Origin of the sequence: Bacteroides sp. B1-V-101, from assembly GCF_023656585.1 — a bacterium.
Lineage (GTDB): Bacteria > Bacteroidota > Bacteroidia > Bacteroidales > Bacteroidaceae > Bacteroides > Bacteroides thetaiotaomicron.
In genome coordinates this window covers 1-42956 of record NZ_JAMOKH010000049.1, presented here as the reverse complement: position 1 = coordinate 42956, position 42956 = coordinate 1, and the positions used below count along the sequence as shown (strand labels likewise).

34 protein-coding genes and 2 tRNA genes are annotated in these 42956 nt (G+C 41.9%); 16 read left to right on the top strand and 20 right to left on the bottom strand.

What is annotated here, in order from left to right; translation table 11 throughout:
- The first annotated feature begins 806 nt into the window (after nt 1-806).
- Together NBH01_RS23485 and NBH01_RS23480 are read left to right on the top strand one after the other, a co-directional pair.
- Nucleotides 807-1931, top strand: a complete 1125-nt coding sequence (locus tag NBH01_RS23485) for a PCMD domain-containing protein (protein ID WP_250700334.1) — start codon at nt 807-809, stop codon at nt 1929-1931.
- Between the two features lie 12 nt (nt 1932-1943).
- A complete protein-coding gene (locus NBH01_RS23480) occupies nt 1944-2729 on the top strand; it encodes a porin family protein (RefSeq protein WP_008766969.1) in 786 nt (261 codons plus the stop codon).
- An 88-nt stretch (nt 2730-2817) separates the two neighbouring features.
- Here NBH01_RS23480 and NBH01_RS23475 read toward each other — a convergent pair whose 3' ends face one another.
- The 4 genes from NBH01_RS23475 to NBH01_RS23460 form a co-directional block, all read right to left on the bottom strand.
- Nucleotides 2818-4317 (bottom strand): PCMD domain-containing protein, encoded by a 1500-nt coding sequence (locus NBH01_RS23475; RefSeq protein WP_250700333.1) that lies wholly within the window; start codon nt 4315-4317, stop codon nt 2818-2820.
- 286 nt (nt 4318-4603) lie between these two features.
- Nucleotides 4604-6118 carry a PCMD domain-containing protein gene (locus NBH01_RS23470; protein WP_081029961.1) on the bottom strand — a complete coding sequence of 505 codons (1515 nt, stop codon included), beginning with the start codon at nt 6116-6118 and terminating at the stop codon, nt 4604-4606.
- Between the two features lie 760 nt (nt 6119-6878).
- Nucleotides 6879-8687 carry a hypothetical protein gene (locus NBH01_RS23465; protein ID WP_062695783.1) on the bottom strand — a complete coding sequence of 603 codons (1809 nt, stop codon included), beginning with the start codon at nt 8685-8687 and terminating at the stop codon, nt 6879-6881.
- 12 nt (nt 8688-8699) lie between these two features.
- On the bottom strand, nt 8700-10589 hold the full coding sequence (locus NBH01_RS23460) for a fibrobacter succinogenes major paralogous domain-containing protein (RefSeq protein ID WP_234147553.1): 1890 nt from the start codon (nt 10587-10589) through the stop codon (nt 8700-8702).
- 217 nt (nt 10590-10806) lie between these two features.
- Here NBH01_RS23460 and NBH01_RS23455 point away from each other — a divergent pair, with 217 nt between their 5' ends.
- Nucleotides 10807-12321, top strand: a complete 1515-nt coding sequence (locus tag NBH01_RS23455; RefSeq protein WP_008762675.1) for an SLC13 family permease — start codon at nt 10807-10809, stop codon at nt 12319-12321.
- A gap of 149 nt (nt 12322-12470) precedes the next feature.
- On the opposite strand, the gene NBH01_RS23450 is transcribed toward NBH01_RS23455, so the two are convergent.
- The 8 genes from NBH01_RS23450 to prmC form a co-directional block, all read right to left on the bottom strand.
- Nucleotides 12471-16463 (bottom strand): hybrid sensor histidine kinase/response regulator transcription factor, encoded by a 3993-nt coding sequence (locus NBH01_RS23450; RefSeq protein WP_250700332.1) that lies wholly within the window; start codon nt 16461-16463, stop codon nt 12471-12473.
- A 331-nt stretch (nt 16464-16794) separates the two neighbouring features.
- A tRNA-Leu gene (locus NBH01_RS23445) sits at nt 16795-16878 on the bottom strand.
- Between the two features lie 14 nt (nt 16879-16892).
- Nucleotides 16893-16965 (bottom strand) — tRNA-Gly (locus NBH01_RS23440).
- An 80-nt stretch (nt 16966-17045) separates the two neighbouring features.
- Nucleotides 17046-18386 (bottom strand): argininosuccinate lyase, encoded by a 1341-nt coding sequence (argH, locus tag NBH01_RS23435; protein ID WP_055230217.1) that lies wholly within the window; start codon nt 18384-18386, stop codon nt 17046-17048.
- A 92-nt stretch (nt 18387-18478) separates the two neighbouring features.
- Nucleotides 18479-18889 (bottom strand): polyketide cyclase, encoded by a 411-nt coding sequence (locus tag NBH01_RS23430; RefSeq protein ID WP_055220422.1) that lies wholly within the window; start codon nt 18887-18889, stop codon nt 18479-18481.
- A 97-nt stretch (nt 18890-18986) separates the two neighbouring features.
- Nucleotides 18987-19625, bottom strand: a complete 639-nt coding sequence (pyrE, locus tag NBH01_RS23425; RefSeq protein WP_008762667.1) for an orotate phosphoribosyltransferase — start codon at nt 19623-19625, stop codon at nt 18987-18989.
- A gap of 77 nt (nt 19626-19702) precedes the next feature.
- Nucleotides 19703-20185: a regulatory protein RecX gene (locus tag NBH01_RS23420; protein WP_055230214.1), complete on the bottom strand. Its 483-nt coding sequence runs from the start codon at nt 20183-20185 to the stop codon at nt 19703-19705.
- On the bottom strand, nt 20182-21018 hold the full coding sequence (prmC, locus tag NBH01_RS23415) for a peptide chain release factor N(5)-glutamine methyltransferase (protein WP_055230212.1): 837 nt from the start codon (nt 21016-21018) through the stop codon (nt 20182-20184). The genes NBH01_RS23420 and prmC overlap by 4 nt, the downstream gene beginning before the upstream one ends.
- Before the next feature lie 53 nt (nt 21019-21071).
- Here prmC and ribD point away from each other — a divergent pair, with 53 nt between their 5' ends.
- From ribD to NBH01_RS23375, 8 genes are all read left to right on the top strand, one after another.
- Complete coding sequence (ribD, locus tag NBH01_RS23410) at nt 21072-22109, top strand: bifunctional diaminohydroxyphosphoribosylaminopyrimidine deaminase/5-amino-6-(5-phosphoribosylamino)uracil reductase RibD (protein WP_008766987.1); 1038 nt, start codon at nt 21072-21074, stop codon at nt 22107-22109.
- 142 nt (nt 22110-22251) lie between these two features.
- Nucleotides 22252-23733 (top strand): BamI family beta-barrel-assembly machinery protein, encoded by a 1482-nt coding sequence (gene bamI / locus NBH01_RS23405; protein WP_011108950.1) that lies wholly within the window; start codon nt 22252-22254, stop codon nt 23731-23733.
- 36 nt (nt 23734-23769) lie between these two features.
- On the top strand, nt 23770-24504 hold the full coding sequence (locus tag NBH01_RS23400) for an isoprenyl transferase (RefSeq protein ID WP_008766989.1): 735 nt from the start codon (nt 23770-23772) through the stop codon (nt 24502-24504).
- Between the two features lie 30 nt (nt 24505-24534).
- A complete protein-coding gene (locus NBH01_RS23395) occupies nt 24535-27192 on the top strand; it encodes a BamA/OMP85 family outer membrane protein (RefSeq protein ID WP_225693981.1) in 2658 nt (885 codons plus the stop codon).
- Nucleotides 27193-27215: 23 nt separating this feature from the next.
- Nucleotides 27216-27731, top strand: coding sequence for an OmpH/Skp family outer membrane protein (locus NBH01_RS23390; protein ID WP_008766991.1), 516 nt, complete (start codon nt 27216-27218; stop codon nt 27729-27731).
- Between the two features lie 55 nt (nt 27732-27786).
- Nucleotides 27787-28302, top strand: a complete 516-nt coding sequence (locus tag NBH01_RS23385) for an OmpH/Skp family outer membrane protein (protein WP_008762659.1) — start codon at nt 27787-27789, stop codon at nt 28300-28302.
- A 106-nt stretch (nt 28303-28408) separates the two neighbouring features.
- Nucleotides 28409-29251 carry a glutamate racemase gene (gene murI / locus NBH01_RS23380; protein ID WP_008766992.1) on the top strand — a complete coding sequence of 281 codons (843 nt, stop codon included), beginning with the start codon at nt 28409-28411 and terminating at the stop codon, nt 29249-29251.
- 73 nt (nt 29252-29324) lie between these two features.
- The gene (locus NBH01_RS23375; protein WP_008766993.1) at nt 29325-29558 is read left to right on the top strand and encodes a DUF2007-related protein; all 234 of its coding nucleotides are present in this window, start codon (nt 29325-29327) and stop codon (nt 29556-29558) included.
- Here NBH01_RS23375 and NBH01_RS23370 read toward each other — a convergent pair.
- Nucleotides 29527-30678: a pyridoxal phosphate-dependent aminotransferase gene (locus NBH01_RS23370; RefSeq protein WP_008762656.1), complete on the bottom strand. Its 1152-nt coding sequence runs from the start codon at nt 30676-30678 to the stop codon at nt 29527-29529. The two genes, NBH01_RS23375 and NBH01_RS23370, sit on opposite strands and share 32 nt — an antisense overlap.
- A 105-nt stretch (nt 30679-30783) precedes the next feature.
- Between NBH01_RS23370 and proB the strand changes: the two genes are divergently transcribed.
- The 3 genes from proB to NBH01_RS23355 are packed head-to-tail and all read left to right on the top strand — an operon-like array spanning nt 30784 to nt 34156.
- The gene (gene proB / locus NBH01_RS23365; protein ID WP_008766994.1) at nt 30784-31866 is read left to right on the top strand and encodes a glutamate 5-kinase; all 1083 of its coding nucleotides are present in this window, start codon (nt 30784-30786) and stop codon (nt 31864-31866) included.
- 26 nt (nt 31867-31892) lie between these two features.
- Nucleotides 31893-33146: a glutamate-5-semialdehyde dehydrogenase gene (locus tag NBH01_RS23360; protein ID WP_008766995.1), complete on the top strand. Its 1254-nt coding sequence runs from the start codon at nt 31893-31895 to the stop codon at nt 33144-33146.
- A gap of 53 nt (nt 33147-33199) precedes the next feature.
- Entirely contained in the window at nt 33200-34156 is a 957-nt protein-coding gene (locus NBH01_RS23355; RefSeq protein WP_008762653.1) for a Rossmann-fold NAD(P)-binding domain-containing protein, read from the top strand.
- A 456-nt stretch (nt 34157-34612) separates the two neighbouring features.
- Here the strand turns inward: NBH01_RS23355 and NBH01_RS23350 are convergent, their stop codons facing one another.
- The 7 genes from NBH01_RS23350 to rpmH all read right to left on the bottom strand — a co-directional run bounded on the left by NBH01_RS23350 (nt 34613) and on the right by rpmH (nt 40271).
- The gene (locus NBH01_RS23350; RefSeq protein WP_151209707.1) at nt 34613-35005 is read right to left on the bottom strand and encodes a rhodanese-like domain-containing protein; all 393 of its coding nucleotides are present in this window, start codon (nt 35003-35005) and stop codon (nt 34613-34615) included.
- A 14-nt stretch (nt 35006-35019) separates the two neighbouring features.
- Nucleotides 35020-35730 carry a NigD1/NigD2 family lipoprotein gene (locus NBH01_RS23345; protein WP_008766996.1) on the bottom strand — a complete coding sequence of 237 codons (711 nt, stop codon included), beginning with the start codon at nt 35728-35730 and terminating at the stop codon, nt 35020-35022.
- Nucleotides 35727-36875, bottom strand: coding sequence for a hypothetical protein (locus tag NBH01_RS23340; RefSeq protein ID WP_008762650.1), 1149 nt, complete (start codon nt 36873-36875; stop codon nt 35727-35729). Before NBH01_RS23340 ends, NBH01_RS23345 begins: the two co-directional genes overlap by 4 nt.
- Nucleotides 36876-36976: 101 nt before the next feature.
- The gene (locus tag NBH01_RS23335) at nt 36977-37951 is read right to left on the bottom strand and encodes a D-alanine--D-alanine ligase (RefSeq protein WP_008762649.1); all 975 of its coding nucleotides are present in this window, start codon (nt 37949-37951) and stop codon (nt 36977-36979) included.
- On the bottom strand, nt 37948-39021 hold the full coding sequence (locus NBH01_RS23330) for an RluA family pseudouridine synthase (RefSeq protein ID WP_080974011.1): 1074 nt from the start codon (nt 39019-39021) through the stop codon (nt 37948-37950). The genes NBH01_RS23335 and NBH01_RS23330 overlap by 4 nt, the downstream gene beginning before the upstream one ends.
- A gap of 25 nt (nt 39022-39046) precedes the next feature.
- A complete protein-coding gene (locus NBH01_RS23325; RefSeq protein WP_008766997.1) occupies nt 39047-39697 on the bottom strand; it encodes a PASTA domain-containing protein in 651 nt (216 codons plus the stop codon).
- A 412-nt stretch (nt 39698-40109) separates the two neighbouring features.
- Nucleotides 40110-40271 carry a 50S ribosomal protein L34 gene (rpmH, locus tag NBH01_RS23320; RefSeq protein WP_005678985.1) on the bottom strand — a complete coding sequence of 54 codons (162 nt, stop codon included), beginning with the start codon at nt 40269-40271 and terminating at the stop codon, nt 40110-40112.
- Nucleotides 40272-40463: 192 nt separating this feature from the next.
- Here rpmH and efp point away from each other — a divergent pair, with 192 nt between their 5' ends.
- Nucleotides 40464-41030: an elongation factor P gene (gene efp / locus NBH01_RS23315; protein ID WP_151209712.1), complete on the top strand. Its 567-nt coding sequence runs from the start codon at nt 40464-40466 to the stop codon at nt 41028-41030.
- A 103-nt stretch (nt 41031-41133) separates the two neighbouring features.
- A complete protein-coding gene (locus tag NBH01_RS23310) occupies nt 41134-42537 on the top strand; it encodes an alkaline phosphatase (RefSeq protein WP_234140629.1) in 1404 nt (467 codons plus the stop codon).
- Nucleotides 42538-42956 lie beyond the last annotated feature (419 nt).

Here is a 42956-nt window from a genome sequence, read left to right as displayed (position 1 = left end):
GTAAACCGGAGGCAGGAATAATAAATAATAAAGTAAACAGCTGCCAGGGTTAGTAATATTTCTAGTCAACACATAGCAGCTATTAGAGATAAACAAGTCAACCATTATTAGGGAAGTACAGTTTCAGAAAGTTTCAAACGCTTGAAACTAATAGTTTCATGCCTTGGAACAAAAGGTTTCATGCCTTGAAACTAATAGTTTCAAAGGTTGAAACACTTTGTTCCAACGGTTGAAACTGACATTGGAATTACAGGAATAAAACGAAGATACTACAAAGGTTAGAGATTGGATTTGGAAAAGTGAGAGCAAGCATTTGCTCTCATACCTGCTACCACAGTTGCTACCACACCGAAAACCACGATGAATAAAGGGATACAGACAGTTTGTTAGAGCATGAGAGCAAAAGTGATGCTAAATTACTATTGAGCAATCCTTGATAATTCTCTGCACAACAAAAGTGCAGAAATATGCATAATACTGCACTTTTGTTGTGCAATTATCGCATCATTGCAGATAAATGCACTTCAGCTATGAATTGCTTATACGAAAACTTCAACAAGTTATTTAAAGAGTACGAGCACGAATATAGCACCCATTCGATCTATCCCATTTTGGTATTTTGGAATGAATTATTAGTAAACTAAGCAAAAGCCTTTTTCATCTTTTAGTCCACACTATTTTTATAAAAGGCACTAATTTTATTGAATTACCTCACTAACAGAGCGCTAGATTTCAAAAAGAAACTTAACTTTGCACCCGAGTTTTATATAAAGAGACTGAATTAGTAACTAAAAAGATTAAACCGCATGAAAATTAAGACTTTAATAGCCTGTTTCATACTAGCTTGTGCTGCAACTTCCTGCATACAGGATGAAGCACTGAACTCAGAAGCAGCCATTGATGCTTGTACAGGTGATGATGTACAATTAGCAAACATCAATGCTGATTCAAAGCTGATCAATGTATATGTAAACAAGGGAGCTGACTTGTCCAAACAAAAGTTAGAATTTGTAATTCCGGAAGGAGCCACTATAAAAATAAATGATCAAGTTGCTGGAGATACAGAAGCCACATATGACTTTAGTGAAGAGCTACATTCCCGGAAATTCACTGTCACATCAGAAGACGGTCAATGGAAACCTGTTTATACCGTCAAGGTTGTTTTAGCAGAATTACCTACTTCTTTCAACTTTGAAGAGTTATTACCTTCCAATGACTACGATATCTTTTATGAATTCCAGCCGGGCACTTCACAAGGAATATCTAAAGTATTACAATGGTCAAGTGGTAATCCGGGTTTTAAATTGACAGGTATGGCAAACTCCAAAACAGATTACCCAACTGTACAGGTAGCCAATGGTTTCAGAGGTAAAGGAGTTAAATTGGAAACTCGTGATACCGGTAGTTTTGGAGCAATGGTAAAGATGTATATTGCTGCCGGTAACTTATTTATCGGAACATTTGAGGTAGGAAATGCATTAACAGATCCTAGAAAAGCCACTAATTTCGGTTTCCAGTTCTATAAACGCCCTAAAACGCTCAAAGGACATTATAAATTTAAAGCAGGAGATGTATATTCCGTAGAAGGAAAACCACAAGAGGGTGTAAGAGACAAATGTGATATTTATGCTGTTATGTATGAAGCTGAGAACAATTCTGTCATGCTTAATGGTGATGATGTATTTACTTCAGATAAGTTAGTATCATTAGCGCGAATTAAACCGGAAGATGTTGTTGAATCAGATCAATGGACTGATTTTGAAATTCCTTTCGAACCGGTAAAAGGACGAGTAATTGATGATACCAAATTAAAGAATGGAAAATACAAATTAGGTATAGTGCTTTCGTCCAGTGTAGACGGTGCTTATTTTAAGGGAGCAGTAGGCAGTACACTGTATGTCGATGAAGTAGAACTTATTTGCGAAGACTAAAAAAACAAGAAAATGAAAAGATATAAATTACTCAATATTATAGCTGTACTACTATTAGTAAGTACACTTTCAGCGCAGGCGCAAGAAGAAAGAAATCAAGGTATCATCTGGTCGTACTTACACGGATGGGAATATGGAATCAAGGCAGGTTTCAGTATTGGAGGAACTTCTCCATTGCCTCTACCTGAAGAAATTCGTAAAATAGATAGCTATGCCCCTGGTGGCCTCGCCATTTCAATTGAAGGAAACGCAACTAAATGGTTTGACACGAAATGGGGAATGACTGTAGGGGTACGACTTGAAAATAAGAATATGACCACAGAAGCTACAGTAAAGAACTATGGAATGAAGATTATCAACACCAACGGCGGAGAGTTACAAGGCTTATGGACCGGTGGCGTAAAGACTAAAGTCAAAAACTCTTATCTGACTATCCCAGTAGTTGCCAACTATAAAGTAAGCAAACGTTGGAAAGTCTCAGCAGGTCCGTATGTATCTTATCTTATTGAAAGAAATTTCTCCGGACATGTATATGAAGGTCACTTGCGTACTCCGGATCAGACAGGTTCGCGAGTAGATTTTACTGGTGAAAGCATTGCTACTTATGATTTCTCTGACAATCTGCGTAAATTCCAATGGGGATTGCAATTAGGCGGTGAGTGGAGAGCATTCAAACATTTAAATGTGTATGCTGATTTAACATGGGGATTGAACGATATCTTTAAGAAGGATTTTGATACGATTTCATTTGCTATGTATCCTATTTATTTAAATGTAGGATTCGGGTATGCATTCTAATAAAAAACAATCTTTACATTAATTTCATTATAGCTATTAAAAAAGGCGAGAAACTTTTAGTTTCTCGCCTTTTTTAATCATTGATAAATTATTCTCCCATAACTTCTAGTTCATCAAGAATTAAGGTACTTCCGCCAGCACCTTTAAACAAATCACCTTCTTTACTTGAAGAACAAACAATGGCCAATTTATATTTTGCTCCTTCTTCATAATCTTTCAAAAATTCAAAAGGTATTTCGAAGTAAGTATAATCTACTTTAGCAGTTTTATCAGATAAAGCAGCCACAGCGACACGTTTCTCTGAAGTGTTGATATCAAAACCAGTCAGAACTTCATCATCAGTATCAACTTTATATAATACAGCTTGAATAGCACACTCATCTATCCGATCCTTAACCTCTACAATATTATTAACATCTGTACCATCAATAAACTTCTCCCCAGGAGTATACTTATACCATCCCTTGAAAACGACTGGTTTTTTATCATATAAAACACCAAATCTTGTGCAATATAATTTCCCCTGTTCAAGAAAATCCATATCGAATTTACCAGTAAATACAGATCCTGAAGTAATCGCCGGAACTAAAGCATTAGCTTTAGCACTTGTATCCATAGTCACTAGCTTTATGGCATACTCACCTTCTTTCTTATCATCTGTCTTGTAAACAGGCATAGTTGTAACTCCCATAAGTTTCAGCATGGCAGCGCCCTCAGCACTAGTTGCAAGCACATCTGTAGGAAGAGGTTTATCATATTCATTAGCCAAAAGACTACCTGGAACATTTTCCCATTCTTCAAATGAAAACTTCAAAACACTTGTCTTAGCAGCGATAGAAACAGTATATTGATTAGTAGTTCCATCTTCAGCAACAACTGTATAAACAACATTTCCTGCAAAATTTTGAGCTACACCAGAGCCGGGAGTAACAGTTGCTTTATCAGAAACTGTAATAGTAGGAGCTAAAGTTTTCAGTTCTTCAGGAGTAGCATCCTCACTAACCTTAAATGTTATAGTTTTATTCTCCTCATCAATCACTGGTTGGCTTGTTACCAATTCACTATCAAAGGTAAAACTGGTTATTTTAGCTTCTACACTTTCATTACCAGATAATCTACTACCCCTATAATTAACTTTCACTTTCATTCCTCCGCCAGCTACATCAACATTAATAACCATATCAATGGTTCCATTACCGATCGTACCTGAAACAGAAGTATTACATGAACCAACAACCAATTCTAAAGTTTGACTTCCTGAAAACTGGAAAGCTTCACCATCCTGTTTTAAAGCGCAATTATCCACAGCAATATCACCGATAGTAATATCAGTACCTGCTACATTTATAACAAAATTCTTTAATTCCAACTTAATTGCAGTATCAGAAGCTTTTGATATATAAACTTTCTGAACCATATCAGAAGCAATAGGAGTACTTACACCTACATAATATACATCCATCTTTCCTTTATATGCACCAGCTAACTCACTATCAACAGGGTATTTAACATCATCGTCATCACCACAACTTGAAAACAAGCTGACTGAACAAACAAGCATAAACAAATACAACAAACTCTTTTTCATAATTCTCTTATTTAGTTAATAATCTATTTGATCGCAAAATCGGGTACAAAGTAACATATTTATATTAATTATCACAAGGTCCATTCTTTGTATTTTATGATCTATTTTTAAGATCATATTGCAAAAAAGCTGTTTTTATCTACTTTTTAAGGTTCATATTTACAGCATACTCAACAAATATATACCAAAAAAGGAGGGATTTCAAGTCCCCCCTTTTTCGATATTCAAAATATTATAGTTTTCAAATTTTCATATAACTAACCTATTATTCTAGCTATACATCTCATTACTCGCCAATAACCTCCAATTCATCAACGATCAGCGTACTGTTAGCTGCGCCTTTGAACTTATCACCTTCCTTACTGGAAGAACATATAATGGCTAACTTATACTCTTTAGTACTATCATAAGATTTCTCCGGCAAATACTCAAATGCAAGTTCAAATGTAGTCCATTCATCTTTATCCGTACCATCTTTCAAGCGAGCTTCTGCCACACGATATTCTGAAGTATTAATATCTACTCCTGTGAGTGTCACATCTTTGCCGGCTGCATCTTTTGCCTCGTACAATACCGCAGCAATAGAACATTCGTCGATAATGTTAAGCCCCTCCTGCGCTGGTTTGACAGAACCATCTATATAGTTCGTTCCTGCTTTATATTTATATACGCCTTTTAATAATTTAGGCTCCTTGTCATAAGCAATACCAAATTTGGTTGATTTCAAAGGAGCAAGCATATTAAGACTGAACGTACCCGTAAATAAAGAGCCGGAAGTGATAGGTGCCATACTGCCTAAAGCATGTGCTCTAGAATCCAATGTCACCAATTTGGCAGCCTTACCACTAAATCCTTCAGATTCTTCCATCACAGGATAGCCTACTTTTACTGCCGAAGATGATCCATTCAACATTTTGGCACCACCATTGGAAGTAGCCAGGAATCCTGCTGGCTCCGGAGTCCAATAATTTTCATAACTATTACCTGCATCAAATTCAGACCATTCATCCAAAGAATATTTCATGATATTCTGAACACCTTCAATAGAAGCTGTATACTTTCTTGATGTTCCATCTTCAGCAACTACAGTATAAACAACACTTTTTCCTCCGGAGAAGTCCTGAGCAACACCACTTGCCGGAGTTACGGTAGCCTTTTCTGAAATAGCAATGACTGGCACCAAGGCTTTCAAGTCTTCCTCAGTAGCCTCATCATTAACTTTAAACGTAATGGCACTCTTTGCATCATCAATAACCGGTGCTACTGTTATAACTTCGTCATCAATAGTAAAATCGGTTATTTTAGCCTCCGTGTTTTCACTTCCTGACAGTTTAGTACCTTTATAATTGACCTTAACTTTCATTCCGCCTTCTACATCTACATCAATAACCATATCTACAGCATTCTTACCAACTGTACCCGAAACGGATGTATTGCATGATCCCACAACAAGACTTAATGTCTGATTGCCGGAAAACTTATAAGCATCACCACTTTTTGTCAAAGCACAATTATCCACAGTAATGTCACCAATAAGAAGCTCAGCACCTGCTACGGTAATAGTAAAGTTTCTCAGTTCCAGTTTTACAGCAGTATCCGAAGCCTTTGAGATATAAACCTTCTGAACCATATCAGAAGCTATAGGAGTAGATACTCCCACATAATATACATCCATCGTTCCTTTATATGCACCTGCAAGTTCACTGTCAACCGGATATTTCACATCGTCATCGTCACTACAACTCATAAATAGACTCACCGAACTAATAAGCATAAACAAATACAACAATCTTTTCTTCATAATCTTCATAGTTAATTATAAATTCTTTTTTATCACATAAAATCACGCAAAGTAAAAGATTTAAAATAACTACCACAAGTGCCATTCTTGGCATTCTATGTTCTATTTTTAATATATCATTTATTCACACCCCAAAAATAAGAAAAATAAAAGTTCTAATATTAATATTCAAGTTATAAAAGGGAAGAGTAAGCAGATATATAGTTCTGCACCAAGGCAATCATCTTTTCACACAAATCCCTATCACAATCCATATACCTATAAATCATCACATCTATCAACGATAGAAACTTTTCCCGATTTTATATCCGCTCAACAGCCTCCCCCTTACGAATGACGGAAGTGAATTTACGACATTATAATTATTGCATATTTATTAAAAAAGCTGTATCTTTGCAGTCTTAGTCATAATTGAAAGTTTGTCAAAGTACAAAGTTAGACATGTTTAATATTGAATTTATTACAAATGTCGTTTCGTTGTGATGGCGGAACCATTTGAAATTACTACTGATTTAATATCATTTTACTCAGAATATTCAGTCGTGATGATGCGATATTCTTTCTTAATCTATAAATATATATATGCAAATGTTGACAGCCCATAATGGGCAGTTAGCGTCGTTTGTATGCGTGATGTCTTACGTGTTTAAATTTAGTATTGCTTATATACATGTTTATAATGATGAAAAAAAGCCCTGGACCGTGATGGTTCGGGGCTTTTCTTGTACTTGCAATAAGCAAGAAGGAAAAAGATTTCAGATTACATCGGTAACTGTGCTATTATCTCTTTCGAACATACCGGCAATTTGCCATTCTTTCCCATATCCACAAAAACCGTTGCACACAACACCGTCCATTGGTCACCATATGTCATCGTACTGCTATGGCTATACCCAAGGCAATGCCCGTATTCATGAAACATGGCCTGACGGGGATAATTATGCGGATGGGCATCCGGAGGAGTCGCATCAAAATAAACACCGGTATAACAATAATTAGCCAAGCCGTACGTATTGCCTCCACCTAATCCGCCGACACCGGCAACACACCCCAGCACAAGCCCGCCATGATTACGGATTCTTTGACGCAACGCATCCAGATTGATCGGATTTCCTCCATTGTCTTTCAACAAACCTTCGTATTTGTTCATTTCCATATTAAACTCTTCGGAAGAGAACATGAAAGCCATATTGACAGCCAACGCCACTCCGTGACGGCACAATAACGGATTCATATGACGCCAATACGCATGACCATTGTCAGCCGAATAAGAAGAAAAACGTATAAACCAGCGACTGTCTATCTGTTCTATTTTCTTCATAAACGGATCTTCTGTACGAATAACAAGCGTCACATCATCATTGGAAAGTCCGGGCTGTGCAGGCACCACTATCTTCCGTCCACTACTTGTAGTGAATGTCCGTTCCGAATCTACAACCGGCAAGGGGAATGACGCTTCCATAAACGGATAAATCTGTTCAAAATGTGCCAGTTCGAAGAACTCCATGCTAAATTTATTAAAACGGCACATAATCTTCACATCCTGAATACCTACAGGAGAAAAGAACTTGACAAGCAACTGATGTTCGTCTGAAATGGAAACCTGCAACGGAGCATTCGCATAAAAAGAACGACGGCGACTGTCATAAAAGACCTCACGTGGCTCACTGGCCAAAAACATCGTATCCGTGCGAAACCGAAAGAAGTCCTCCTTGCGAACATAAAGTGAACCATCCTGATTTTCCGGATGCAGATAATCAATACTAATATGAGATACACGGCCTGCCTCAATCTTACAATCCGTGAAACGGTATTTACGGACAAACTGAGTTCCATCACTGCGATCGGACTCAATCGTCACAAATCCGGATAATGCTTTTGTGCCGGGCAATGAGTAAAACGAGTATTTCCCGGTAATGTCATAAGATTCTATCTTTCTGGTTCCGGAATATTTCCCGTCTGCACCAAGAGTCGCATATATTCCTTCGGCATCGTCGAAAGTTATATCGATTTTACGAATGAATCTCCACATATAATCGGACGATACATTCAAATCGACATCCACTCGCCCTACAGAACGCTCCAAGACCACTGTATGCGACACCGAAGCCTGATCTCTGCCGATATGCAATTCTATTTTCTTATAAAAGTAAACCGCATCTAACGGCGCATTTTCCGCATGATTTATCAACCAGTCATCGGACAGTTTTTCGGGTTCTTTAACAGCCTCATCTTCTTCCTCGCTCGTAGTAGCCAGAAAAACGACTGTATAATCCCCCATACTCAATCCTTCGATAGTCAATTTTGAGAAGTTTTCTTCCAGCTTCTGATATAAGGGCTTAATAATCTCTCCACGTTCATTGGCAATAGCATACCACATACGAGTGATCTGCTCCGGTTTGCTTCCGCGTGTCTGCACCACGGACGCATCGTCTTGCTGCAACCCAAACAAAAACGACACTTGTCCGGAATGGGAAGGAACAATGCCGGTCTCCTGTTCAAAATCACCCGAACAGTTGGTAAGCAATAATGCGCCCAGTAATATCATTATGATTCTTAGCATCTTCATAAACAGCCTCCTCTATTTCTTTACACAACGTACGGATGCAAATGCTTCCATCTGTAACCGCTGTTTCTTAATAACGGCTGTCTCGGCTCCTTCGAACGGCAACCAGTAAGCCCATGCATAACCGCCCGGAAGACCGTTACGTTCGTTTGTCCACAACACAGCTCTTTTCCCGAAAGCCGGATTATTGGATGACGACTTATCTCCCTTCGAGCCAGCCAAAGGAATAATAAGGCTGCGACCGGTGTCTTCCGAAGTAAACTTCACATAATGCTGTGTTCCCGTCACACCACTGGACGGAGTTATCAGTGTTCCTTCTCCAATGTGAAGTGTAGCGGCAATTGTTTCTCCATTTCCTGCCTTATATCTACCCGGAATCTCTTGGTCTGCAGGAAGCAGAGACTGCCATTCGTTACCAGTCGGTATCCGGTATCCTTCAGGGCAAGGCATATGTGTATCATTCACCCAAGGTGCATCAGCTGTCTGGTTACCTAAATTGTTGGAAGGATTATACCCCTGCCAAGGCACGTACATATATAAACGTCCAAATTGGAACAGACCACCCACCGTGTTAATCCAACTTTTATGATACATATCTTCGACCGTAGCCCCGTCCAACGGATAAATCTGATCTTCCAGATCGTGGCTACGCGCATTAAATGCCATCCATACATTTCCTGCGATTTCCACAGTTTCAATCTGTTTGTCACTCGGAGCCACACGTATCTCCACGTAATCATATGTTCCACTCAACAAGGCATTTTTCAAATGCACCAAAACCGTATAGCCCAGGCGACCGCTGCCTTGCGCTGCAACCGATACATTAAATGACGACACGATACCTTCCGCCTCTTCCGACACGGACATATTGCCTACACTTGTTCCACTACCGGCACCTTCTGTAGAAGAAATATCGATACGAGTGTCTGTAACGAACGCCAGCGTCATGTCATCAGCACCTGTAGCAGGCACTTCCAGTATATTATTCTCATAGTCTACCTTCACCCCTTCCGGAATCCTGGATTTCGACGCATTAAGCAAAAGACGTTGGTTCGTATCAGGCTTTCCGACAATCGTTTCCCCTTCTTCCCACGGTTTGATCTCAAAAACGCCTGTCACTTCAGCTCCCACATTGAGCACTGCCAATTCATATACTTTATTGCGTTCGACAACTGGTAATTCGACTTTTAACCTGATAGGGACTTCACCATAGGTTCCACGCAAGATGATATTGACAGGACGTGTGCTCTCGAACAGACGGAATACCCCCTCTTGCTTGCCATCGAATGCAGAAGAGAACTCCTTCCGATAGCTCACCGTTTTATCCGACGCCCGGACATTTTCGAGGAATGGTAAAGTCTCGGCAGGAGCATTCTCTACGATGACTTCCTTTATCTGCGTTTTGCTGTCGGCTGTTGTGTTCAAATCAATGCGCGCCACACCGCGTTTCATAATTACATTGACCTCCGCATTGCTGCGTGTCACTACTCCGCTCTCCAATTCGACTACAGCCGCCATGAAATCCGGCGCAGAATTATCATGCAATCCTTCACCGATAATCGTATTACGAAATTCTTCTTCACTTTTAGCTTTCTCTCCGGCAGGAATCTCCAGTCCGGTCAGAAAATAAAGTCGAGATCCGCTGACCGCAGAAATCTCCGACTGTCCGCCTTGCCCGGGAGTCAGCTGTTCCTCTTTATATAAATTCCCGTCACTAAACTGGAAAACCGATACATCTTTGAGCTCTTCAGAAGATTCTTCTCCTGCTACCGTAATTCCTTTTAATACCACTGAATAAGTTTGTTGATGGCCTTTTCCCCCGGTTGGTTCATCGTTCGAGCAGGCGCCTGAAAGTAATGTTCCTATTATAATAGGAACGATGGTTTTTCTGCAAGAATAATTCATGTTTTTTTGATTAAAATAATACTGAATATTGGAAACTTTATAAATGCATTTTCCAAAAGCGGCGGCAAAAATACTACTTTTTTCAATACAGCAAGTCATCTGCATAAAATTTTAATAAATATGTTGAATAAAAGAAATCTTTAACGTCAGACTAACTAAATACAAAATAAAAAGTTATTTTTGCAAACGTTTTTTAATTTTATCTCATTCTAATATTATGTACAAGATTTTTCACGGCTTCCACCTAGTAGAAGCTTATCAGGACTTAAAGAAAGCTAAACGGTTAGCAAAGAATCAGACAGTGGCCCGATGTATAAAGTTAACCATAGCTATTACCCTCTCTCTTATTTTATGGTTCCTTCCCATTGATACTTTTGGAATAGAAGGGTTGACCGTTATAGAACAAAGACTTATTTCCATTTTCATTTTCGCCACACTCATGTGGGTGTTCGAAGCTGTCCCGGCATGGACCACTTCCGTTCTTATTGTTGTACTATTATTACTTACCGTTTCCGACAGTAGTTTATGGTTCTTAACCCAAAATACTCCTGCGGAGGAATTGGGACAGACAGTCAAATATAAGTCTATCCTGCATTGCTTTGCCGATCCTATCATCATGCTGTTTATAGGTGGATTTATTCTTGCCATCGCAGCAACCAAAAGTGGACTGGATGTATTGTTGGCACGAGTTATGCTGAGACCTTTCGGAACACAATCACGATATGTGCTATTGGGATTCATCCTCGTTACAGCTGTCTTTTCCATGTTTCTTAGTAATACGGCTACGGCGGCCATGATGCTTACCTTCCTTACTCCCGTATTAAAAGCACTCCCGGCAGATGGAAAAGGGAAAATCGGATTGGCTATGGCCATTCCCGTTGCTGCCAATGTAGGTGGTATGGGAACTCCTATCGGTACACCACCTAACGCCATTGCTTTAAAGTATTTGAATGATCCGGAAGGATTAAATCTGAATATCGGTTTTGGAGAATGGATGAGCTTTATGTTGCCTTACACTATTATTGTACTGTTTATAGCCTGGTTTATCCTCTTACGACTGTTTCCATTCAAACAAAAGAGCATCGAACTGCAAATTGAAGGTGAAGCAAAGAAAGACTGGCGCTCCATTGTGGTTTATATCACCTTTGCTATAACGGTTCTATTGTGGATGTTCGACAAATTTACAGGAGTAAACTCCAATGTAGTGGCAATGATTCCGGTAGCTGTTTTTTGTATAACAGGCGTTATTACCAAACGTGACCTGGAAGAGATCAGCTGGAGTGTACTCTGGATGGTAGCCGGCGGCTTCGCATTGGGCGTAGCCTTGCAAGAGACCGGACTGGCAAAGCATATGATCGAAGCCATCCCATTCAGCACATGGCCCCCTGTACTGATGATTGTCGGTTCCGGACTGATTTGCTATGCTATGGCCAACTTTATTTCACACACAGCCACCGCAGCATTACTCGTCCCTATTCTCGCCATTGCCGGAATCAGCATGCGTGAAAACCTGTCATCGTTGGGAGGTGTAGAGACTTTATTAATTGGAGTCGCCATCGGATCATCGCTGGCAATGATATTACCAATTAGTACACCACCTAATGCCCTGGCACATGCCACAGGAATGATTCAGCAAAAAGATATGGAAAAGGTAGGTATCATTATGGGAATTATAGGACTTATCTTGGGATATACAATGCTGATCATACTCGGCTCCAACAAGTTATTATAAATAATCTATTAAAAAAAGAAGATGTCAAAAGCAGGATGATACATTTATCTTGCTTTTGACATCTTCTTCTTTTTCGAATTTAGCGTCCTATAATCCTCTCCAAAAGTTTATAAGAAACAACAATGGTATAAAACGATATCTCGTCTACTCTATTCCTGATCCGAATTCACAAACTTACTTGGACTGACATTATAATACTTCTTAAATACCTCCCTGAAATACTTCGCATCCGAAAACCCGACAATTTCAGCAATCTCCGTTATTGTATATTCTTTCTGCTTTAATAATTGTGCTGCACGTTGCAAACGGATCATCCGGATGTAGTCAGCCGGAGCATAACCGGTCAGCGCTTTCAGTTTATTATAGAAACTTGTTCGACTCATATGATGCTGATTACTGAGTACATCTACCCCAAAGTCCAAATCTCCCATATTCTTCTCTATACATTCCTTGACTGAAGCTATGAATTTCCAGTCCAAAGTATTAGTACAATTGACAGGTAAATGCTTTTCTTTATTTTCGATACTATTATAGACCTGACGGAGCAATTCACGATTTGCCAATATGTTTTTAATAATAACCTTTAGTATACCCACACTGAATGGCTTGGTTATATAGGCATCTGCTCCGATTTCCAGTCCTCCGAGTATATTTTTCTCATCCCCTAACGCAGTCAGCAATATGACTGGAATGTGAGACATTTCCACACTCGTTTTGATAGCTGAGCACAGTTCGTCTCCACTCATCTCAGGCATCATTATATCGGATATAACAAGATCTGGATTAAACTCCTTTATAATGACAAGCGCATCTTTGCCATTGGAACAGGACTGGATATTATACCCTGCCATAAGCATATCCACAAGATAATTACGCAAATCATCATTATCTTCCACTACCAGAATACGCTGTAAAGAGGTTTTTATCTGAGGTGCCTCCAAGACCGGCAAGTCAGAAGTTCCCCCCAGTACAACAGCATCCATACGTTCATTCGGCGTTTTTGGAGAGATAAACTTTGCTTTATGCAAATGGGTATTTCCCTTCGGGAAAGTAATTTGCACGCATGTTCCCTGATGTTCAACACTTTGAATATGGATCTTTCCTTTATGCAACTTAACCAGTTTATATACCAGCATCAATCCAATCCCACTTCCGGTCACTTTCAAATTGACTACATTACTACCCCGGAAACAATTTCTGAATAATTTCTTCTGTTCAGATGAAGGAATACCAATTCCTGTATCCTTTACCTCAATACTCCAAGTATTCCCTTCCTCGCAAGCACAAATACACACGCTACCATTCTCTGGCGTGTACTTCAACGCATTTGACAAAATATTCTTCAAGATAGACCCCATTTTGTCACTATCAAACCACACATTCAAATAATCAAAATTACTCTCATAAACAAATCTGACACGCTTCATCTCAGCATATTTGCGGAAAGTAGCACAAACATCATTCATATAAGAATTCAATTCATACTCAGAAACATAAAGAGTAGACGAATATACGTCGATCCGTTCAAAGTTTATCAAGTTGGTTGTCAGCTGAAGCAATGTATTCACATTCTTTAGGGCCATATTCATATGGGGTAATGCCTTCTCTGCCACCATATGGTTTTCAACAACTTCTTCCAGCGGTGCTTTTATCAATGTCAGCGGCGTACGTATATCATGAGCAGTATTAATAAAAAAACGTGTCTTCTCATCAGAAATCTTCTTTTGTTTATGCAACATGATAACACGGAATATGATAATCATAATCAAGACCACCAGAATTGCATACCCCACCATTGCCCACATACTGGCCCACACCGGAGGGGTAATAATGATCTGAATACTCCTTGTTTCATAAGTTTTATACTTCTCCTCATTAGATACAGTACGAATTTGTAACGTATAACTGCCAGGAGGCAGATTTCTAACAACAATCCGATTATCTTGACTCGGACGGGTCCACTCTTTATGATAACCGTCGATTTTCCATGAATAAAGAATATTAGAAGGATAATCATAATTTATGGAAGCCACATCAAGCGAAAAAGTATTTTGACCGTAGGCCAATTCCAGACAATCAGTCTCGTTAATATCCTTCTTCAAGGGAGATCCGTCATCACCAGGATAGACAGGATGATAAGCTATCATAAAATCCCGTAATAACAAACGCGAATAATATGGCTCAGGTATTTCTATGTCTGTCGGAAACTTAACAGCACCATCATTGCCACCAAAGACAAGCGTACTGTTACTGTAAGTTGTGGCAGAACCGGCATTAAAATTTACGCTCATCAGTCCCTGCTCCCGTGTCCAGTTACGGAAAAAATGATCTTTAGGTGAATAAATCGTAATACCATTTTCCGTACCCATCAGGAGATTTTCATCCTGACGCGGAATAATCGTATAAATATTATCAGAAATCAGTGCACAATTATCAGTTCGGTACTGATGAATAAACTTCTTTTTATTGATATCATAAACAAGAAGACCTGCTCCACGAGTACCAATATACAGGATACCATCTTCTCTCTGGTATAATGCACATATATAAGGAGATTCAACAGGCAAGTCAATATACCGGTAAACACCGGATTGCTTGTCAAGCTGATAGAGTCCCATTCTTGTACCAATCCACATTTGACGGGCATTTTTCTCCAGAATGGTGGTGATGGAACTTACTCCCGGATACAAACGAACATTTTTAGTCTCAAGATTAATGCGTTTCAAATGATAATATCCACCGGACCATACATCACCGCCCGAATCCTTTTTAATGTCATAAATATATTGGTCAGGACGTATTCCTGCAATGGCCGCAGGCGAAAGATAGCTTATTTTAAACCCTTTCTTCTTTTCTATCTTATAAATTCCAGACGTAAAACCACCAGCCCATATCACACCAGGAGAGACTTCACACAACGCCAAGAAGATATGATTCTCATCATCCGGCACCGGATCAAAAGAACTAAAAAAAGAACGCCATTCTCTTGTATCGGTCTGATAAAAACTAATTCCATTACTAGTTGCAAACCAAAGGTCACCGTCACTATCTTCTATCACATCATGCACCTGATCATTCACTAACGACCGGTTATTGCCAAGAGAATGCTTTATCAAATCATATCTTCCATAACGATTGTTACGAATGGTAATACCTGTAGGATAATTGGCAAGCCAAATACGCTCTTCCTCATCCACATAGATATCATTGATATTGTTTCCGTTCATCCCATTATAACTGCTATAGTCAGCTGTTATATAAGGTTCACTCTTGCAAGAATTTACATCCAGCTTATATACTCCTTTTCCACCCGTAGCTATCAACAACTCATCAGCATTCAGAGCAACAATCTGATTAATTTCTACATTATTAGGTGAATAACAGGAAGTGATTTTTGAACTTTGACCTATATCATATATAAGTATTCCCTCTTTATAACTGCCCACAAACAGCTGTTTTGAAATAGCATGGTAATAAAGTTCATGCACAGGTGTAGTTATACTTTTCACCACTTCATCAGGAATAAGCTTCAGTTCCCCTTTTTCCACGCCAACACGAAACAGGCCGCTTCCCGTACCTATAAAAAAATGATTGCCATCCGTCTGCTCAATAGTAGCTATTTCACCGTCGACTGGTGTTGGCATATGCGATGTTGTGCCTGTACGAACATTATACCAAGTAATTGTATCCTTATAACACAGCCAAATATGATCATTCTTATCCAGATAACCATAATTAAGGAATGCTTGGGATTTATTTCTAATTAACTCCGGATGTACATAAGCCAATTCAAATTTATCATGTTGAGAATCATACCTGAAAATACGACCTTTCTGACCGATTACCCATAATACATCCCCTCTATCCATATAAAACCAGTTCAAAGCAATACGTGAGTCCAGTTTCATACTGTCATCTGAAAAGGTGTAATGTTTGATATGCTTCCCATCGTAACGATCAACCCCTTCCTGAGTCAAAAACCACATATACCCTCGTCGGTCTTTCTGAATATTGTATATTTTCTGGTTATTCAGACCGTCCTCCAGTCCTATATACTTATAAATTTGCCCCTTACCTAAAGTTCCGTAAACGAGAAGAACTAGAAGTAACAAAGGCTTTCTGAATTTCATAAATATTCTCATGATTGTCGTAAAATATTCCAAAAACACATTTGTAAAAATATGAAAATATTAATCAAATAACAACTGAATAAATTAATAATTATATGTTAATACAAATAATCATGTATCTTTCCAATTTCCGTTTTGGTATACATAAACAGCTTAATTCGCATAAACTCTTGGTTTAACTCTTGGTTTAACTCTCAGTTTAACTCTCAGTTTAACTCTCAGTTTAATTTAGTAGTATAAATCCAACTTTAATCAGCACTAGAGACAAGATAGCCCCATGACAGGTATATAAAAAAAGCTCCGCAAATCAATGATTTACAGAGCTTTTAATCAAGAATACTCGTACTCGAAGCGGGACTTGAACCCGCACAGCCGCAATGGCCAAAGGATTTTAAGTCCTTCGTGTCTACCATTCCACCATTCGAGCATCCTTTCAAAGAGAGCGGAAAACGAGACTCGAACTCGCGACCCTAACCTTGGCAAGGTTATGCTCTACCAACTGAGCTATTTCCGCATTTTTTCAACGGGTGCAAAGATAAGGAGTTTCCTTGTTTCTGCCAAACTTTCGATTAAAAAAGTTTGGCAGAAAATATTTTATCGCCCTAATAATGCTTTCTCGGCCTGCTCCATTCCACAGAAATTGAAGCCATCGACCACTTGTTGCATTAATGCGGAGATTTCATCATTACAAAGATTACCGATACTTCCTTCGTGTGTATGATGCACCTGTTTGTCATGAGTAAATTTTCCGGCTTCTATATCAAGACCTACTTTCTTATACGCATCACGGAAAGGCATGCCTTCACGAGCCAGCCTATTCACTTCCTCGACACTGAAAATAAACAGATATTTATCATCATCAAGGATATGTTCATTCACCTTAATCTCATTCATGATATAAGTCGTCATCTGCAAGCAGTCCTTTAGTTCCTGGAAAGCGGGAAGGAAAACCTCTTTTATAATCTGCAGGTCACGGAAGTAACCGGATGGCAGATTGTTTGCTATCATCATTATCTGCTGAGGAAGAGACTGCAGTTTATTACATTTGGCACGTGTCAGTTCGAAAACATCCGGATTCTTCTTATGAGGCATGATGCTCGAACCAGTAGTACAATCATCCGGCAGTTTCACAAAACCGAAGTTCTGACTATTGAACATACAAGCATCAAAAGCCAGCTTAGAAATCGTTCCGGCAATGGTAGCCAATGCAAAAGCAACATTACGCTCCAATTTGCCACGTCCCATCTGCGCATAAACGACATTATAATTCAGTGAATCGAAACCTAACAAATCGGTTGTCATCATCCGGTTCAACGGGAAAGAGGAGCCATATCCTGCCGCAGAACCCAACGGATTGCGATTGCACATCTTGAAAGCCGCCTGCAGGAACTGCATATCATCCACCAAGCTTTCGGCATAAGCACCGAACCACAATCCAAAGGATGAAGGCATCGCAATCTGCAAATGGGTATATCCCGGCATCAGGACATTTTTATATCGCTCACTCTGAAGAATCAGCACATGAAAGAGTTGTTCCACCGCTTCCGCGATCTCGCGAATCTGCGTACGGGTAAAGAGTTTGAGGTCCAGCAAAACCTGGTCATTCCGCGAACGACCACTGTGAATCTTCTTACCGATATCTCCCAAACGGCGGGTCAGCATCAATTCTACCTGCGAATGCACATCCTCTACTCCTTCTTCTATTACAAACTCACCTCTTTCGGCCGAAGCATAAATATTCTTCAACTCAGCCAACAACTGTTCCAGTTCTTCCTTGGTCAACAGACCGATACTTTCGAGCATCGTAATATGAGCCATAGAACCGAGTACATCATGTTTAGCCAGATAAAGATCCATCTCACGGTCACGTCCCACCGTGAAACGTTCGATGTCTTTATTTACCTGCACGGATTTTTCCCAAAGTTTCTGCGCCATAATATTTAAGTATTAGGTATTAAGTATTAGGTATTACCATAAGTATCAACGTAGCTACGGTTAATACTTAATACCTAATACTTAATACTTATTTAATATTGAATCATCGACAGCATCTCAACCATCTTCTCCAGACCATCCTGAAGAGGTTTCTGTACCATTGCTTTCATAAACGGATTGATATCCATACCGATAGTCACTTTCAACTTGCACTCTTCCTCTGCTGTTGAAACTAGCTGAATCCACATATTAAAAGGTAGCGGAGAGTTGGTAGTTGCCAGTTTAATACATTTGCAAGGTTCACGCTCAACAATCTGCAAGGTCAGCTGGCCGATAGGCGAAACGCTAAAGCTCAGTGTATCCGAATCAAAACTCAAGTCCTGTATTTTATCTTCCGGTAAACGGTCTTTTACCGATTCCAGATTGCTCAAGTCCGATAGCTTGGCATACACACGTTCCTGACTGTAAGGTATTACCTTTACACTACTTTCAAAATTAGCCATAATTCTTTATTCGTATAAAATCAAAGAAAGAACTATCCGAACAGATATTGTCCGAATGGTTCTTTCTTACTAAAATTTCCGATCAAATAATACAATATTATTTCCCTGCATCCCAATGAGCCGGGTCTTTACGCCAATCGTTCAATGTCGCAATATCTTCTTCTTCGATATAACCGGTACGAAGTGCTACATCAAGCACTGCTTCGTAATTGGTCAACGTCACCAAAGGTACTTTGGCATTCTTGAATGCTTCCTCAGCAACGGGAAAACCATACGTATAAGCAGCTACCATACCGATCACTTCACAACCATCGCGACGAATTGCTTCCACAGCCTTCAAACTACTACCACCTGTAGAAATCAAATCTTCAACCACTACGACTTTCATACCCGGACGAAGTTCTCCTTCAATCAGGTTTTCCAATCCGTGGTCTTTCGGGGTAGAACGAACATACACGAACGGCAGATTCAACGCGTCAGCCACTAATGCTCCCTGCGGGATAGCACCTGTAGCCACACCTGCAATCGCATCCACCTGTCCGAATCGTTCCAATATCAGACGTGTAATTTCAATCTTCACAAAATTACGAAGAGAAGGATAGGACAGAGTTTTACGGTTGTCACAGTAAAAGGGGGATTTCCATCCAGAAGCCCATGTAAAAGGGTTAGCGGGTTGAAGTTTAATAGCCTTAATCTTCAAAAGTTTCTCCGCAAATAGTCTCTCTAAGTTTTTCATAACTAAACTAACTATTAATTATTTGCCGCAAAAGTACAGAAATTGAACGAGAATAGAAAGAAGAATCCGTTTATTTTTTAACTGAATTGTTCCTCTTCCTCCGGAATTTCGATACAACGGCGTATATCTTTGAGTTCAAAACCACGGCTCATCGCAAATCGCATCAGTTTTCCGTTCAGTTCATAATCATCTTTCGCATGAATGCTTTTCCGTTTGGAAGCCAGCAAGTCACGCAGGATGGAGAGATATTCCTCTTCATCAATTTCGTTCAGATGACGCCATGCCACATCGGAAGGAATCTTCTTCATGTAGAGTCCCTGTACGATTTTCATCTTACCCCATTTGGCAAAACGAAACTTATCGTTCACAAAAGCACGGCAATAGCGCTCGTCATCAATATACTTTTCGGTTTCTAGCCGTTCAAGGATACGCGCTATGGTCTCATAGGCTATTCCCCAACGCTGTAATTTCTCATTTACTTCTGCCCGGCAATGTTCTGCAGCGGAGCAATAAGAGGCAACACGATTCAACGCCTCTTCATCTGTTAATTGTGCACTCATCGGTTAGCTGTAAGTATTCTATCTTTTCCAAATATGTCTTTTATAACACGAACGTCCCGATATTGGTTCATTTCTATCATGCGTATCATGTCTTGTCCGTATGCCTGATTGATTTCAAAATAGAGTTTGCCGCCCGGACGGAGTAGTTCTCGTCCCAATTCCGCAATCCGGCGATAGAAACACAGAGGGTCTTCATCGGGAACAAACAGGGCGAGTCCCGGCTCCCAGTCAAGTACATTGGCTTCCATCTCTGTTTTTTCAGTTTCCGTCACGTAGGGCGGATTACTGACAATTATATCGTAAGATGTCCCTTGCATTCCGTCAGCAGAAAAAACATCCTGTCGACGGAAGGTAACCTGAGCATCCAACTCTTCATTATTCTTACGGGCAATAGCCAGTGCTTCTTCTGAAATATCCCAGGCATCCACTTTCGCATCCGGCAGATTTTTATCCAGAGAGATGGCGATGCATCCGCTTCCCGTACCTATATCTAATAGGCGACGGGCATCCGGATTCTCCTTCACAATCAGGTCCACCAGTTCGGCCGTCTCCGGACGAGGGATCAGCACGCCGGGAGCTACCCGGAAGTTCCTTCCACAGAACTCAGCATATCCCCGAATGTACTGTATTGGCTCATTTTTCTGCAAACGGAATATAATGTTTTCTAATTCACGCTGTTTGCATGCAGATAAAATTATATCTTTGCCCATGTAAATATCAAGCGCATCCACCCCCAACATGTCGCAACAGATCAACATCGAAAGAGCTTTGACCTCTTCCGGCGGATAAATATCCTGTAGTGACTGACGAATGTAAGCAGTGATGCGGTTCATATTTTACGATTTCGGAGTGCAAAAGTAAGAATAATATAGCGAAGAGCACCAAAATGGAAGAAGAAAAATACATGAGACGTTGCATTGAACTGGCAAAAAACGGACTGTGCAATGTCGCTCCAAACCCGATGGTAGGGGCTGTTATCGTATGTGACGGACTTATTATCGGCGAAGGATATCACATCCGCTGCGGAGAGGCGCATGCCGAAGTAAACGCGATTCGTTCCGTCAAAGACAAGTCTTTATTGAGCCGTTCCACCATTTATGTCAGCCTGGAACCTTGCTCACACTACGGAAAGACGCCTCCTTGTGCCGACTTGATTATCGAGAAGCAGATTCCCCGTATTGTAATTGGCTGTCAAGACCCGTTCTCACAGGTCGCCGGACGAGGAATTCAGAAGTTGCGGGACGCCGGAAGAGAAGTGACAGTAGGCGTACTGGAGAAAGAATGCAGGTATCTGATCCGGCGCTTCATTACTTTCAATACGCTGCACCGCCCCTTTATCACACTAAAATGGGCAGAATCGGCTGATCATTTCATTGATGTAGAACGAACAGACGGCAATCCCGTAGTACTGTCCTCCCCTCTTACTTCCATGCTTGTACATAAAAAGAGAGCGGAAACTGATGCAATCATGGTAGGCAGGCGGACAGCATTGTTGGACAATCCGTCGCTGACAGTCCGCAACTGGTACGGCCGGAATCCGGTACGCATCGTTTTGGACCGTGCATTGTCTCTTCCCCACAGCCTGCGTCTGTTTGACGGAGAAGTACCCACCATCGTATTTACAGCAGAAAAACATCCGGACAAGAAGAACGTCACATACCGCACGATTGAATTCACACAGGATATTCTGCCACAGATCATGAAAGTGCTATATCAACAAAAAATACAGTCCTTACTGGTAGAGGGAGGAAGTCAGCTGCTCCAATCATTTATTGATGCCGAACTATGGGATGAAGTATATATTGAGAAATGTCCGTGCAAGCTGAATTCCGGTGTTAAAGCACCTGAAATAAGCGATAATTTTAGTTATTCGACTGAAAAACACTTCGACAGACAGATTTGGCATTATGTTTTCGAGAAATAGCTAAAATAGTTCTATTCAAGGGGTTCTACGTCGATAAAAACAGCGTTATTATCTATAATTTTATATAAAACTTCCCCTTAATGTTCTATATCGGAAAAAATGTTCCTATTTTTGCAACTTGTAAATAAACACAATCTTTCAAATGAGAATAAAGTTTTTATCAATCATTGCGAGTTTTTTCATGGTGTCATTCGTTATTACGTCTTGCCTTGACAATGATAACGAAGTCAATTATAGTCCGGATGCGACTATACGCGCATTTGAACTTGACACTATAGGTTATGGGGTAAACTATAAATTCACAATTGACCAAGTTAGTCGTTTAATATATAATGTGGATTCACTGCCTGTCAATGCTGACACGATCATTAATAGTATTCTGATCAAGACGCTGACAACAGCATCCGGTATCGTGACGATGAAAGATCAGAACGATCAGGATTCAATCGTTAATATTAACGACTCTATTGACCTGACTAAGTATGTAAATGCAACCGAGAAAAACAACTTTCTGGTACTGAAGGTATGGGCACCGAATATGGAGGTTCAGAATGAGTATAAAGTTAATATACGGATGCATACGATGGTTCCCGATTCACTCAGTTGGGGAAAAGACCCTATAGCGAACAATCCCGTGAGGAACACTGCTGAAAAACAAAAGGTAGTAACGCTTGGGGACAAGATATTATTATTCGCTCAAAACAATGAAATTTACAGTACAGCAATACCGGCAGGCTCTCCTACTGATCGTTTAAACTATGGTCAAAAATGGGATAAAGAAACTACTGGCAAACTTCCTGATGGTGCTGATGTTACCTCCATTATCCGATTCGTTGACAAGTTATATTTACTTACTAAGAATAAGGAAGTATATAATTCCAATGACGGTTTGACTTGGACAAAAGATGAAGTACTCAATTCCGATGGCGTTTCCGTTACTAATCTGATAACCAGTTTTTCTGACAGTGATGGCAGTAACCATAAAAAGATAAATGGAATAGCAGGTATAGTAGAAATCAATGGAGAGAAATATTTCAGTTTTGCAGAGAAAGATGTAACATGGGAGAAAGATATAGACAAATTAACAGTTGTTCCTGCAGAGTTCCCGATAAACAACCTGTCAGCCGATGTATATGCAACTGAAAGCGGAACGTTGAATGCAATCGTTGTGGGTAATACAGAAGACGGTTTAGACAATGACACAGCTACAGTCGTTTGGGCTTCAGAAGATGGTAAAGCCTGGATTCCAATGGAGATTCCATCAAATAACAACTGTCCGAAATTAGTAGACCCGTCTATTATACATTATAACGACGCATTTTACATTTGTGGAAAAGAAACTAAAGATGATGCTAAGGGATTCCAGAAATTCTATACCTCCCCGACATTACTTGTATGGAAAGGGGTAGACAGAATGTTCATGCTTCCCGGAATTCTTCCTCCGGTGAAACTTGAAGGAGGAGTAACACAACATCCTTCTCTTCACGAATCCAGCTTCAAGGGAAAAGAAGTAAACTACACAATGGTAGTTGACAGAAACCATTATATATGGATGGTAGGTGGTCAAGGTATTGACAAAATCTGGCGTGGTAGAGTTAATAAACTCGGATTTCTAATACAGTAATAAGAAGTAGTTAAATACGAACCTTATAATCAAAACATGTCCTATATAGAGAAAATAGACAAAAATCGGATTCCCCAGCACATAGCCATCATTATGGATGGGAATGGGAGATGGGCTAAACAGCGGGGAAAAGAACGAACTTACGGTCACCAGGCAGGCGCAGAAACGGTACATAAAATTATCGAGGATGCTGCACGTCTGGGGGTTAAATATCTGACTTTATATACTTTCTCCACCGAGAATTGGAATCGTCCGCAGGAAGAAGTAGCAGCTTTAATGAATCTATTGGTGGATTCTATCGAAGAAGAAACGTTGATGAAGAACAATATTCGTTTCCGCATTATTGGTGATATTAAGAAATTACCTGCAGAAGTGCAGGAAGGTCTGTCAAGATGTATAGAACACACAGCTAATAATACAGGAACCTGCCTGGTACTGGCACTCAGCTACTCTTCCCGCTGGGAAATGACTGAAGCAGTCCGACAGATTGCAACGCTTGCAAAAACGGGAGAAATATCTCCCGAACAAATAACAGATGAATACATAACTGCTCATCTGACCACAAACTTTATGCCCGATCCGGATTTACTGATCCGCACGGGAGGAGAAATCCGACTAAGCAACTACCTGCTATGGCAATGTGCTTATTCGGAGCTTTATTTTTGTGATACATTCTGGCCGGACTTCGATAAAGAAGAATTCTGTAAAGCCATTTATGAGTATCAGCAAAGAGAGCGCCGGTTCGGCAAAACGAGTGAACAAATCAGCTAACATAATTCGAAACTTCAAATTATAACATAAATGCATTATCGTATTTCCTTTATATTCGTAACGTTTATCTGCCTGTTCTGCTTTGCAGCCACGGGCTTTACGCAGAATACCAACACTGACGAAGACTCTAAGCCAGTCATCTTATACTCAGGAACGCCTAAAAAGTATGAGATAGCAGACATCAAGGTTGAAGGCGTGAAGAATTATGAAGACTATGTGTTAATCGGATTATCCGGACTGTCCGTTGGACAGACGATTACCGTGCCGGGTGATGAGATTACCGGAGCAATCAAGCGCTACTGGAAACATGGTTTGTTCTCTAACGTACAGATTACTGCCGAAAAGATAGAAGGCAACAAGATTTGGTTAAAAATCAGTCTGACACAACGTCCCCGTATTGCGGATGTACGCTATCATGGTGTGAAGAAGTCAGAACGTACAGACCTTGAAAGCAAACTGGGTATGGTAAAAGGTATGCAGATCACTCCGAATACCGTTGACCGTGCAAAGACATTGATCAAACGTTATTTTGACGATAAAGGCTTTAAGAATGCAGAAGTGATTATCGCGCAAAAGGACGATCCATCTAACGAAAATCAGGTGATTGTTGACATTGATATCGACAAGAAGGAAAAGATTAAAGTGCACGCTATCCATATCACCGGAAACTCGGCCATCAAAACATCCAAGCTGAAGAAAGTAATGAAGAAGACCAATGAAAAAGGCAAACTTCTGAATCTGTTCCGCACCAAGAAATTTGTTCCGGAAAACTTTGAAGCAGATAAGCAGCTGATCATAGATAAGTATAACGAGCTGGGATATCGTGATGCAATGATCGTAAAGGACAGTGTAGCACAATACGACGAAAAGACGGTAGATGTATATATGGATATAGACGAAGGTCAGAAATATTACCTTCGTAATGTAACATGGGTAGGTAACACACTGTATCCTTCGGAACAGCTGAACTTCCTGCTCCGCATGAAGAAGGGTGATGTTTACAACCAGAAGTTGCTGGGAGAACGTACCTCTACAGATGACGACGCAATCGGTAACTTATATTACAATAACGGTTATTTGTTCTACAATCTTGATCCGGTAGAAGTAAATATCGTCGGTGACTCCATCGACCTCGAAATGAGAATCTATGAAGGCCGTCAGGCTACGATTAACAAGATCAACATCAGCGGTAACGACCGTCTGTATGAAAACGTAGTTCGTCGTGAGCTTCGTATTCGTCCGGGACAGTTGTTCAGCAAGGATGACCTGATGCGTTCATTACGTGAAATCCAGCAGATGGGACACTTTGACCCTGAAAAACTGCAACCGGATATTCAGCCGGACCCTGTAAACGGAACAGTTGATATAGGTCTGCCTTTGACATCTAAAGCCAATGACCAGGTAGAATTCTCTGCCGGTTGGGGACAAACAGGTATCATCGGTAAGCTGAGTCTGAAATTTACCAACTTCTCTGTTGCCAACTTGCTGCGTCCGGGTGAAAACTACCGTGGTATCCTGCCGCAAGGTGACGGACAGACATTGACCATCAGCGGTCAGACGAATGCTAAATACTATCAGTCATATAGTATCTCATTCTTCGATCCCTGGTTTGGAGGAAAACGTCCGAACTCACTTTCCGTATCGGCTTTCTTCTCAGTTCAGACTGACATCAGCAGCCGTTACTACAACTCAAGCTATTTCAACAACTATTACAATAGTTATTATGCAGGCTATGGTGGCTACGGCTCATACAACTACGGTAACTACAACAACTATGAGAACTACTATGACCCCGACAAGTCTATCAAGATGTGGGGACTTTCTCTGGGTTGGGGTAAGCGTCTGAAATGGCCGGATGACTACTTTACTTTGTCTGCAGAGCTGGCTTACCAACGCTACAACCTGAAAGACTGGCAGTATTTCCCGGTAACCAACGGTAAATGTAATGACCTCAGCCTTTCACTAACTTTGGCACGTAACTCTATTGACAACCCGATCTTCCCACGTACAGGTTCGGACTTCTCGCTGTCAGTTCAGCTTACTCCTCCGTACTCATTGTTTGATGGTAAAGACTATAAAGGTTATTTCTACGATCCAACAGATGATAGGGGTATTACCCAAGATAATATGAATAAACTTCATAGATGGGTTGAATACCACAAATGGAAATTTAAAGCCAAAACATATACTCCGTTGATGGATTATATCGCACATCCTAAGTGTCTGGTATTGATGACACGTACAGAATTTGGGTTGTTAGGGCACTATAACAAATATAAGAAATCGCCATTCGGTACATTCGACGTAGGTGGTGACGGTATGACTGGTTACTCAAGTTATGCAACAGAAAGTATTGCATTGCGTGGTTATGAAAACAGTTCATTGACACCATATGGAAAAGAAGGGTATGCTTATGCACGCCTCGGCATCGAATTAAGATATCCGTTGATGCTGGAAACAAGTACTAACATTTATGTGTTAGGTTTCTTGGAGGCTGGTAACGCATGGCATGATATCTCAAAATTCAATCCGTTTGATTTGAAACGTTCTGCCGGTATCGGTGTTCGTATCTTCTTGCCGATGATTGGTATGATGGGTATCGACTGGGGTTACGGTTTCGACAAGATAAATGGTAGTAAGGAATACGGCGGCAGCCAGTTCCACTTTATCTTAGGACAAGAATTCTAATATAAAACTAAAAACTAAACGTCATGAGAAAGTCTGTTCTATCCATTATGTTACTGTTTGCCATCAGTATGGCAGCTAGTGCACAAAAATTTGCATTGATCGATACGGAATATATTCTGAAAAATATTCCGGCATATCAAAGCGCTAATGAGCAATTGCAGGAAGCTACGAAGAAATATCAAAGCGAAGTGGAGGTAATTGCCAAGGAAGCACAGAAGATGTTCCAGGACTATCAAGCTCAGTCCTCTACTCTCTCTGCGGCTCAGAAGACTAAGAAGGAAGATGAAATTGTAGCGAAAGAGAAATCCGCTGCCGAACTGAAGCGCAAATACTTCGGTCCGGAAGGCGAATTGGCTAAGATGCAGGAGAAGCTGATTAATCCTATTCAGGATGAAATATATGGTGCTGTAAAGGAACTGTCGCAACTACACGGATACGACCTTGTACTCGACAGAGCCTCTGCTGCAGGCATCATTTTTGCCAATCCACGTATTGATATTAGTGATGAAGTGCTGAGAAAATTAGGATATTCAAATTAATTTCATACATTTGCATCGAAAATAACTAAAAATCATTCAAATAAATTATAGAACTATGCTAAAAAAAATTGCACTTGTATTGATGCTTGCACTCCCAATGGGTGTATTTGCACAAAATCTGAAATTCGGTCATATTAATGCCCAAGAAATCGTTTCAGCAATGCCTGAATTTGCTAAGGCACAATCTGATATTGAAGCACTAGACAAACAACTGACCAGCGAATTACAAAGAACTCAGGAAGAATTCAACAAGAAATATCAGGAATTCCAGCAAGCTATCGCTAAGGACTCTCTTCCTGCTAACATCGCTGAGAGAAGACAAAAAGAACTGCAGGATATGATGCAAAGACAAGAGCAGTTCCAACAGGAAGCTCAACAGCAGATGCAAAAAGCTCAGGCTGACGCAATGGCTCCTATCTACAAAAAGTTGGACGACGCAATTAAAGCTGTAGGTGCTGCCGAAGGCGTAATCTACATCTTCGACCTTGCAAGAACACCGGTTGCTTACGTTAATGAGTCACAAAGTATTAATCTGACTCCTAAGGTAAAGACACAGCTCGGCATCAAATAAGAAGCTATAAGCTATAAAATACCGAAAGGGAAAGAGAAAAGAAGATCATACTTCTTTCTCTTTCCCTTTTTTCATGTAACTTTGCGTATATAAAATCGCACTCGTCATGAAGCAACATCTATCTCATACACCCGGGCCAATCGGAGTTTTCGATTCCGGATACGGTGGGCTGACTATCCTCAACAAGATAAGAGAGGCGCTGCCGGAATATGATTATATCTATCTGGGAGACAATGCACGCACTCCTTACGGCACACGTTCTTTTGAAATCGTATACGAATTCACTTTGCAGGCAGTCAATAAACTGTTTGAAATGGGATGTCATCTCGTTATCTTGGCCTGCAATACAGCCTCTGCCAAAGCATTGCGCAGCATACAAATGAATGACTTGCCCGGCATTGACCCTGAACGCCGTGTACTCGGAGTTATCCGCCCTACCGTTGAGTGTATAGGCGACATTACTCAAAGCCGTCATATCGGAGTACTGGCAACAGCAGGTACCATCAAGTCCGAATCGTATCCATTAGAGATACATAAGCTATTCCCGGATATTCAAGTGAGCGGAATAGCATGCCCCATGTGGGTACCGCTAGTGGAAAATAATGAATCACAGAACGAAGGGGCCGATTATTTCATCCGGAAATACATTGACCAGTTGCTATCCAAAGATCCTGAAATTGACACGATGATTCTGGGCTGTACGCATTATCCTATCTTGCTCCCTAAGATACAAAAATACACTCCGAAGCATATCCGCATTGTCGCACAAGGAGAATATGTAGCCGAAAGTCTGAAGGACTACCTGAGCAGACATCCGGAGATGAATGCTAAATGTACCCAAAACGGCAGTTGTCTGTTTTACACCACAGAAGCGGAAGAGAAGTTTGTCGAATCGGCCTCTTCCTTCCTGAACCAGCAAATCGACGTAAAAAGAATTTCTCTCGAATAAATATGGGAAAGCAGATCAATCTTTCCTTCTTTTTTGTTATATTTGTATACATAACCTCAAATAGCATAAGATTATGAAAGAAGAAGATTATAGCAGGGCCATAGAAGTATTCTCCGGTTCTCCATGGGAAGCAGAAATTATCAAGGGATTGTTGGAAAGTAATGACATCCGCTGCGTCATTAAAGATGGTATCATGGGGACATTAGCCCCCTATATTGCTCCATCTGTATCTGTTCTGGTCACTGAAGACCAGTACGAAGCCGCTACTGAACTGATCAGAAGCCGCAACGAGAAAGATACTGACTGATACGGTCCAGTCCTTCCCGGATACTCTCCAGCGAATTCGCATAGGAGAAACGGACATATCCTTCGCCTCCCGTTCCAAAGTCTATACCGGGAGTGATGCCGACATGCGCATTTTCGAGAACATCGAATGCAAAGCGATAAGAGTCGGTAGTGAATTTACGTGCATCAGCGAAAATATAAAAGGCACCCTGAGGCTCAACTTTGATCTCGAATCCCATTTCCCGAAGACGACTGATCATATACCGGCGGCGTTCATCATAGATCTGCTTCATCCGTTCCACATCCGAGTCAGCCTGTCGTAATGCGGCAATCCCCGCTTGCTGGGCGATGCTGGACGCACAGATAAACAGATTCTGCTGCAACTTCTGCAAAGAACGCATACAGGATTTCGGTGCTATCAGATAACCTAAACGCAACCCTGTCATCGCAAATCGTTTGGAAAATCCGTTCAGGACAAAAGCCTTATCCGTATATTCCAGAATACTATGCGCACGTCCTTCGTATACAAGTCCGTGATAAATCTCATCCGAAATAATAGGAACACCTAAAGATGCCACACTTTTCAGGAAACTCTCATCCAGCAACATACCCGTCGGATTCATCGGCGAATTAATAAAAATACCAGCCGTATGCGGAGTAACGCACTTACGGATCGCTTCTATATCATATTGCAAACCATTCTCTTCGGACAGAGGCACCAAGACAGGTTTTGCCTGAGCGGCCAAAACGAAGTTACGATAACACGCATACCCCGGATTGGAGAGAATCACTTCACTGTCCGAGTTACAAAGCAACATCAAGACCAGAAGGATAGACGGAGAAGAGCCGGAAGTGACGACAATACAATCCGGATCGACAGTGACTCCATATTCACGCTGATAAAAAGCGGCTATTTCACGACGCAACTCCGGATCCCCCAAAGAGTGAGTATAATGTGTGAGGTGCCGGTCGTAGGCAGCCTTAGCAGCTTCCGCCACACAAGCCGGAACGTCAAAGTCCGGCTCACCGACTTCCAGGTGGATAACGTCCACACCTTGTTTCTGTAATTCATTTGCACGCTCCAATACATCCATCACGATAAAGGAGGTCATTTGTTCTACTTGGGGATTCGTATGTTTCATTGTTTTTCTTTTATCTGTCAGGCTGCAAAGATAATTCTTTTCAGCCTGTTTTTGTAACATATCGACAAAAAGCTCTATATTTGTGCTTTCAAATCGTTAGTAAGGATGAAACAGGAGTTTACACGAATAGCAGTAAAAGTAGGCAGTAACGTATTGGCACGCCGTGACGGTACATTGGACGTCACCCGTATGTCGGCACTCGTTGACCAGATAGCAGAATTAAATAAATCCGGAGTAGAGATCATTCTTATTTCTTCGGGAGCTGTTGCTTCGGGACGCAGCGAGATACACCCGCAGAAAAAGCTCGACAGTGTAGACCAGCGCCAGTTATTCTCCGCTGTAGGACAAGCTAAATTAATAAACCGCTACTACGAACTTTTCCGTGAACACGGCATTGCGGTAGGTCAGGTACTGACTACCAAAGAGAACTTCAGTACCCGCCGCCATTATCTGAATCAGAAGAACTGCATGACGGTGATGCTCGAAAACGGCGTCATCCCCATCGTCAATGAGAATGATACGATTTCGGTCAGCGAGCTTATGTTCACGGACAATGACGAACTTTCCGGGCTAATCGCTTCCATGATGGACGCGCAGGCACTGATTATCCTGAGTAACATAGACGGAATCTACAACGGTTCACCCTCCGATCCTGCCTCCGCTGTCATTCGTGAAATCGAGCACGGAAAGGATTTATCCAACTATATCCAGGCTACCAAATCGAGCTTCGGTCGTGGCGGTATGCTGACAAAAACGAATATCGCCCGCAAGGTAGCCGACGAAGGGATTACAGTCATTATCGCCAACGGAAAACGGGATAATATTCTCGTAGACTTGTTGCAACAACCGGACGATACGGTTTGCACGCGCTTTATCCCTTCCACCGAGGCGGTATCCAGTGTAAAGAAATGGATTGCCCACAGCGAAGGATTCGCCAAAGGGGAAATCCATATTAACGAATGTGCCACGGATATACTCAGCTCGGAGAAGGCAGCCAGCATTCTTCCGGTCGGAATCACCCACATCGAAGGCGAATTTGAGAAAGACGATATTGTACGCATCATGGACTTCCAGGGCAATCAGGTTGGTGTAGGAAAAGCGAACTGCGACTCCGCACAGGCCAGGGAAGCAATGGGCAAACATGGCAAAAAGCCTGTAGTACATTACGACTATCTGTATATCGAATAAAAAACATAAAACGTAAAAAGGAGCAAATGACTACAAATTTAAACGGAACTTTCGCTGCTGTACAAGCTGCCAGCCGGGAATTGGCATTGCTGAGCGACGACACCATCAATCAGATACTGAACGCGGTCGCTGATGCTGCCATTGCCGAAACACCCTTTATCCTGTCAGAAAATGAAAAGGACCTGGCACGGATGGACAAGAGTAACCCGAAGTACGACCGGTTAAAACTGACGGAAGAGAGGCTGAAAGGCATCGCTGCCGACACACGTAATGTAGCCACTCTCCCCTCCCCGCTGGGAAGGATTTTAAAGGAAACCTCCCGCCCCAATGGAATGAAGCTGACCAAAGTCAGTGTCCCCTTCGGAGTAATAGGCATCATCTATGAAGCGCGTCCTAATGTCAGCTTCGACGTTTTTTCCCTTTGCTTGAAAAGCGGAAATGCCTGTATCCTGAAAGGTGGAAGTGATGCGGACGATTCCAACCGTGCCATCATCAGTGTCATTCACAAGGTACTCGAAAAGTTTCATGTCAATCCGCATATAGTAGAACTGCTCCCGGCTGACAGAGAGGCTACGGCAGCATTACTGAATGCGACAGGCTATGTAGACCTGATTATTCCGAGAGGAAGCAGCAATCTGATAAATTTCGTGCGCGAGAATGCGCGGATTCCTGTCATTGAAACAGGAGCAGGTATCTGTCACACTTATTTTGATGAGTTCGGAGATACCCGGAAAGGAGCGGATATTATCCATAATGCCAAGACACGCCGTGTCAGTGTCTGCAATGCGCTCGACTGCACCATCATTCATGAAAAACGTCTGGGAGATTTGCCTGCGCTCTGCGATCAACTGAAAAAAAGCAAGGTTACTATCTATGCAGATACACAGGCTTATCAGGCACTGGAAGGACATTATCCGGCTGAGTTGCTGCAACCTGCCACCCCGGAAAGCTTCGGAAGAGAGTTTCTGGATTACAAAATGGCTGTCAAAACGGTGAAAAGTTTTGAAGACGCACTGGGGCATATACAGGAAAACAGTTCAAGGCACAGCGAATGTATCGTGACCGAAAACAAAGAGCGTGCCGCCTTGTTTACTAAGATAGTAGATGCGGCATGCGTATATACCAACGTATCTACCGCTTTCACCGACGGTGCACAATTCGGCCTGGGAGCCGAAATCGGCATCAGTACTCAAAAGCTGCATGCCCGCGGTCCGATGGGACTGGAGGAAATCACTTCCTACAAATGGGTGATCGAAGGCGACGGACAGACCAGATGGTAAAGTGAGGAAACGACAAATGATCAATTGGACAATAACGATTAATGATAGATAAAATGAAGAAATTTACTTGTGTACAGGACATCGGCGATTTAAAATCAGCCCTTGCAGAAGCATTTGAAATTCAAAAAGACCGCTTCAAATATGTAGAGTTGGGACGAAACAAGACATTGATGATGATCTTCTTTAATTCCAGCCTCCGTACCCGCCTCAGCACACAGAAAGCTGCTCTTAATCTGGGAATGAATGTAATGGTGCTGGACATCAACCAAGGTGCATGGAAACTGGAAACAGAACGTGGCGTCATCATGGATGGTGACAAACCGGAACATCTGCTGGAAGCGATTCCTGTGATGGGTTGTTATTGTGACATCATCGGAGTACGTTCCTTTGCCCGTTTCGAAGATCGTGATTTTGACTATCAGGAGACTATTCTGAATCAATTTATCCAATATTCCGGACGTCCTGTCTTCTCGATGGAGGCAGCTACCCGCCACCCATTGCAGAGCTTTGCCGATTTAATCACCATTGAGGAATATAAAAAGACGGCACGTCCCAAAGTCGTAATGACTTGGGCGCCACATCCCCGTCCATTGCCACAGGCTGTTCCCAACTCCTTTGCAGAGTGGATGAATGCCACTGACTATGATTTCGTTATCACTCACCCGGAAGGATATGAGCTGGCACCTCAATTCGTAGGAAATGCCAAGGTAGAATATGATCAGATGAAGGCTTTCGAAGGAGCAGACTTTATATACGCCAAGAACTGGGCTGCCTATACAGGCGACAATTACGGCCAGATATTAAGCAAAGACCGTGAATGGACAGTCAGCGACCGACAGATGGCAGTAACCAACAATGCTTTCTTTATGCACTGCCTGCCTGTTCGCAGAAATATGATCGTTACGGATGATGTAATCGAAAGTCCCCAGTCTATCGTTATCCCCGAAGCTGCCAACCGTGAAATCTCGGCTACAGTGGTTTTGAAGAGATTGATTGAGGGATTGGAATAAACCGTAGTACAGCTGTTTATTCAGAAGATTTTTTATCATTATGAGTTATAAAAAAGTGTAAACAGTGAATAATTCATAATTGAACAAAAATGAATCAAACAGTAGTATCACCATTGGGGGGTGATTAAAAAGTCGATTCTATCTCGAATCTCCTCCTTCGAGAAGGAGGAGTGGTCGCAGACCGAGGTGGTAGGAGAAATAATGTTTATACCTATTTCTTTGTAAATAACAGGATTATGCATTCACCTACCACCTCCCCCTACGGGTACTCCTCCTTCTCGAAGGAGGAGATTTAAGATACTATTGATTATCATTTAGTTCAAATCCATGCGGAAAGGAACAAAATTCAACTATTGATTTGCATAAATAACAGATATAAAGCAATCTGATAGTAATTGAAAAAACGTATAAGAATGAACTTTCAGTAAAGAAGACGAGACTTCCACCGCTCACAGTTTAGTATTCTATCTCCTTTCCTGCCGCCTGCCAGGCATTGAATCCTTTACCAAGCTCCACAACCTTATATCCTTTTTCACTAAGGATCGCCGCAGCTTTCTTGCTCCGTTTACCGCTACGGCAATACAATGCAACCGGTTTGCTCTTTTGCAACAATGAATCCGCCATCGAGACAAAAGAGTCATCCATCACATTTATATTGATCGTTTTTGCAATATGTCCTTCTGAATATTCAGCCAGTGTACGAACATCCAGACGCTGCACTTCTTCATCCTGAATGATAGAATCGAAATCCTCTACATTCACCGTTTTAAAGTCTCCTTTCTGCTGACAGGAGAAAAGAGAAGAGAGAAATAAAAATAATCCCACGACTAATTGATTCATTTTAAACATATGTACTATCTTAATCAGTTCACGCCCGGAACATATTCAAATCCCGGATCACAATACTTGCTTGATTCTACCACCACACCACTTTTATCTGTGGTATGATACTTGAATTTTATCCTTATGGTTTGATGAGGATTTTCTTCATCCACATATTTCGTCAGAGGAACAGAAATGTAGGCACGGCGATTATAGTTCTCCTCATCCCCATTCGCATCATGAAACAGAGACAAGGTTACGACTGTCTCATCCCCTTCCGCCTCAACGCTCTCTTCTATCATACCAAACACGTGCTGTTTGCCACTATTGATATTGATCTTCACGTTCAGAATCATATTCAAATAGTCACGCCCCAGCCAAATGCTGGTCACATCTACCGGATCATACTTCAGTCCGCCTTCGAAAGCCGGATCGTCAGCCCCCTTTGGCTCCGGTGTCACCACCGACTGCAATGAGTATATGACAGCCGTAGCATCCTCCGGATTTACTTCATAGTTACTGATCACACGCCTAGCCGAGTTCGGAGAAATGGTTGATCCGGTACGGTCTTTCGCAACAGTCAACAGCTCTCCCTTGTCAGGAAGCAGACTCTGTATCAGACCATCCGCCCCAGCCTTCACTGTGACAAATTCCAACTTCACAGAAGGATAATAGTAATCATCATCCCCGCAGGCAGTCATCAGGAAAAGCATTCCCAAAAGCCAGAGTGTATGTAACTTTACTTTATTCATTGGCAAGCAGCTAAATAGTTCACCAACGGATTGGCATACATTAATAACAATTTTCCACGCAAAAAGTCTTCGTCTTTATTCGGAATCTTTATTTTGCCCAGTTGTTGCTCGATATAGGTAACGAATCGTTGTTTCTCTTCGGGAGTGTAATGACCGGCAAACTCGGATGTACCCTTCAGCAAGTCATAGGCAACGTAATTGCCCGAATAGATCCGATAGTTACTATGAATCCTCTGGTCGATGCAGGCAGATATGCTGGAGAACAGTTCCTGCTTCGGTAACGAACGGTCCAGCTGCGCCAACCTGTCATTGATACAGGGAGCCGTCTGAAAATGCACTTTCCCTTTGTATCCGAAAAGACCGGTCTGCATACTGATCAAATCGTCCTGAGTGGTTTTCTTATATCCTTCTATATCTCTTTTCAACTGAAACTCCTGCGCTTTCAGAAAGTCACAGGGGTCATATTCGTACGAAATGGCAAGAGGAGCGATGTTCATCTCCATCAAACGGTCGATCAAGTCACCTTCACCACCCATCGCCAGCATCTTCAGCACGCTGTCCTGAGTACGGTCGTTCGAGTCTTTGGCACGTCCTTCGCGCTGGGCAATCCAGATGGACTGCTTCTTCTCACTAATGGTATAATGCATATAACGGGACATCCGTGCCGAAGATTCCAGCATCTGCCGCATAGTCAGCGCCCGTTGTACAATAAACGACTTGTTGACACGCACCAGCTTCTTGATCCACGGATAAACCAGCAGATTGTCACCAATCGCTATCTCAACCGTATCCATCCCCTGATCGATCAGCAAGATAGAGAGGAAGCCCGAATCCAATATAATATCCCGATGATTGGAGAGATATGTATAAGCCTTGCTCTTATCCGGCACAGCCGTATGATCCAGAGTCAGCCCATCCGTATGGTCCGCCGCTATTTTCCATAAAATACCATAACAGAATGTTTCCTGAAAATCCAGCTTGCTCTTACAGGCACGTATTTTCTGCGCCAAAAGTTCAAAGGGGACGTTCGGTATCGCATCAGTAGCCGCCTTCTGAAAAGCAGGATCAGCAATCAGCTCCTCAAAGATTTGAGGAAGTTCCTCATCATTATAAGGACGAATCTCATCAAACTCTGTAGTATCCATAAGCTATGAAGTTTATAAATAAGTATTAGGTATTAAGTATTAAGTATTAGGCTGCGCTGTAAACCGCATGGAATTAATACTTATTACCTAATACTTAATACCTAAAATTTATTTTCTATTATATCAGTCATCACATCCTTTATATCCAGTCCGGCAGCACGCACTTGCTGGGGAATAAAGCTTGTAGTGGTCATCCCCGGAGTTGTATTCACTTCCAGCAGATTGATCTTTTCGCCGGCAGTCACAATATAATCCACACGGATGATACCGGAACAGCCCAATATGTCATAAATGGCCGAGGTCAGCATTTGCACGCGATTCGTCAGTTCGTCCGAGATGCGTGCAGGAGTAATCTCGTCTACCTGACCATTGTATTTTGCATCATAATCAAAGAACTCATTATGTGTCACCACTTCCGTAGGCGGGAAGATGACGGTCTTGTCTTTGGTTTTATAGCAGCCGCAGGTTAGCTCCGTTCCTTCCATGAATGCTTCTACGAGCACTTCCTGGGCTTCTTCAAAGGCCTTAACAATGGCCGGCTGTATTTGTTCTTTCGTCTTAACCTTTGTTACGCCGAAGCTCGAACCGCCCAGACTCGGCTTGATGAAACAAGGCAAACCGATCTTTTCCATCACATCTTCGTCGGAAACCGATTGTCCCTGACGCAATAGCAACGATTCTGCAATACGCACTCCGAAGGCTTTCAGGTATTGGTTGCAGGTAAACTTGTCATAGGTGATCGCCGCAGCCAGCACCCCGCAACAAGAGTATGGTATGTGCATCATGTCAAAGTATCCCTGAAGACGGCCGTCTTCGCCCGGAGTACCGTGAATGGTAATATAGGCAAAGTCAAACCTGATCTTTTCCGTTCCCAGCATAAAGCTGAAATCATTGCGGTCTACCGGTGCTTTTGCACCATCCGGCAATTGTACTTCCCAACGGGTCCCCTGCATCTCGACAATGTACAGTGTGTACTTTTCCTTATCTATGAAGGAATATATTCCCTGTGCACTACGCAGGGATACATGAAATTCGGAGGTGTCACCTCCGGCTACGATAGCAATTGTGCGTTTCATTCTATTTCTCTGTTACTTATATAGCCTCGCCACTTCTCGATAAGCTGGGTCATGTCATCCGGAAGTTCGGAAGTAAAGTACATCTCTTCGCCTGTGACGGGATGTACGAACCCCAATGTCATGGCATGCAGAGCCTGCCGGGGACAAGTGTCAAAGCAATTATTTACAAATTGTTTGTATTTACTAAAGTGAGTACCTTTCAGAATTTCGTGACCGCCATAGCGTTCGTCATTGAAAAGTACATGCCCGATATGTTTCATGTGGACACGAATCTGATGAGTACGTCCGGTTTCGAGTATGCACTCTACCAGCGTGACATATCCCAGCCGTTCAAGCACCCGATAATGAGTGACCGCGTGCTTGCCCATCGACGGGTCGGACATAACCGCCATCTGCATCCGGTCTTTCGGATTACGGGCGATACTGCCTACAATCGTGCCTTCATCCTGTTCCACATTTCCCCAGACAAGGGCACGGTATCTGCGTTTGGTCGTCTTATTAAAGAATTGTATTCCGAGGTTGGTCTTGGCATCCGGCGTCTTGGCAATCACCAGCAGACCGGACGTATCTTTATCAATCCGGTGGACCAGGCCGACGTGCGGGTCATTGGCATCATATTCAGGAATATCTTTCATGTGCCATGCCAACGCATTGACAAGCGTACCGTGATAGTTTCCGTGTCCCGGATGTACTACCAGTCCCGCAGGCTTGTTCACTACCATTACATATGGATCTTCGTAAACGATATTAAGGGGGATATTTTCGGGAATAATCTCGTTCTCATAACGAGGACGGTCCATCATGACGGTAATGACATCGAGCGGCTTAACCTTGTAGCTGCTCTTCACCGGCTTACCGTTAGCCATGACGAATCCATCTTCGGCAGCCTTCTGAATACGGTTGCGCGAAGCATTGACAATACGTTCGAACAGATATTTGTCGACTCTGACCATCGCCTGTCCCTTGTCTACGACCACCCGAAAATGTTCGTAAAGCTGGGATTCGTCACCGACAGGTTCTATATCATCCAAATCATTCTCCAGTTCATCCGGAAGTTCTTCCTCGATCATGTGAATCTGTTTCGTTATTTATCAATTAAAACCAACTATCATCCTGACTTGAAGGGGATTCTGAGGAAACAGGTTCATCTGCCCCTTCAACATTTTCCATGGAGTCGCTTTCCAACGGTTCGTTTTCTCCGTTTCCTACCATCAGTGTCAATGCAGCTCCCAAAGGTACTTTATCTCCCGCATTCAATGAGCGCCCCTGATATTTAATGCCGTACACCCAGTCCTTCTCACCGTTCATCAACTGAATCTCGGTCAGCTTGAATCCGGCAGCAAGCACTTTCGCCTGTGCCTGGCGCAGAGAACTGTTGTCCGCCACATCGGGAACAGCACGTAAAGGAATACTCAGTGTATTGATAGTCAGGTAAATGGTGCGGCCTTCTTTCACTTTTTGTCCGATTCCCGGGTTGACATCAAGTACAATGCCAGCTGCCATATTCTTCACATAATTAGAATCGGAAACGACACATACCAATCCGTGATTGCGGAACATTTTTGAAGCTTCATCCACAGTCATCCCTTTTACATCGGGCACAACCACCGCCTCACCGTGACGAGTATAAACATCCAGCCATTTCATCACGCCGAACACAATCAGCACCACTGCCACAATCATGACAAGGATATTCACCCAGAAATATTTATTTGTTTTAAAAGAAAAGAATTCTTTGATTGTCATACGCTTTGCTGTTAATCCGCGCCAAAGATACTACAAATTAGTTGAATTTCGGAATAGTGGGCAATGAAAATGTCCCTGCATAAATGCAAGGACACCTGTCATCACCACAATTGTTGCAACTATATTCCCCACTCCTATAGATTTCAACAACCTTATATTCTAGGATGCGGCTTCCGGATTCTCTGAGCACAACCGTCTGTCGCATATATTCCGTCTATGATCTGTGACAAAGAAAGCTAAAAAGTGACAAAGAGCATTCCATTAAACATTATTTAATACTCTATTTAACTACTGTGCCAAGAGTCCTGTACTTTTTATCATAAAAAGGAAGTTATAACCAACTTTAATGAAAATAGAAGCAAACAAAAAAGGCGGAGTTTAAAACTCCGCCTTTTTTGTTTCTGAGTGATGATTACCACTTCTGTCCGTTGTACTCATCAGAAACAGTCAGTTTCTTTCTGCCTTTCGCACGGCGAGCAGCTAATACTCTACGACCATTAGCCGATGCCATTCTCTCACGGAAACCGTGTTTGTTCTTTCTCTTTCTGTTAGAGGGTTGAAATGTTCTTTTCATTACTGTATCTTGTTTTTATGTTATTATTCTACGTAATCGGGCTGCAAAAATAGAGACTTTTTTTAAATTAACCAAGCGATAAGTCATTTTTGCTCAAAAGTTTTTGTGTTTTTTACTGATTTAGATTACTTTTGCACTCGAATTACGACGAAGACAATTAAATAACAATAATATAATAAGAAAAACAGCAGTATGATTAATGCTCAAGACATCAAAAACGGAACTTGTATCCGTATGGACGGAAAGCTCTATTTCTGTATAGAATTCCTGCATGTAAAACCAGGTAAAGGTAACACATTTATGCGTACCAAGCTGAAAGACGTAGTAAGCGGTTATGTTCTGGAACGCCGTTTCAATATCGGTGAAAAACTGGAAGATGTACGCGTTGAACGTCGCCCATACCAATTCCTGTATAAAGAAGGAGAAGACTATATCTTCATGAACCAGGAAACTTTTGACCAGCACCCTATCGCTCACGACCTGATCAACGGTGTAGACTTCCTGCTCGAAGGTATGACACTGGAAGTTGTTTCTGACGCTTCTACCGAAACAGTACTTTATGCAGATATGCCGATCAAGGTCCAGATGAAGGTTACTTACACAGAACCGGGAATGAAAGGTGATACAGCTACCAACACACTGAAACCTGCTACCGTAGAATCAGGTGCAACAGTACGTGTGCCTTTGTTCATCAGCGAAGGTGAAACAATTGAAATCGACACTCGTGACGGTTCTTACGTAGGACGCGTGAAAGCATAAATGTCATACAAATGACATAAAGAAACGGTGGATTTGCTTCGGCACTTCCACCGTTTTTTATTACCTTTGTCCATCACTAACCCTAATATTAAGATACAAAAGAATGAAAAAGTTGATTTACACACTGCTCTTTGTCCTTATTTCCGTTGCAGCCAACGGTCAGCAGGCAAAGTATGTATTCTATTTCATCGGAGACGGAATGGGAGTCAATCAGGTAAATGGTACTGAGATGTATCAGGCAGAACTGCAAAACGGGCGCATCGGCGTTGAACCTTTATTGTTCACCCAATTTCCCGTAGCAACGATGGCAACCACTTTCTCCGCGACAAACTCCGTTACCGACTCTGCCGCTGCGGGTACTGCACTGGCAACCGGAAAGAAGACCTACAACAGCGCTATCTCTGTAGGAGAAGACAAAAACCCGATTGAAACCGTAGCCGAAAAAGCCAAGAAGGCCGGAAAGAAAGTGGGTGTCACTACTTCCGTCAGCGTAGACCACGCCACTCCTGCCGCTTTCTACGCTCATCAGGCAGACCGTAATATGAATTATGAAATCGCTGTCGATCTGACAAAAGCGAACTTTGACTTCTATGCAGGCGGTGGTTTTCTGAAACCGGACAAGACGTATGACAAGAAAGACGCTCCCAACATCTTCCCTATTTTCGAAGAAGCAGGCTACACCGTAGCACGTGGTTACAGCGATTATAAAGCCAAAAGCAAGGATGCCGGCAAAATGATCCTGATACAGGAAGAAGGCAAAGATCCTGCCTGCCTGCCTTATGCTATCGATCGTAAAAGCGATGATCTGACTCTCGCCCAAATCACAGAAAGCGCTATCGACTTCCTGACCAAAGGCAAGAACAAAGGGTTCTTCTTAATGGTAGAAGGTGGAAAGATTGACTGGGCTTGCCACGGTAATGACGCCGCTACCGTATTCAATGAAGTAAAGGATATGGATGACGCTATCAAAGTAGCTTACGAATTCTACAAGAAACATCCGAAAGAAACACTGATCGTTGTTACGGCCGACCACGAAACCGGTGGTATCGTACTGGGTACAGGCAAATATGCGTTGAACCTGAAAGCATTGCAATATCAAAAACATTCTGCTGACGGATTGTCCAGACGTATCAGCGAACTAAGAAAATCAAAAGGCAACAAAGTGACTTGGGAAGACATGAAAGAATTCCTGGGTGAAGAAATGGGCTTCTGGAAACAGTTCCCTATTTCCTGGGAACAGGAAAAGAAGCTGCGTGACGAGTTCGAACAATCCTTTGTCAGAAATAAAGTGGTATTTGCCGAAAGCATGTACTCTAAGAGCGAGCCGATGGCTGCACGCGCTAAAGAAGTAATGGATCAAATATCCATGGTAGGCTGGGTAAGCGGCGGTCACTCTGCCGGTTATGTGCCGGTATTTGCCATCGGTGCCGGTTCTCAACTGTTCGGTGAGAAGATTGACAATACGGAAATTCCGAAACGAATAGCTAAAGCTGCCGGATATAAATAAAGAATTGACTACACGAATATGTAATCAAAACACTTTTTAGTTTCATTTAGGCACGGATTTCACGAATTAACACAGTTCTATTCAATTAAAGACCGTGAAATTCGTGCAATCCGTGCCTAAATAATATTATCATTATAATAGATGATTTTCATTGGGTCCCTTCTCTTTATCTGTTTCCCGTTAGGAAACGGGCGTTCCCTCACCGAGAAACGACAGTTACCTTTAAAGGAAACGATCGTTCCCACACCGGGAAACGGCAGTTTCCAAGGCAGGAAATTTATGGAAACTCTAAGCCATTGATGTGTACTGGTTTTAGTTGACAACTTCGTTTGTTATAACTGAATTAGTTTACTCAATATACTTTAATATCTAAATAGGTTTACTTTTGTTATTCTTATTCCTATGTTAGTTGTCTTTTG

Coding starts and splice junctions, on each gene's coding strand:
- NBH01_RS23345 (WP_008766996.1), bottom strand. CDS start 35,730: ATGAATAAAGTAAAGTTACATACACTCTGGCTTTTGGGAATGCTTTTC.
- NBH01_RS23385 (WP_008762659.1), top strand. CDS start 27,787: ATGCTAAAAAAAATTGCACTTGTATTGATGCTTGCACTCCCAATGGGT.
- NBH01_RS23325 (WP_008766997.1), bottom strand. CDS start 39,697: ATGACAATCAAAGAATTCTTTTCTTTTAAAACAAATAAATATTTCTGG.
- NBH01_RS23450 (WP_250700332.1), bottom strand. CDS start 16,463: ATGAGAATATTTATGAAATTCAGAAAGCCTTTGTTACTTCTAGTTCTT.
- NBH01_RS23370 (WP_008762656.1), bottom strand. CDS start 30,678: ATGAAACATACGAATCCCCAAGTAGAACAAATGACCTCCTTTATCGTG.
- NBH01_RS23485 (WP_250700334.1), top strand. CDS start 807: ATGAAAATTAAGACTTTAATAGCCTGTTTCATACTAGCTTGTGCTGCA.
- NBH01_RS23335 (WP_008762649.1), bottom strand. CDS start 37,951: ATGAAACGCACAATTGCTATCGTAGCCGGAGGTGACACCTCCGAATTT.
- rpmH (WP_005678985.1), bottom strand. CDS start 40,271: ATGAAAAGAACATTTCAACCCTCTAACAGAAAGAGAAAGAACAAACAC.
- NBH01_RS23360 (WP_008766995.1), top strand. CDS start 31,893: ATGACTACAAATTTAAACGGAACTTTCGCTGCTGTACAAGCTGCCAGC.
- NBH01_RS23375 (WP_008766993.1), top strand. CDS start 29,325: ATGAAAGAAGAAGATTATAGCAGGGCCATAGAAGTATTCTCCGGTTCT.
- NBH01_RS23480 (WP_008766969.1), top strand. CDS start 1,944: ATGAAAAGATATAAATTACTCAATATTATAGCTGTACTACTATTAGTA.
- bamI (WP_011108950.1), top strand. CDS start 22,252: ATGAGAATAAAGTTTTTATCAATCATTGCGAGTTTTTTCATGGTGTCA.
- ribD (WP_008766987.1), top strand. CDS start 21,072: ATGGAAGAAGAAAAATACATGAGACGTTGCATTGAACTGGCAAAAAAC.
- NBH01_RS23465 (WP_062695783.1), bottom strand. CDS start 8,687: ATGAAGATGCTAAGAATCATAATGATATTACTGGGCGCATTATTGCTT.
- prmC (WP_055230212.1), bottom strand. CDS start 21,018: ATGAACCGCATCACTGCTTACATTCGTCAGTCACTACAGGATATTTAT.
- NBH01_RS23355 (WP_008762653.1), top strand. CDS start 33,200: ATGAAGAAATTTACTTGTGTACAGGACATCGGCGATTTAAAATCAGCC.
- NBH01_RS23475 (WP_250700333.1), bottom strand. CDS start 4,317: ATGAAAAAGAGTTTGTTGTATTTGTTTATGCTTGTTTGTTCAGTCAGC.
- pyrE (WP_008762667.1), bottom strand. CDS start 19,625: ATGAAAAACTTAGAGAGACTATTTGCGGAGAAACTTTTGAAGATTAAG.
- NBH01_RS23430 (WP_055220422.1), bottom strand. CDS start 18,889: ATGGCTAATTTTGAAAGTAGTGTAAAGGTAATACCTTACAGTCAGGAA.
- NBH01_RS23390 (WP_008766991.1), top strand. CDS start 27,216: ATGAGAAAGTCTGTTCTATCCATTATGTTACTGTTTGCCATCAGTATG.
- argH (WP_055230217.1), bottom strand. CDS start 18,386: ATGGCGCAGAAACTTTGGGAAAAATCCGTGCAGGTAAATAAAGACATC.
- proB (WP_008766994.1), top strand. CDS start 30,784: ATGAAACAGGAGTTTACACGAATAGCAGTAAAAGTAGGCAGTAACGTA.
- NBH01_RS23470 (WP_081029961.1), bottom strand. CDS start 6,118: ATGAAGAAAAGATTGTTGTATTTGTTTATGCTTATTAGTTCGGTGAGT.
- NBH01_RS23395 (WP_225693981.1), top strand. CDS start 24,535: ATGCATTATCGTATTTCCTTTATATTCGTAACGTTTATCTGCCTGTTC.
- NBH01_RS23460 (WP_234147553.1), bottom strand. CDS start 10,589: ATGAATTATTCTTGCAGAAAAACCATCGTTCCTATTATAATAGGAACA.
- NBH01_RS23330 (WP_080974011.1), bottom strand. CDS start 39,021: ATGATCGAGGAAGAACTTCCGGATGAACTGGAGAATGATTTGGATGAT.
- NBH01_RS23420 (WP_055230214.1), bottom strand. CDS start 20,185: ATGAGTGCACAATTAACAGATGAAGAGGCGTTGAATCGTGTTGCCTCT.
- NBH01_RS23400 (WP_008766989.1), top strand. CDS start 23,770: ATGTCCTATATAGAGAAAATAGACAAAAATCGGATTCCCCAGCACATA.
- NBH01_RS23310 (WP_234140629.1), top strand. CDS start 41,134: ATGAAAAAGTTGATTTACACACTGCTCTTTGTCCTTATTTCCGTTGCA.
- NBH01_RS23340 (WP_008762650.1), bottom strand. CDS start 36,875: ATGGATACTACAGAGTTTGATGAGATTCGTCCTTATAATGATGAGGAA.
- NBH01_RS23350 (WP_151209707.1), bottom strand. CDS start 35,005: ATGTTTAAAATGAATCAATTAGTCGTGGGATTATTTTTATTTCTCTCT.
- murI (WP_008766992.1), top strand. CDS start 28,409: ATGAAGCAACATCTATCTCATACACCCGGGCCAATCGGAGTTTTCGAT.
- efp (WP_151209712.1), top strand. CDS start 40,464: ATGATTAATGCTCAAGACATCAAAAACGGAACTTGTATCCGTATGGAC.
- NBH01_RS23455 (WP_008762675.1), top strand. CDS start 10,807: ATGTACAAGATTTTTCACGGCTTCCACCTAGTAGAAGCTTATCAGGAC.